Raw genomic sequence first — 57,671 nt, forward strand, 5'->3', positions numbered from 1 at the left:
CTGTTGCACAGGTTCGCCAGCAGTTTGGGTGGTCAGTTTGACACGGAATCCCATGGTCAGTTTCTCCGAAATATACAGACATGCCATAAAAGATAAAAACGGCGAGTACTATGAAATTATAACGGACAACATAATCAATCTGTCTTACGACAAATTAATTTTGCTAGAGCGACAAGGCAGACAAAGAACGTTCAAAAAAGTAATTGATTAACCAACCTGCTTACAGAGCAAGGTGATTGTGAAGGATAGAAAACGCCTAATAACAACAGGTTTAAGTTAAGTCTCGGGCGAATTGCGAGCACAAGAACTTGAATCTTTTGACTTAGATTATTGCTTTGGTTTACAGCTACTTGAGTATGTCTAACGAAGGATATATGTAGGCTTACATTTCTTGATTTAGCTTAAGCTACCAATGTCAATCGTAACCCTTGATCATCTTCTTTCCCAAGATCTTTTTGGCTCCGCCGATCTGTTTAGAGATATTACTTTCGGTAGTTCCCAGTTTTGAGGCAATCTCACGGTTACTCAGTTGCTCTTCCCTGCTCATCTTGAAAATCTTCCGCATCTGCGGGGGAAGTTTGCTGATCTGTCTATCGATGTAGCCCTGTAGTTGGTTTTCCCTCACCTTGTGGTCGGCATTGTTTGCTATGGTATTGGCAAAGTTTGCGAGAAAGTCAATGTATTTCGTTACTACCCCTTGGTGCGCATAGTGGTTGAGGATACTGCTCCGCAGTGTTATGTAAAGGAACTGTACTAGGTTGCCTTCGGGCAACACCTTTTCACGTTTGTGCCATAGCGTTGCGAACAGCTCTTGCACAAAATCCTTTGCTAGTTCTTCATCCTGAAGCTTTCTATAGGCAAACTTGAACATGAGCTGGAAATAGCGGTTATAAATTTCGGTGTAGGCTTCGTTGTTCCCCTCCCTCAATAAGATGACAAGGTTTTGCTCCGGTGTTTGGTGATCAATTTGGTTCATTGTAATATATGGTTAGATGAAATGACACTGACAAACATTTCCCTCCTTTATTGACCAATCGGTATAGATTAGAAAGTATCGACGGTAGATATATATGAAGACACCGTGTTGCCTTTCCGCGGAAGAAATCATTTTATTTTTAAAAAGGATCTGATGTAAAGACATGTTCCAAGGTTTTATTCGAACCTTAAACAATGAGAACAGCGATTGAAAAAAATCAATAGGGCCGGTGCCACAAAGCTTAATGTCACAAGGCTCTGGTAAGCCCCCTATTCCGAAGATAGGTTCCCACACTAAACATAAGTGAGCACCGGCCCTATCACATGTATAGGGATGGATACTCTACTTACACTCGTGGGATAAATTTACCAGATTTAGTGACGAGGCTCGTAAGCAATACTTTTTACAGAAGAATTGCTAAAATATAACTTTTAATTCTTTTTTGATTTTTATAAAAATAAAAATAATTAATGTAAAACAAAAATTATATAATGTTTTACATTATATAATTAATTAAAAACATTAATTTAAGTAAATTTTTGTTATTTTTTGGCTTGTTATATTTGTTTTACATCATCATCTAAATGGGTAAAACAGTATATAATCGTATTAAATCGGTGTTGGCGGAGAAAGGTAAATCAAACAAGGATTTGGCAGATGCTTTAAATACTGCACCAGAAACTGTTTCCAGTTGGTGTACAAATACAGCACAGCCTTCAATAAAAAGGCTTTTTCAAATCGCTAAAGTCCTTGATGTAGATGCTAGAGAACTTCTGATTTCTTCGAAGTAAAGCAGTTCTTTTCCTAGAATTATCAATGCATTAAATCGAAAAAGTTCCTTACCAAGCGCGCATCAAATCTCACAAGAACCAAAGATAGATAAGAAATTTGCTTATGTTTTTGATGTGATGTAGGCTCATGTGTCGACGTTCAATACATTATTAATCTAAGAATAGCTGCTAGGTATAATCCCTTCGCTCATTTTCGGCCTGCGGAACTCCCCTCCTCTTTCCTCCGCTAGTTCCCGCTTTTTGCATTTACGCAGGAACGTTTGTGTGAAGATAGTACTGCCCTAGGGTAATAAACTGGATTAGATAATAGTTAACATTAATTCACAGTTACCAAAATAAAGCCATCGATTTCCGATGGCCTTATCCCAAATTAGCTGTAAAGTATTACTTACTTTCTTGATTTTTTATCGTTGTCACTTCGTTACGTCCTGCGGATGCCAGGTTCTTGATTTCCATGTAGGCTTTTCTTAAACGTGTTCCGGCAGCTTTGTTGCCTTTGGTGTAGAATGCTGTTGCATCTGTCTCGGTTGCTGCGATCAGTTCTTTTAGTTTTTCGAATGAATTCATATGATTTTGTTTTTTAAGTCCGAAATTATGGATTAAGCCTATAACAAGCAAATTGGACATGTATTTGATCAGAATCGGAATGGTTATTCTAGGTTTTATGCACGGTAAAATAGCCTTCTTTCGAGATTGCTGACGAAGGGACAATAGGGGAAACAAAAAATCTTGTATTCTATGAGAGGATCTGTGCGGTAAGCTTGAAACTATAAATCTAAAGTTTCTACTGAACAGCTTGATGCATAACATTTCGAAATAATCAGCTGATTAACTAGCGCGTTTATGTTAAAAAAGGATGCTCGTCGATCTTTTTTGTTGTTCATAAGTCCGTCTAAAATGTTAATAATTGCTAATATTTTTAGCAATATCTTTGCGTTTGCATTTCCTTTTTGTTGTGGTTTTGGATGTGGTGTCGGGTTTTTGGGGCTTGATGGTTTGATTTTTTTTGGATTTAATCTGGTGTGTTATGGGCTATTGTGAGCTGCAGGTGACGAGTAATTTTAGTTTTTTGAGGGGTGCTTCGCATCCGGAGGAACTGGTGGAGCGGGCGGCGGAGTTGGGCTATGTGAAGTTGGCGATCACGGATGTGAATACTTTGGCGGGGGTGGTGCGGGGGCATGTGGCGGCGAAGAAGTTTGGGATCGGTTTTATCCCTGCTTGCAGGCTGGAGTTATTGGATGGGCCTCCGCTGTTGGCCTATCCTACCGATAGGGCGGCTTATGGCCGGCTTTCGGCGCTGTTGAGCTTGGGAAACCTGCGTGCGGAAAAGGGCAAGTGTTTCCTTTACCGTAGGGATGTGTTCGATTATAGCTTGGGGATCTTGTTCGTGGCTGTGGCGCCGGAGGCTTTGGATGAGGATTTTAGGTTCGATGCTGGCTTTTTGGCTGACTTGGGCGATTATAAAAGGCATTTGGGGGCTTCGCTTTACCTTGGGGTGAGCCGGTACTATCATGGGCAGGACCAGAAACGGCAGTTCCGTTTGGAGGCTTTGGGTTTGGAGTTGGGGATTCCGCTGGTGGCGACGAATGATGTGTATTACCATGTGCCTTTGCGCAGGCAGCTGCAGGATATCCTGACCTGTGTGCGGGAGAAGTGTACGATCCATACGGCAGGTTTTCGTCTGCTCAGTAATGCCGAGCGGCACCTGAAGCCTGTTGGGGAGATGCAGCGTTTGTTCAGGGCCAGTCCAGAGTTGTTGGAAAGGACGCTGGAGATTGCCGATCGCTGCCAGTTTTCCTTGGACAGTCTGGAGTATGTATATCCGGATGAGATTCTTTCTGGTGACCGTTCGCCGATGGAGGAGCTGGAGATGCTGGCCTGGAGGGGCGCCGAGGAACTGTTCGGACTGCCCTTGCCGGAGAAGGTGGTGGACAATATCAACCATGAGATGGCTTTTGTCAGGGAGATGGATTATGCGTCTTACTTTTTGACGGTCTACGATATCGTGCGTTTTGCCAGGTCTAGGGATATCTTGTGCCAGGGCCGTGGTTCTGCGGCCAATTCGACGATCTGTTATTGCTTGGGGATCACTTCGGTGGATCCTACGAAATTTGATCTACTCTTTGAGCGCTTCATTTCTTCTGCGCGCAACGAACCGCCTGATATCGATGTGGATTTTGAGCATGAGCGCCGGGAGGAGGTGATCCAGTATATCTATGAAAAGTATGGCAGGGACAGGGCGGCGATCGTAGCGACGGTTACACAGTTGCACCAGAAGGGGGCGCTGCGTGATGTGGGCAGGGCAATGGGGCTGTCGGTGGATACGATCGACAGGTTGTCCGCTTCGATTTGGGAGTTTACCGACGAGTGGTTTGAGGGGAACAGGTTGACCGAAAGTGGGCTGGATCCGAATGATCCGCTGTTAAGGAAGGTGTTGGAACTGACCTGGCAGATGATGGGCTTTCCGCGGCAATTGGGCCAGCATACGGGCGGGTTTGTGATCACGCAGGGAAAATTGACGGACCTCTGTCCTATTTTCAATGCCCGTATGGTGGACCGGACGAATATCGAATGGAACAAGGATGACATTGATGCCTTGGGCTTTCTGAAGATCGATGTGCTGGCCTTGGGGATGTTGACCTGTATCCGGAAGGGATTTGACCTGGCCAAGCTGCATTATGGGCTGGATCTGACTTTGGCCTCGATCAATCGCGAGGATGATCCCAAGGTGTATGAGATGATCAGTGCGGCCGATACGATCGGGGTGTTCCAGATCGAGAGTCGTGCCCAGCAGCAGATGTTGCCGCGCCTGCGTCCAAAGTGTTTCTATGATCTGGTGATCGAGGTGGCCATCGTACGTCCGGGTCCGATCCAGGGGGATATGGTGCACCCCTATCTGCGCAGGCGCAATGGCCAGGAGCCGGTGGAATATCCTTCGGATGAACTGGAGGAGATTTTGGGAAAGACCCTAGGGGTGCCGCTGTTCCAGGAGCAGGCGATGAAGATTGCCATTGTGGCTGCTGGATTTACGGCTACGGAGGCCGATGAGCTGAGGCGTGCCATGGCGACTTTCAAGATGCATGGGATGGTGACCAGGTTTGAGACGAAGTTGGTAGAAGGGATGACGGCCAGGGGCTACAGCGAGGAGTTTGCACGCCGGGTGTTCAAGCAGCTGGAGGGCTTTGGTTCCTATGGTTTTCCGGAGAGCCATGCGGCCAGTTTTGCTTTGTTGGTGTATGTTTCGTGTTGGCTAAAGTGTTATTATCCTGATGTTTTTGCATGTGCGATCCTGAATTCGATGCCGATGGGATTTTACAGGCCGGCGCAGCTTGTCATTGATGCGCGTAACCATGGGGTGCAGGTCAGGGAGATTGATGTAAATTTCTCGTTTTGGGACAATGTCCTGGAGGAGCAGGTGGGTAAGTTTAGGGCACTGCGTTTGGGCTTTAGGCAGATCAGCGGGATGCGTGCCGAGGACATGGAGATTTTGGTGGCGGGACGTAGGGAGGGCTATAGGGGGCTGGCGGAGCTGCTGGATGCAGGAGTGTCGCTTGCTGGCATGGAACGGCTAGCGGATGCGGATGCGTTCCGTTCATTGGGCCTTGATCGCAGGCAGGCGCTTTGGGAAGTTTCGGCGTTGAAGGATCGGCCTATTGGAGTGTTCAAGGGACAGGCGGGCAACGGTGAGAAGGAAGTACAGATTGCTTTGCCGCTGATGGGAATGGGCGAACATGTGGTGCAGGATTATGCGAGCACTTCGCTATCGCTCAAGGCGCATCCGGTGAGTTTTGTGCGGGAGAAGCTGAAGCTGTTGCGGGTGAAGTCTTCGGCTGAGATTGCTGCGACGGATAATGGCACGATGGTCAAGGTGGCGGGCCTGGTGCTGGTCCGACAGCGTCCGGGAACTGCGGGCGGGGTCTGTTTTATCACCATAGAGGATGAAACGGGATTTTCCAACCTGGTCGTTTTTGAAAAGCTTTTTGAAACGTATCGCAGGGAGATCTTGCATGCAAAGCTGCTGATGGTGGAAGGTAGGCTACAGCGTGAGGGCCAGGTGGTACACGTGATCGTACAGCGCTGTTTTGACTTCACGGGCCTGTTGTCGGAACTTAATGATCAAAAGGCGGCTCCGTTCACTACGGAGAACAAGCGCAGCCAAGTACGGCAGCAGCAGGAAAGTGAGGCCTTTCATGGGGGAAGGAACTTTAGATAGATAAGCGAATGATCAGTTAAATGGAAGTTCAACCTGGCCCAACCATATTTGACGCTCAAAGATTAGCTTCAATCGGCAGATTCATTTCCAATAAGCGCCAATACAGTAGACACTCCGCAATTTCCTTTGTAGTGCCTTAAACCTACGGATTTAAATAACGAACATGCACTTTCTACGCTCGGCGAGGAGGTCGAACAACGGCATGACGCCTATCTTAGAAATGACTTTAACACAAAAAAGGTGCAGTCTATCTTTAGACTGCACCTTTGATGTATGACATCTACACTCAAAGATCATTTATAACATGCTCCGAGTTCATTCAGGGCACTGTTGATGCCCGTGTTGTATGAATTCAGGGAGTAAATATCCCCAGTGGTAATATTCGCAACGTACAGGTCATAGCCACCTGATCCGCCCGATTTTGTACTGGATAGAATCACATGGTCTGTTCCACACGGAAATGCATCCGAATAATCTGCGGTCGTGGTGTTAAAAGGTAATCTTGTAGGTGTTGCACCACTAAAATAGCCCATATATACCTGATCGTGCCCATTGGTTGCACTATACCATCTTGAATACAGATATTTGGTAGGCCCCCAAACTATCGGATAGTACTCTTGGATACCAGTAGCATTGGCGATGGCCGTTTTCCCTGTGCCATCGATATTGATTTTATAGATATCGGAGGCGCTTCCCGCTCCCTGGGCAAATATCAACTGTGTAGCATCATCGGAATAATAGGGCATACCTTCTTCAAGAGCTGATGTTGAGGTTACCACATCGGTAATGGTGCCATTTGTCTCCATGATCTTCAAATCATTATCCTGCTTAAATGCTATACGGTAACCATTAGGAGAGAATTTGGGATCTTCGTCGCGTTTTCCGTTACCTGCTGTAAGATTGACCGGCGCACTACTTGACCCGACCGTCCAAATATAGATATCCCAATCTCCCGAACCCGCAGGCTGTCCCATAAAAACGATCTTACTGGCATCTTCATTGAAATGTGCATTCATCGGAAAGTCAATGTTCCAATATTGGCTCACCCATGTCAAAGCATTGGTCGCAAAGTTATAGATATAGATGCGGGTGTCGGAGCAACCGTAGCAATCGTACTTATGATAAACTAATTTACCGCCAAGAACCGGCGGGCTTGCAATAGGTTTTGAATTTTTCCCCGAAACATTGGCAACAGCATTTGGGTTACTTGGATCACCCAAATTTTCTGCAATATTCGCTTTATCACAACTTCCAAAAAACATCAGGATAAAAACTCCCAAATAAACGAGTCCAAAGTTTAATTTTTGATTTCTCATAACAAATATTTTTAGATTGATTAATAAATAATTCTATATGCTATTGTTTCGTAAAAGCATAGGTGCCACCCTTTAGGTCCCCATTCAAAGTAATACTCACCTTATAATTCCCCGCTTCTTTCACAGCAATAATATCTTTGCCTCCGGTAGCAGTCAGGTTGCCAACAAGATTATTCTCCTCCATTCCGCCCCACTCCAGCCAATCTGGATTGACAGAGTAAAACTTCAGGTAATTATTGGCTGGCAAAGCCACAGTCTTCTCAAATGTTAAGGGATGTTTATAGCTCAACAATACTTCTGTCCTAGTGGCCCAATCGGTATAATGGAACAACTTTATATTGTGATATTGCCAGGTAAGCTGGGCAGCACCAAAATTTACCGAAAGCTGATAGGCTTGGCTTCTCGCCACAGTAAACTTGCCCTTGCCCTGTACAACTTCTAACAATGGATCATCCCATACCACTTTGTCATCATTGGCATAGTCATAGGCAGACAATGGTTCTTTGATAATATAAGATGTGCCTGAACCATCTGCCTTGGTATTAAAGGAATAGGACTTGTCTACCTCTAGGGCTACATAATTGGCAGAGACAAATGCGTCTCCCCTCTTTACCAATGCTACATTGGTACCTGTAGGGAGAATCAGGTAGAGTGTTTGTGGTGCTACCGTTGGTACCTTGGTACGGAGTTCCTTTTCGGGTAGTGCATCTTCGGGTTCCCCGTCTCCCTTCTTACAGGACGTGAGGATGGCTGATGCCAAGAACAGCATCAATAAAAACTGGATTGATTTTTTCATAATTGTATTGGATTGGTTAACGTTTATTCTAAGTTGACGTTCATTTGCTGATCAGCTTTCTGGTACAAAGCGGACCAACATTTACTTATTTCATAAAACCTGGCATTCTGTATCTAATTCCTTTGTTATCCATTGCTGTTAAATGCGATTTTAATCGTTTTGTAAATGAATCTAGATCTCTTCGATCATTAGACCAGGTAAATTCCGCGAAAGCCTGTAATCTTGGATAGATAAAATATTCAAGTGCGGCTTCCGATGGAATATTTTCTGTAAATACACTTGCCTGGTAACCATCAATACTGTTATTGAAAGCATTACCAAATCTCTGGTTCGGTGTAAAGTTATACAGTGTGGTGATGCTTTCATCAGTAGAGGCACTACTCAGGTAGAACCAGGTCCAAGGCGTCATGACAAACCTATTCCCGTTGGCAATCGCATTATTAGGTGTAATCCAGTCTCTCCAATAGGTAACTACCGCATCGGCGTCTATGCCTACTTCGTTGGCATCGTCCCAAACTATTGCCTTTCTCCCTTTAGCTTTCAGATGGGACTGCAGGTCACTGATGAATAATTTCTGGATCTGTTTCACATCGGTAAGGCTATTTTCTGTCATGTACTGCTGACAGATTGCAGAAGCTGCCCAAGTGGTCTTATCAACCTCATCATTGCCAATATGGATGTATTTCGAAGGAAAAATATCCATCAGTTCATCCAGAACGGCAAAGGCAAATTGCTTCACATTAGGCTTACAAGGACAGATAGGATAAGAAAACTCTGCTCCCCATCCAGCTGTACCCGTTGCAGACAGCCATGGATAAGCCTTGATAGCCGAAAACATGTGCCCAGGCATGTCAACCTCAGGGATAACATCTATATAGTTTTGGGCCGCATAAGCTACGATCTCTTTTAAATCTGCTTTAGTGTAGGATGCCTTATACACTTTAACACCGTTCATTGTAGTCAAGAACCGATTATCGATATTGTAAATAGGATTTGATTTAGCTCTTTCAACATTCTCTAAATCATATTTATTGAACGCTCGCCAGCTGCCCTGCTCAATTAGCTCTGGATATCCCGGAATTGGAATACGCCATCCCTGATCATCGGTGAGATGCAGGTGCAGCTTGTTCATCTTGTATAGGGCCATCCAATCAATCAGCTTTTTGATGTAATCTTTGGTATAAAAATTCCTAGCCACATCTAGCGCAAAAACACGCCATTCAAAAAATGCCTTATCCTGTACAGTTACACCTTTCATCGTGATTTTTTTAGCACTTTTTTCTATTCGTGCGTCCCACAGGTACTGTCTAAAGCTCTGCAGCGCATAAAAAACAGCAGCCACATCTTTGCCAACAATATTTATTTTGTCCTTCCTGATAGTGATTTCATAAGTAACACTGAGGTTGCTATTTTCCGAAATTACAATTGCCTTGGCATCCGATGAACTTCCATTCGACAAGGTAATTCCAGCTAAACTGGTCAAATCCTTATTTAGTAATTCTATGCCAGCAGCGTGTTGACTGCCTGCCACTATTTTAACATTGTTATCCATTAAAAACTCTTCATCATTGAAAAGAACCGATTGTGGCAAAGGGATGATCGAATGGATGGCAGATAGCGTGGGCAAGGTGGTGCCGCCGCCATCAACAGTTCCGCTATCAGCTTTCTTACATGAAAATGTCTGCGCCGTAGATAACATCAGCAGTAAAAACAATATCTTCTTATTAACTTTCATAAAATTGTGGTTTTAGAATTTTAAAGTAACTACATCACCCATTCTACCGTCTTTAGTGATAACATTGAACTGGTAAGTTTTCGTTCTATCTAAAGGAATTATTTGGGTATACCTCTCGGATTTCAGATTTGGCGCAGTACCATCCGTGGTGTAATAGATATCAAATCCAGGATATTCGAGGTTACACATCAGGGACTCTTCGTAAACCCTAAGTCCCAACACCGGCAACCTGTATCGATATCCGCCATTCAAGCTATTGAGCTTCTGAAGCTCTTGTGTGCCCAACTTTTTCATAAAGCCCGCATAGTCTTTTGCAAATGCAGCTTCATTAAAGTTAGTCCCTGTTTCCCAAGATGGTTTTGGTGCCCATGCCCTTTCGGCCAATGCTATAGCCCGCGGGAACAACATATATTCTAACCGTTCACTAGTAAGGATTTTTTCTGACCAGGCCGCCCCCTTGATGCCGATAATATTACGTTTGCCTTCCTCTGTAAGCCTGACCTTGTTGGCTAAAAATCCATCGCTAAGCTTCTCGCCAAAATTGTTGGCAAAAACATTCAGGAAATAATTTTCGGGCAAAAAAGAATAGGACTTTTTGAGATTTGTGAAACCTGCCCAAGTGTGTCCAGCTTCTTTGAAGGTATCCTGCCAAGCAATATCGAAATAAAAATTGCTGGCGCTGGTATACACCACTTTATATCCCGCATTCGCTAGCTGATAGGCCAAGTCTTCTTGACCGCCCCCAATAAGATTATTCCAGACATCAACCTGAATATCCTGATTAACCAATGCTGGATTGGTCACCATACCATTTCCGTTATTCACCATCCCCATTTCTTCCCAGCCCGCCAGTTTCAATCCCTTTAGCTTACATAATTCTGCAATCTTTTGGATGTAATACGGCCACACCTCATTTACGGAAGAAAACTTTAAACTATCTCTTAAACGGGTAATTTGTGGGGACTTTTCCCAAGCGCCCCTAGGCACCTCATCACCTCCCAAATGAACTTTGTTCAAGGGGACCCCTGCCGCAGCATACATCCCTTTCATCTCATCCAAAACTTGGGAAATAAAATTATATACCGAAGGCTTGGCCACATTCATAACATTGTCGTTCCAGCTCTGTGCAGAGAAATATTCAGACTTGTCAGCTGTATCGTTCAACAGGTACCTTTCCGCTTTTTCCCTATCCCCTAGTTTCATAAACTTACGGTAACGGGCTCCCATAGCCTTGATGGCTGCTCTTGCATGTCCCGGAGTTTCCAGCTCGGGAATCACTTGAATATGATTTTTCTGAGCATACAGCAGGATTTCTTTAAAATCATCGACCGAGTAATACAATTTGGTTTTAGGGTTTGCCCCAGAGCCATAAGCCGGCTGCAGCGAATTCCCATCTGCATAAAATCCACTTCTCGTACTTCCTACCTCGGTCAGCTCTGGCAAAGAGGGAATCTCCAATCTCCAGCCTTCATCATCATTGAGATGCAGATGCAAGGTATTCAGTTTATACATTGCCATCAAATCAATGATTTTTTTTACCGTTTCCTTAGAATGAAAATTACGGGCTACATCCAGCATCAGTCCCCTATACCCATATCTAGGTTGATCCTTAATGACCACGGCAGGAATGTTTATTTTTTCTAAATTTACATTCCAATATTGGGCAGGCAATAATGATTTTAGACTTTGGATTGCATAGAAAGTGCCCTTAGCTGTAGCAGCAGAAATGGTAATACCTTTATGGTTTACTACCAATTCATAGGCTTCTTCTCCAAATGACACATTGTGCAGAATTTTGATATCTGCAGTTTTTTTGTCCTGTTTTTTTGAAGAAAATGTTACACCAGACGTCTCTTTCAGAAATTCCCTAAGATAAATTCCTTCTTTATCAAAAGATGGATCTGTCCACAAGGTAGACTTAGCGCTGATCGTATAAAACCCATCTCCCTGCTGTAGTGCTAAGGGAGAAGGAATTATTTTTTGAATATTGGAAGATTCATGTGAGCGGTTAAGCTCATATTGAGCTGCCAACCTATTCAATTTCTCAGCTAATGGATATTCCTTGTTGATCGAATTATAGATTACGGGATGTGCATTGGTTTGAGTGGCATCATCGTAGGTGAGATATAGACCTGCCGGTGCATCTGTAAAATTTGGAAGTGTACCATTAGTTTTAAAACTGACTTCTATCGATCCGTTTGCTGGTATCGTTAAATTTTCGGCTACAAAACTTAGCTGGTATAGATCTCCATTCTTGTGCGTTATCTTAAACTTCTTGTCAACCGAGTTCACGTTGATACCACGCATAAAATTGAACCAAAGGTGCCAATTTTTACAGGGTACATCTTCTTTAGATGCATTATAAAACACGAATTTAGAAATTGGATTTTCCTTCCCTAGATTCCCATCTTCAATCGTCCATTTTACCTCTATCTTACGATGGATTTCCTGGGCGTTCAAAGACAGCGCAAAGAAAACTGCCATCATTAGCATTATGCCTCTATACATCCCGTTTTGTAGAAAATAATATAACATAGCTCAAGTTTATCGTCAGCAGCCTTATGGATTTGGGGTCAAATTCGGGTTACGGTTACGCTCTCCCTGAGGGATCGGCAGCAACGCCTTGTTCGGATTCATATTATAGTTCATCTTGGTACTTCCGCCTGCACAGGTCAATGAATATTCTTCCAAAGCTGTCATCGTACTCACCAGCTTGCCCATTCTTACCAAATCGTCCCAACGGTAGCCTTCAAAGGCGAGCTCTAACCTTCTTTCATTTAGGATAATGTCACGTAACGTTATTTTATCTGTTGTTGTAATCCCTCCGAGATTTACACGATTACGAACCATGTTTAACGGAGCCAATGCTTCAGGGCTTCTATCTAGTTCATTCAATGCCTCGGCCTTAAGCAATAAGATATCATCAAATCTCAACAGATAAACATTGTCACCACTTTCCCAAGCACTTGCATGTCTAAATTTGTAAGGGAAAGGGATCGATCCTGCTACAGCACATGGTTTCCAGAACTCATCAGACCATTCCGCGTTGTCATAAAAAACAGAGGCTGATTTCCGCTGTACATCTCCCGCATTATCATAAGCGGCGATCAGGTTTCTGGAAGGTGTAACATATTTTCTCCAGTCATCTCCAGACAGCGAAGGAGGCAAAAGCATTTGAGGTCCCCAGTTGCTTTCTGGAGTACTGGCGTTATATTGCACCAGTAATATGGTCTCTTTATTGTTGTAATTCAGCCCGTCGAATAACTGGTCATAGCTGCCATGCAGACCATAGCCAAGCTTTTCTACCTCAACGCAATATTGCAAAACCTTGTTGTAGTCCCTGTCTGGCCTTTGTGCATGTACCTTTGCCAACAACGCATAAACTGCACCTCTGGTAATTTTCGATTTATTTAATGACAGATTATTGCCATAGTCGGTAGGCAATGCCGCTGCCGCTTCTAAATCTTCAACAATAAAATTATATACATCTGTAACAGAAGATCTGGATATATTGGCATCTTCCGGATTTACCTTTCCAAATTCCCTTACAATTGGCAGGCCACCAAATGCCTTTACTAGCTCGAAATAATAGAAAGCCCTTAAAAAGCGAGCTTCGTTGATAATGTTAGCTCTTTTGTTTCCATCTTCCAACTTGGCGTCATTTACCAATGGCGCTTTTTCTATGACTAGATTTGCCCTGGCAATACCGTTGTATAATTGTCTCCAAGTTAGTAGGATTCTAGAGTTTAACGCAGAAATCTGTAACTCATCATATTGATAAATCTCAGGATCGTCCCCTCCAGCGTAGGCATTATCAGACCTTACATCGGACATCACAAAGTTCTCCCAAATAAAATAATCAGAATTCAGCGTCTTATAGACCCCGATCAAGGCAGCCTCTAGATCAGCTGCAGTTCTGTAAGCATTTCCCGTAGTCAAGTCAGACTCTGGGGCTATATCAACAAATTTGGTACAAGATGTTATAGTTAATATTGAAACGATCACCGTAATGATCATTAGTTTTAAATTCCTTTTCATAAAAATCAACTTAGAATGATACGTTTAAACCAAAAATTACCTGACGAGCTTGTGGATAGCTACCGAAATCAATTCCAAAGGCCCCATTTCCACTGAAAGCACTGGCCTCTGGATCGTACCCAGAATAATCCGTAATGGTGAACAGGTTTTCCCCTGTAACATAAAGATTGGCATTGCTTAACCCAAGCTTGCCGAAAATCCCTTTTGGCAACGTATAGCCCAGCGTTACAGATTTTAATCTCAAGTACGAACCATTTTCTACGAAACGTGAAGAGATATCTGAATTGGAAACGTTAGCATAAATAGCTTTTGGAATATTGGTGATTTGTCCTGGTGTTGTCCATCTGTCTAATACGGCGGTAGATTGATTTCTAAAATCGTTCATTCCCTCAGTCTCTATTCTGGTCGCATTAAAAACATCATTTCCCTGTACTCCCTGTACAAAAACAGTAAGATTCCAGTTTTTATAATTTAAATTATTGGTTACTCCGTAGGTAAATTTAGGATTTGGATTACCGATAATGGTCTTGTCCTTATCATCGATAACATTGTCGTTGTTGAGATCCTGATAAATCATCATCCCTGTTTGAGGATCAACTCCATTAGCTAGATAGCCGTAGAAAACAGCTAAAGGCAAACCTTCCCTAATTAAAGACGCTTCTTGACGAAGGTTGATAAAGCCATCTAAAATATCCGAACCACCAATATATCCCACTTTATTTCTATTATAGGCTAAATTTAGGTCGGTGCTCCATCTAACAGCCTTCACGGTGTTTTTGGTACTCAATAAAAATTCTAAGCCTCTATTGTCCAATTTTCCAATGTTTTGGATAGCGCCACTAAATCCGCTTGAAAGTGCAACCGGTTTGTCTAGCAACAACTTGGTTGTTTTTTTCTGGTAGGCATCAATTGTAAGGTTTACCCTACTGTTAAACATCGCAATATCCAAACCTATGTTATTTTGAATAGTGGCTTCCCATTGCAACCTTTTATTCTCCGGTGTTGAAGGTGCAGTTCCAGCTAATACCTTACCGCCTTGTACGTAGTTATATCCCGTTCCCACCAAACCATATGCTGCATAATTGGAAACACCATCGTTACCCACACTTCCCCAGGCATATCGAATTTTGAGATCATTGATCTGCTCAACATCCTTCAAGAAATTTTCTTTTGATAACCTCCAACCTACAGAGAATGAAGGAAAATATCCTCTTCGGTGTTCTTCACCAAAAGGAGATGCCGCATCTGCCCTGAAATTGGCGGATAACAGATATTTATCATCATAAGCATACCTGATTCTGGCAATAGCAGAAACATTACTTCTTTCACTTTTCGTAGCCGATGGCCTTCCAAATATAGACCCACCATTCACAGTCTTCACGCTGGTACTACTAAATCCTTTGGCTTCGATAGAGGACGATTCACCATATTTTTTCTGTGTAGTAAAACCAATCAAAGCTTCGAAGGCATGTTTTTCGTTGAAAACGGTCTTATATTCCAATGTATTTTCAGACAACCAATATTCACTTTGGTTAGTATTGAAATTGGCGACACCAGCATTTGCACGGCCCCAATCTGTAGAGAATGGGTCTAGGAAATAATTATACTTACTGTTGTAATTATCGTAGCCAAACATACTCCTGAATCTTAAGCCCTTAATGATATCTACATTGGCATAGATATTTCCATAAAAGCGGCTATTATTATAAGCATTCTCAGAACCATCTATATAAGCTACTGGATTGTTAAAAGACAACCTAAGTGGATTGGCCGTAAAGGTCCCATCGGCATTGTAAATTCCGATCACTGGTGACGAGGTTAAGGCGTTCATGATGACACCTGAATTACCGGAACCTACATCCGAAACTATATTTCTGTCGAACCAACGGGCATAACTTAAGCTCGCACCTATGGTAATTCTTTCGGTAACTTTTTGATCAATATTGGTTTTGAACGTTCCCCTTTTAATCTCGTTAGATTTCACAATTCCCTGTTCCTGAGAAAAAGCCCCAGAGATGTAATATTTGGTCTGTTCGTTTCCTCCAGCTACTGCCAGCTGATAATTTTGTAGGCTTGCAGTTCTAAAAACCTCTTCCTGCCAATCTGTATTCGCGGTGAAGTTGTTCCAGTTGGCCACTTGCCCCAATTCGTCCATCAATGAAAGGTATTGTGTCCTGTCCAGCACATTAAGTTTTTTGGCCGCATTACTTAATCCCGTGTAGGCAGATAAACTCAACTTAGCTTTACCAGAATTCCCTCTTTTGGTGGTAATCAGCACCACCCCATTGGCACCAGCGGCACCATATATCGCTGCAGAAGAAGCATCTTTTAAGACCGAGATGCTTTCTATGTCATTGGGATTGATATCAAAAAGCAATTGGGTCGGTACGCCATCGATAATATATAAAGGCTCGCTCCCTGCAGTGATGGAAGTAGTTCCCCTTACCCTTAGGCTGAAACCTCCCTGTGGTTTACCCGAAGGCCTGATGATCTGCACACCCGCAGCCTTACCCTGCATGGAATAGCCAAGGTTGGTGGATGGCCTATCTTCAAAATCCTCCGATTTGATCACGCTTACTGCCCCAAGGATATCTTTCTTTTTTTGGGTTCCGTATCCCGTTACCACTACGTCCATCAACACTTCTGTAGCTTCGACCAACGATACGTTTACCGACTGGCCTGCAATAACTTTTAAAGTTTGGCTAACAAAACTGATATGACTGAACACGAGTTCGTCGGACTGTTCGGCAACGCTAACGACAAAAGTTCCGTCGCTAGTTGTTTGGGTTACCTTACCCGTGGATTTTACCGTAACCGCTACTCCGGGTATAGGACGTCCATTTTGGTCGGCGACGATACCCTTTACGGTAGGTACTTGGGCTTCGACGAGATTTTTAGTATTTATTATAATATTCTTTTCGAGTACTGAAAATGTTAAGGGAAGATCTTTAAGACATTGCCTCATTGCATCTTCCAAACTTGCGCTTTTCAGATTTACCGAAACTTTGTAACCTTGCGACAGAATAGAAGCATCGCAGATCACATTATACTTTGTTTGCTTCCTGATTTCACGGAAAACATCTACCAAAGATGCCCTGTCTTTTGTTAGGGAAATAGTTTGGGCAAATCCGTTAGCATTAGCCTGGAGTATCACAGCAACAATAATAAAAAATATCAACTTCATAATCAGCAAGTTACGCTTACTAAAAATTACAGAAAGTCCTGTAAAAGACAACAGAGGAGAAAAAAACATACTTTTGTTTGGTTAGTTTACTATTGGATTGGTTAACGATTAGTCTGAGTAAGCCTAGCTTACTGTCTTACAGTAATGCTGAGAGCACTGGTACTGCTCTCAGCTAAATTTTATATCAGCTACTAATTGGGTTATGAATCAATGCATCACTAAGATCCTCCTTCCCTCAATCTTGAATTTTGCAACACCTGTAGCTTGCAGCGTGCTAAGTAGTTTTTCTACTTTATCACCTCTAGAAGCCGTTCCCCATAGTGCTTTAGCTTTAAAATTTCCTTTATAGACCACTTCTACATCATACCATCTGGCGATCTTGCCCATGGCTATGTGTATATCTTCATTATTAAATACGAAAAGCCCTTCTTTCCATGCGATAGCCTCTTCTACTTCGGAAGCGTATACTCGCATTTGATTCGAATTTCTATTTAGCGAAGCTTCCTGCCCCGGCTTGAGAATTTCAGTCTCCTGAGAAGCCTCATTGGTAACTTTAACTTTCCCTTCCAAGAGTGAGGTTCTAATGAAATCATCATCCTGATAGGCGCTAACGTTAAATTTAGTACCCAACACCTCTATCTTTTGCCCTAAACTTTTGACAATAAAAGGCCATTTCCTTTTATAACTGATTACTTCAAAATAAGCTTCACCATTTAATTCAACTTCCCTTGTATTTCCATTAAAAGCAGAGGGAAATTTGATTTCAGAATCAGAGTTTAGCCAAGCGACAGTACCATCTGGTAAAACCACGCGATATTGCCCTCCTTTTGGAATTCTCAGGGTATTGATACTCACTTTCGTTTCACTGTCGTTGTCCTGATCATAAACGATCTCACCATCGGAAACAGACTCAATGGTAGGATTAAATGCTATCGCCTGATCCAGCTTAAGATTCCCATCTAGATTGATGGACGATCCATCTTCCAATATTAAAATAGCCCTATCTGAACCTGGTTTGATAAGTGAGGCCACCTGTTGAACCTTTTTGTTCCGTTCTAACGATAAAAATGAAACCACACCTACCAACAAAAGGATTGCAGCGGCGGCTGCCCATCGGTAAGCAAATCTAAATGACCTTACCTTGCTAGCCGGTTTATCTGCTAAAAATGAGGGTGACAATAAGCTTGTCCATTGTTCAAGAGAGATTTTTTCGCTTCCAGAAGAATCAATGATATCAGTTAAGATAGCAGAAAAATCTTCTTCATCATTAGTATTGATCGCTTGTAGTAAATCATCCCGCTCTTCTGTCTGTATGGTCTGATCGATGAAGCGCTCAAATAAATACTTTAGCCTTTGCTTATCCATTTTCTTACTGATAGGTATACCTTAAACAGGGAATGTTTATAGTGGTTATTAATAGTAAGATGCTTATGGCAAAAAATAGGACTATCCTAAAGACAAAAATAATTACAACTAACTGATTATCATCATAATAAAAATATAAAACGGGTAACCACATTTCTTAAGATAGTCCCTGATGAACTTGAGAGAGGTTACCAAAGTGTTCTTTACGGTATGCGGGGAGATATTCAGTAACTCACTGATCTGCGGAATGGTCATACCTTCATTTCTACTTAGCTCATATATCTTTTTCCTTTGCTCTGGCAGACAGTCGACGGCTTTGGCCACGATGCGTCTCAATTCGTTCAAATCTATCGTTTTATCGATATTGTTATCGGCAATTTTCGCTTCGGCCTTAAGTTGCAACCCTGCCCTATCCCTTACCACCCTCTTTCGTATGTATGTCAAACTCTCATTGACCACAAACTTGTAGAGCCAACCTTTAAGATTTTCTACTTCCGGTAGCCTGTCCCTGTGAATCCATACCCTGATAAATACGTTCTGTATAATTTCTTCGGCATCCGACGAGCTATTGCATAGCTTTCGGGCATAAGCTAATAAATTGGGGCTGTATTCGTAAAATAACTCAGCAAAGGCCTTCTCATCTCCCTCTGAAGCATCTAACAAAACCTGATGATGGTAATCAGCAGAAAACTTACTCATAAATTGGATAGAAAAGGACAGTTATTGGTATAAAATTTAGCAAGTGCCCAATTTGCAAAATAAAATTGTCTTTATAAAAACCTAATTACCTAATAATATCTAAATAAGTAAAATAAAAATATCCAATTTAGATGGATAATAGCATAACGCGCAGATTATGGACACAAAACCAGAGGCTTTACCTTGGTTAGTCAACAAGCGAAAACATTATTTTGATACCTCGATTTATTGAAGAGGAAAATCAGGCTACTATTAACCAAGCCCATTATAGTTCTCGGGAAGGTTGATCTCCTCATTCTTGTAGAAATACTTGATATTGTTCTTCAGGATACTTTCCGGATCAGGAATTGGCAAAGCCTCAGGGTCAGCGCGAGACTTAGGAAATAGGCCAGTGCGGTCGTCCAATAATCCGAAATATAGTCTTGCCAGAAGGTTTGCAGCTCATAGGGTTCAGTATCAAGTGTTGAGGTATAGGCTGACCTTGGAAGATAGGTCAGCGGTACCTTTTCTGATGGCGCACCGCTTAGACCGTATTCTGCGATATCGAAGGTTTGAGCATGGTCTTTCACCGTTTTTCCATCATTGTGTGTATTCCGGCAAAAGTTGCCACTTCATTTCGGAGCAAACTGTTCAAAATTCCTAGTTTAATTTCTTCCTATGTTCTTCCTAGGATATCCGGTTCTGCTTTTGAAACTCTTGATAGGGAAAGTCTAAAAACAGCTAGCTTTTGCTTAGCAAAAGACAGATTTCACCCCAGCATTTTACTAATATTTATCCAAGCTGCAATACAAATCTTTTTTAAAGTCCTGTACGACATAAGAGCACGCTTGCCGACAGTTTTCCACCTCGGCAAACACGAACATCCGCAGGCGGCCTAACAACATTTAAACATCCTTAAAATCAATCAACTGAACGCTTTTAACCGAGATCAGCTGAACAATTTATAACGAAAAAAGTGGTAATCTAGAAAAAGAACAGATGACCACTTTTCGAATATCCTCCACCCAAACCTTCATTTAATATTTTAAGTAGTTAGACAAATATCATATTAAAATTGATAATTGTTAACTTTTTTTGAGCTCAAATGGTTATATTTACATCAGTAAGCAATTACGGTTAAAACGTACAAAACAGCAGTGGGGAATTCGTTGAGTCCCGAAAATAATTCCCCATAAAATATTGACTAAAAGATGTTTACGCCCTAGGTTCGATTCCCCTACGGGCTACTAAATCCCACTTTACGATGAGTAGAGCGGGATTTTTGCTTTTAGTCCGGTCCGATTAACCAAATTTCTTATCTTTAAGGGTGCGTTTACAGCTATATCAAATCAATCCGTTACTACAACCTTACATTAGGCTCATTTGCACTATGGATTGTGATGAAAACGTTGACACCCATCACATACGAGTACTTCCCGATACTTGTGTTGAAGTTTTCTTGAATTATACCGAAACTCCGCTGGCTATCATTGAAAATAAACTACATCAACATAGTATCGTAACTTCTAGAATGAACCGTTCTATGGACGTAAGGATGCGTAAAGGAGCTGGTTGCATTGCAATTTGCTTTCAACCGGGCATGGCCTACCACTTCTTTAGTGCGCCAATGGAATTACTCAGCAACAAAACCATTCCGCTAACTAATCTTTGGGGACAAACAATCTTAGACATTGAAGAAAAACTATCGGAAGCTAGAAGCAATTATACTCGTGTAGAAATTGCGCAACAATACTTATTGCAATTACTAGGGAAAAATAACCTGCCAGCACCTATCGTACATTCTGTAGCAAACATAAATTTATCTACGCGATTAGCCGCTAATCAGTTCAATAAAAACTTTGGCATCGGTCAGCGACAATTTAACAGAAAGTTTCAACAACAAGTTGGCTTATCGCCAAAGGCATATTTAAGCATCAACAGGTTTATCAATTCTTTAGCACATTTAAAAAAGTATCCGAGCATCTCGCTCACGGAAATTGCTTATAGAAATGGCTATTACGACCAAGCACATTTTATACGAGATTGTAAAGTTTATACAGGCTACACACCTAGCGAGGTGGCTCGTAATAAGAATATTTTATATTGATGTCTATTTTATACAATTTTCTTTCGATAAACTTGGGCAAGTTTGCAATCTAAATAAATAATTATGCGAAAATTAATACTAGGATTAGCGATCACCTTGGATGGTTACATTGAAGGACCAAATGGAGAATACGATTGGTGCTTTACCGATCAAGATTATGGCTTGAATGATTTTTTTGAACGCATCGATTCAATGTTCATCGGCAGAAAAAGTTATGAGATAGCACAGCAACATGCAGAGAGCAACAACGGCGAAATATCACCAGGAATGCCAGAAATGACCGATTATGTATTTTCGAGAACTTTAAAATCTGTAAAAGACGGAGCTGTATTGATTGCTGACAATGCCATTGCCGAAGCTCGCAAAATTAAACAGTTGCATGGCAAAGACATTTGGTTATTTGGCGGAGCTTCACTTACGGAGCAACTAATGGAAGCCAAGTTGGTAGACGAATTATGGTTATCCGTCCATCCTATCCTACTAGGAAGCGGCAAATTGTTATTTCAAAAGAATGAACAACGCACCAAACTAACCTTATTAGAAAACAAAACTTACGAAACCGGTTTAGTATCGTTGCGGTATCAAATTAACAACCATGATCGGTAAACCTGAATCTCATCTAAATAAAGATTTATAAAGTTTTCATTCTTTCACTTTGTAATTCAAAGTATCATTATTAACTTTGAATTACAAAGCACTTTACAAAATGAAAACAACCATCAACTCCGCTAATAAACGCTCCAATTTAATAGCCAAACGTATGCTTGTAGGCGCCGCCATTGCATTAGTCATTATCTCTGTTTTTCTCTATGGGGTTGATAATGCAAAACCAGAATGGGGCAAACTTTGGATATTACGTCCACTAATAGTTGTGCCGCTAGCTGGTTCGATGGGCGGTCTATTCTATCACATGATGGACATCTTACGTGTACGTGGTGGATGGAATACTATTGTCGCCAACATCATCAGCTTTATCGTTTTTATCATCGCATTATGGATGGGTACAATTTTAGGTTTGGCTGGCACCCTTTGGGATTAATTCAGATAGTAACAGCCCGATTTTTTTTAGTTTTTAGTTTCTTGCGCTCTGATTTAGATTGGAGCGCATTTTTTTATGCTTTGTAGGGGTTTTGAGAAGGTGAGTTTTTCGTAATTCAATCCTGTAAAATTGATATTTGGCATTTACATCAACCGAATATTTTACAAATACACAAAAACCTAATCAACCCTAATTAGATATGAACAAAAAATTTCTAACTATCCCGCTCCTCGCCCTTTCGCTCTTGGCAACCGCCCAGCAGAAAACAAATCAAGCTATTGACCAAAAAGTAAAAACCTTACTAGGTAAAATGACCCTAGAAGAAAAGGTTGGGCAAATGGCGCAAATCACCATGGATGTAATCACCAATGGTAAAGACAGATTTAGCAGTTACGAGCCAGTGGCTTTAAATCAGCAGCAACTAGAACATGCTTTGGTTAAGTATAAAGTGGGCTCAGTACTAAACACAGCTAACAATAGAGCCCGTACACCACAGGTTTGGCATCAAATCATCAATAAAATCCAGGAAACAGGTAAAGGCAGATTAAACATCCCCGTACTATACGGTATTGACGCTATACATGGCACTACTTATACTGCAGGCGCCACTATGTTTCCGCAACAAATTGGTCAAGCGGCAACTCGTAACAGAAGTCTGGTTTACAAAGGAGCTGAAATTACGGCTTACGAAACCAGAGCCAGCGCTATTCCTTGGAATTTCTCGCCGGTATTGGATTTAGCGCCAGATCCTCGTTTTCCTCGTCAATGGGAAACATTTGGGGAAGATCCTTTCTTAATCAGCGAACTCGGATTACAAATGGTTAAAGGTTTTGAGGGAAATAACATTGCCGACCCGTATCGCGTAGCGTCTTGTTTAAAACATTTTATAGGTTACCAAGTATCAGTTTCTGGTAAGGATAGAACTCCTGCATATATCCCAGACCATGTACTGAGAGATCATCACCTCCCTCCTTTTAAGGCGGCTATTGAGGCTGGAGCACACAGTATCATGATTAATTCTGGTGTAATTAATGGAGTTCCGGTTCATGCAAACTATCAACTACTAACTAAACTGCTAAGGGAAGAACTTGGTTTTAAAGGACTAATCGTAACCGACTGGGGAGATATTGAAAATTTGCATACCAGAGATAAAGTAGCTAAAGATCATAAAGAGGCTATTATGTTGGCTATTAATGCTGGTATTGACATGTCGATGATTGCTTACGATTACGAAAGATTTTGTGATAATTTAATTGCTTTGGTTAAGGAAGGAAAGGTGAAAGAAACGAGAATTGATGATGCCGTTACAAATATTCTTACTTTAAAATACAAACTAGGTCTATTTGAAAAAGCCGTTCACGATTTGAAAAACTATTCAAAATTTGGAAGCAAGGAATTTGAACAAGCTGCTTATCAAACTGCTGCCGAGTCTATCACATTGTTAAAGAACAAAGACAATGTTTTGCCATTTAAAAAAGGCTTAAAAATTTTGGTTACAGGTCCAAATGCAAATTCTATGCGTACACTTAATGGTGGCTGGACTTACTCTTGGCAAGGCGAAAAAGTAGAAGAATTTGCTGCTAGATACAATACTATTTTAGAAGCTGTTTCAACAAAAGCTGGCAAAGAAAATGTAACTTTTGTTGAAGGCGTAAGCTACAAAATGGATGGCAAATATTATGAAGAGTTCGAAAATGGCATCGAAAAGGCAGTTACAGCGGCGAAAGATGCAGATGCCATTGTGCTTTGCTTAGGGGAAAATTCTTATACCGAAAGCCCAGGTAATTTGAGCGATTTGTACATTTCTGACCTGCAAACACAATTGGCGCAAAAACTAGGTGCTACTGGCAAACCTGTAATCTTGGTACTTAACGAGGGTAGACCGAGATTAATCAGCAAATTTGAAGCTCAAATGGCTGGTGTTTTGCAAACCTACTTGCCTGGAAATTTTGGTGGCGATGCCTTAGCCGATATCCTTTTTGGTGATGTTAACCCGTCTGGAAAATTACCTTACAATTATCCTAAATTCCCTAACTCTTTGGTAGGCTACAACCACAAACCATCTGAAAACAGAACAGTAATGGAAGGTGTGTACAACTACGATGCAGAATACAACCCACAATATGAATTCGGCTTTGGTTTAAGCTACACCACTTTCAAGTACGACAACTTAAAGTTGAGTGCAGAAAAAATTAACGCCAACCAAGAGTTGACAGTTTCTGTAGAAGTTACCAATACCGGAAACAGAGAAGGAAAAGAAGTAGTTGAGCTTTATTTAAGCGATTTATACGCTACTTTAACCCCAGATTCTAAGAGACTTCGTGGCTTCGAAAAAATCAACCTTAAGCCTGGCGAAAAGCAAACGGTTACCTTTAAAATTAATAAAAAAGATTTTTCTTTTACCCACCTAGATGGAAAATCTGTAATAGAACCTGGCGAGTTTAGCGTTAAAATTGGATCGCTCAAAAAGAATTTTAATATCAACTAAGTAAATCTTTTATTAGATTTTAAACGTAAATACCATTCTAACCAAATAGAATGGTATTTTTGTTTTCAAATAGCTACAATGAGTAATAATAAAGCCAAAGATTTAATAGATTCGATAAAGAAAAAAGGTCAAACTTTAGAGGCAGAGATGTCTTTTTTTGACCATTTAGATGTGCTTCGCAAGCACTTACTTAGGGCATTGGCGGTGATAGTTCTATTAGTTTGCGTTGCATTTTATTTTACAGACTTTATTTGGCATGATGTAATTATGGCTCCTAAAAACGCTGATTTTTGGACCTACCGCATGATGTGTAAACTGGTAGAAGCCTTCCCATCAATCGGTAATGAATTCTGTATTACAACTATCAAAGCAAAAATCATCAACACAGAAATGTCTGGGCAGTTTACCTTACAAATGAACTCCTGCGTAATGGCTGGTGTTATCTTAGGTGTGCCGTATTTGTTATTTGAAGTTTGGTTGTTTATTAAACCAGCTCTTTTAGAAAACGAGCGTAAATCTGCAAGCGGTTTCGTGGCATTTGCTTCATTCCTTTTTGCGTTGGGTTTATTGTTCGGCTATTATATGATTTGCCCGCTATCTATCAACTTCTTAATTAATTACACGGTTGATCCAAGTATTGAAAACACATTCACCATCTCGAGTTACCTATCTACTGTTTTAACACTAACTTTAGGCTCGGGTATCATCTTTCAACTACCAGTAATCATCTACATTTTGTCTAAACTAGGTATCATGACACCTAAGTTTATGCGTTCTACCAGAAGATATGCGGCAGTTTTAATCTTAATTGTTGCGGCGGTAGTTACACCAACAGCAGATCCGTACACGATGTTAATTGTTGCATTCCCGTTGTTCTTATTATATGAATTAAGTATTTTGATATCAGCCAATATCGAAAAGAAAAGACAAAAAGCCGAGTTAGCCTTTTACGGAAAAAAAAGTTAAACAGTTGGCGGTTTTCAGTTAGCAGTTAACCGATTAAACAATTAATCAGTTAACCAAATAAGCAACAAAATATTTACTAGATAGATAACATAATTCTATATAACTTTGAGTATGTCGACAGCAAAACCATTAAAAATAGCCATTGGCGCAGATCACGCAGGTTTCGAGTACAAAGAAATCTTGAAGGACTTTTTAAGTGCTTATGAAGGTGTTTCAGAAGTAAAAGACTTCGGTACCAACTCACTTGATTCTGTAGATTATCCTGATTTTGCTCACCCAACAGCAAGTGCTGTAGAAAAAGGCGAAGCAGATTTTGGAATTCTAGTTTGCGGTAGCGCACAAGGTGTGGCCATTACTGCCAACAAACATCAAGGAATTAGAGCCGCAGTAACGTGGTTAACAGAAATCGCAAAACTTTCAAGGCAGCACAACAATGCCAATGTAATTTGCATTCCAGCTCGCTTTGTATCAGAAGAGTTAGCTAAAGAAATGTTAACCACATTTTTAGAAACGCCATTCGAAGGTGGCAGACATGCTAATAGAGTGGATAAAATATCTTGCTAAAAGGAAAGACCGAAGCTTAAAGACCAAAAGACTAACTATAACAACATAAAAATGAATAAAAAATTTGTTTACACCTCACTAGCACTTGCGCTTAGTTTTGGTGCAATGGCGCAAGACAAAAACGCCATCAAATTTAGTGCTCCAGTTAATAAAGAGAGGGCTTTCGAGCATCTTTCTATATTGGCTTCAGATGAGTACGAAGGCCGTGAGACAGGCAAAAAAGGTGCCTGGATGGCGGCAGATTATATCAAAAAGCAATTCCAAAGCTTTGGTTTAACTGGCCCAGTAAAAGGCAGCGCCGATGCTTACTTTCAACCAGTAGGTATCGTTTCCAAAAAATTAACTGGCATCAATTTAAGTGTTGCTTCACAAACCAAAGAAAACCTTAAAGATTACTATATCCTTGCTCAAACAACACCTGCAGCAGGTTTCGATGTTAAAGCCAACTCAATAATTTTTGCAGGTTACGGTTTAAATAAAGACGACTTTAACGAGTATGCTGGCTTAGATGTAGCTGGTAAAGTGGTCATAATTTTCGCAACTGGCGATCCAACCGCAAAAGCTCCGGCACAGCCAGCTCAAGGTCGCAGACCGCAAAGCAGTGTTGGTAGCCAACAAGCAAAAATCAAATATTTAACCGATCATAAAGCGGCTGGTGTATTGGTCATCAACGAGAGAGTAGATAACCTAACCGATGCTGCAAAAGCATTTTTAACAGAAGGTGCTGCTGGCTTAAAAAGAGCCGAAGCAGATCAAAACAACAACTCTTTACCTATTGTAACGGTAGGTACAGCTGTTGCTAACCAAATTCTAGCTGTTGCAAATACTAACCTTGCCGATGTAAAGAAAAAAATTGCTGAAACCTTAAAACCTGCCACAGTAGTAATTAACACTCCTGTTGCTTTCTCGGCTAAATTAGTAGAAGAAAACATCAAAGCAGATAACGTTTTAGGTTATTTGGAAGGTTCTGATCCAAAATTAAAGAACGAAGTATTGGTCATTACTGGCCACTATGACCATATCGGTTTAGTAGATGATCCAAACGCTACCGACAAAGTAAACAATGGTGCAGATGATGATGGATCTGGAACTACTGGCGTTTTAATGCTTGCAGAAGCTTTTGCTAAAGCTAAAAAAGCAGGAAAAGGCCCTAAACGCAGTATCTTATTTATGACTGTAGTAGGTGAGGAAAAAGGTCTTTGGGGCTCTGAGTGGTATTCAGATTATCCGGTATTCCCTTTAGAAAACACAATTACTAACTTAAATATCGATATGATTGGCCGTGGCGACGATGACCGTCCTGGAGACAATAACTTCGTTTACATCATTGGTTCTAACATGTTAAGCGACGACTTAGATAAAATCGGCAAAAAAGCAAATACTGACTATGTGAACATCGTGTTAGATGAGAAGTATAACAACCGTACAGATCCGAACCGCTTTTACTATCGTTCAGATCATTACAACTTTGCTAAACACGGCATTCCGGTAATTTTCTACTTCAATGGTGTACATAAAGATTACCACCAACCTGGCGACGAAGTAAGCAAAATCGACTTCCCAATGTTGGCAAAAAGAGCGCAATTAGTTTACTACACCGCTTGGGAATTAGCAAATGCAGCCAACCGCCCAGTAGTGAACAAGAACGAAGATGGTTCTTTAAAAACTAAATAAACCATTTCAAAATATTCAATCCCGTTAGGCAACTAGCGGGATTTTTTTGTTTTTAGAAGAGCAGTTTCAGTGCTACTATTTCGAGAAAGTCCCGCTGTACACTTCAACTCCTCGGCTGCGCTACGCTTGCCTGCGGGGTTTCCGTTTCCATCGGGTCTAGCAGGCATGTGCATGCAAAACTAAACCTTACCTAAACAATGCAAAACTAAATCAGTAATTCACAAGACTTACGAAGTTTTTAAAAACTTCGTAAGTCTCTATATCAAAAGCGTAACTTTGTAATTCATGAGAAACATCCATTTTTTAAAATTACTGTTTACGTCTCTCTTATTGTTTACTAGTCTTTTTGTAACCGCACAGCAAAATACAGACGATATTAAACTACTATCTCAAGAACCTAATTTTCTTAAAACACGCTTAAAAGCAAGCGATTCTCTTTTTCTTAAAGATATCTCCGTTCTTCAAAAATTTGTGGTGCTAGACAGCGTGGATTTAGAAATATTGAAACCTCAAATTTTATATACCATACTGAGCGAAAGCAATGTAGACACCATAGTTACCTATAAAAAATTAGTAGAATCGGTACAGGCGTTTAAACAAAACATCGGCTACGCCGAATTTAGAAAGGGTATTTTGCTTTATAAACAAATGGCAACTATAAAGGTAAACCCAAGCAATTGGGAAAATGACCAATTACTTTTTAGGAAACTTGGTTTTACCGAAGCAGATCTAGAAGATTTTCTCTTGTTCATTTCTAAACCAGAGCATCAAAAATTGAATTATAAAGAAGCTTATTTGGCCTACATGAAAGAGATTGATAGTTTGCAATAGAATGCCTAAGTGTCTTCTGTATCTCGTCTTTAGCCAACTTTGTCAATCTTTATATGCATTTTCTTCGATAAGATTGACAAAGTTCATAGTTGCATAAGTTTTTGTAAAACAAACCCGAACGAAGCGGTTAGCCCGCAGGTTGAGGAACGAAACCGAGGACTAATAGCGAAGTGCGGGACTTTCGGTACATATAGAACACTAAAACTGCTTTTCAAATAAAAAAATTAACGATTAGGACTTATAGAATTCATAATTATATCAACAACCTGCCGTTAAATTTTAAAGCCCTAGCGTATTTAACTATATTTGAGCACTTATGAAGGTTGCCGAAGAATTTCTTGTAAAAGCCGATGAAAAGGCGTTTGACCAGTCGCACCGTGATACGATCAATTACAATATTGGGAAGTATAATGTGGCGGTAGCTCGTGGCTTGTCGAAATTTGAAAATTTGGAAGCTTCAAAACGTAAGGCACACGTTGTAAAATGGCGTGTAATGGAAAATTTGGACAAACTTTTACCAGAGTTCGAATCTAATTTCCAAAAGCGTGGCGGAAAGGTAATTTGGGCAAACGATGCCAAAGAAGCTCAAAAAGAAATTCTGCAAATTATTCAGCGTGTTGGCGGTAAATCGGTTATCAAATCTAAATCGATGACTACCGAAGAAATTCATTTGAATGAGTTTTTGGAGAAGAACGGTATTGACTCTTTAGAAAGTGATTTGGGTGAATACATTGTACAGTTGCTAGGGCAAGCGCCTTATCATATTGTGACGCCTGCCATGCACCTTAGTAAGGAAGATATTGCCAAGTTATTTAACGAAAAGTTTGGTACACCGATAGATGCTACGCCAGAACAATTGACGCAAAAAGCTCGTGAATTGCTTCGCGACAAGTATTTAACTGCAGATATTGGTATTACTGGTGGTAATTTCCTCATTGCAGATAGCGGCAGTATTGCGCTTACAGAAAACGAAGGAAATGCAAGGCTAACAACCACTTTCCCTAAAATACACATCGCTATTGTTGGTATAGAAAAGCTAGTGCCATCTATTACTGATTTGGATCTATTTTGGCCTTTGCTTTCTAGCCACGGTACAGGGCAGAATTTAACGGTTTACAATACTATTTTAAGTGGCCCGAGGCAAGCTGGTGAAACAGACGGACCCGAAGAAATGTACGTTATTTTACTGGATAACGGCCGTACAAATCTCTTGGCACAAAAAGAACAGCGTCAGGCTTTATATTGCATTCGTTGCGGCGCTTGTTTAAATGCTTGTCCGGTTTATAAAAATATTGGTGGCCACACTTATAACACCACTTACAGTGGACCAATTGGATCTATCATTACGCCACATTTTAAGGGGATGGAAGATTTCAAACATTTAAGCTATGCGTCGAGTTTGTGTGGTAAATGTTCGGAAGTTTGTCCGGTTAAGATTGATATCCATAAAATGTTGCTGCTAAACCGTAGAGATGCAGCCGCTAGCAACATCAACACCGCAGCAGAAAACATAGGCTGGAACCTTTGGAAACGAGGAATGAAAAAGCGTTCGATGATGGATTTCTTTGGTGGAAAAATGAAAAACTTCTTCCTTAAAACTTTCTTTAAAAAAGGCTGGGGCAAATATCGCGAAATGCCAGAAGTAGCTCCTAAATCTTTTGCCAAACGCTGGGAAGAGCATCAGAAAAAGAAGGAAATAGATTAGCCAACAAAGAATTGAGCAATAGTTTAAAAACTCTCCTCGTTTCTTATCGACTGATAACTTAATTATTATCTTTACTGCAAACCAATATCAACCCATATGCAGTTCGACCGTAAGCAAAAAACCGATTCAGAGTTATTGGAAATCTACAAACGCTTGGTTTACCCACGCATGGTAGAGGAAAAGATGCTGATCTTGTTGCGTCAAGGTAGAATTGGTAAATGGTTTTCGGGCATTGGGCAAGAAGCAATTGCAGTTGGCAGCACTTTAGCCATGCAGGGCGATGAATATATCCTGCCAATGCATCGCAATTTAGGGGTTTTTACTACTCGAGATATTCCGTTAAAAAGATTGATGGCGCAATGGCAAGGTAAATTAACTGGCTTTACCAAAGGCAGAGACAGGTCTTTTCATTTTGGCACTCAGGAATATAAAATTATTGGCATGATTTCGCATTTGGGTCCGCAAATGGCATTGGCCGATGGCATTGCTCTTGCAGATTTAATTGCTGAAAGACCAAAGGCAACACTCGTTTTCACGGGCGAAGGCGCCACAAGCGAAGGAGATTTTCACGAAGCCATTAACGTAGCCTCTGTTTGGAATTTGCCTGTTATTTTCTTAATTGAAAATAATGGCTATGGCCTGTCTACCCCAATTAACGAACAGTTTAAATGCAAACATTTAGTAGATAGGGCCATTGGCTACGGCATTGAAGGCGTACAATTAGATGGCAACAACATTCTGGAAGTTTACGATAAATTAAGTGCATTGGCGGAAGATATTCGCAAAAATCCAAGACCTATTTTGGTAGAGTGCTTAACTTTTAGAATGCGTGGCCATGAGGAAGCTTCTGGTACAAAATACGTTCCGCAGCACTTATTTGATGAATGGACACAGAAAGATCCAGTAAAGAATTTTGAAGATTACCTATTGGATGAAGGTGTTTTAACGGAGAGTACGATATCAGACCTTAGAAACGGTTTTAAAAAACAAATTGACAGTGAAGTTGAAGCAGCTTTTGCTGAACCAGAACCACAAGCAAATTCGGCGCAGGAACTAAGTGATATGTATTATCCTTACCAAGGTGGTAGCTTCGCTCCGTCTGCATCTACTACTGAAAAGAGATATTTAGATGCCATTACTGATGGACTGCGAACAGCGATGCAACGTCATCAAAATTTAGTATTGATGGGGCAAGACATTGCAGAATACGGCGGTGCTTTTAAAATCACAGATGGCTTTGTAGCTGAATTTGGCAAAGCTAGAGTTCGAAATACACCAATCTGTGAATCTGCCATTGTTGGCGCAGGTTTGGGTTTATCTATCAACGGATATAAGGCTGTGGTAGAAATGCAATTTGCAGATTTCGTGACTGTTGGTTTCAACCAAATTGTAAATAACTTAGCTAAAACGCATTACCGCTGGGGCGAGAAAGCTGATGTAGTAGTACGCATGCCTACTGGTGCCGGTACAGGTGCTGGACCGTTCCATTCGCAAAGCAACGAAGCTTGGTTCACCAAAACTCCCGGACTAAAAATTGTTTATCCAGCTTTTCCTTATGATGCGAAAGGTTTGCTAATTGCTGCCATTGAAGATCCAAATCCAGTCATCTATTTTGAACATAAATATTTGTACCGAAGCTTAAACGGACTTGTTCCTGATGGATTTTATACTGTAGAAATTGGCAAAGCTAATACTTTGAAGCAGGGCGATCAGATCAGTATTATTACCTACGGTTTAGGTGTACATTGGGCGCTAGATTATTTGAAAGCTAATCCAGCTATTTCTGCAACCTTGGTAGATTTAGTGAGTTTACAGCCCTGGGACAAGGAAGCCGTGGCGGCAGCAGTTAAAGCTACAGGAAAGGTTATCGTTTTACATGAAGATACATTTACCAACGGTTTTGGATCAGAAATAGCTGCATGGATTAATGAAAACTGCTTTGAGCACCTTGATGCACCAGTAATGCGTTGTGCCAGCTTAGATACCGCTATTCCAATGAGCAAAGTATTAGAAGACGATTTCTTGGCAAAAGCTCGCCTGGGCGAAACCATCGAAAAACTGCTTAACTATTAACACCAACCAACCCTAAAAAATAAAATTGCCCTAACATATGGAAACGATGAGCGTTAATCCAGATGATGGGCAATAATAATTGAGCGTTATTAAAATGACGGATTTAATATGGTTGTAAAAATATTCATTTACAACATCTAAGCATAAAATGTGACTTTTTTTCACATTTTCGCATTTGATGAAATTGTATCTTTAGTCGATTCACTATGATACGCTTTTATGAATATTGGTAAAATCTTAAGAAAACTTAGAAAGTACAAGGGGGTTACGCAAGAGAATATTGCCACATTTTTAAATTTGGAGCGTACCGCTTATGCCAAACTAGAAAAAGATAAAACGATGTTGAGGCTTGATACCGCAAGGTTGATCGCAATTTTTTACGGATTTGAACTACATTATCTAATTTTATGTTTAGAATATGAGCATTACGTAAACAGCAGTACTACGCAACGTTTAATTAAAGCTCAAAAAGACAAAGAATTGTTGTTCGATAGCAAATCGTCTAACCAAATGAACTATTCGGCGTAAACTTCCGCCAGTGGATTAAAGAGGTAAATCTTTCCACTATCTAAGCAAGTACAACGAAAACGCTTTCTCACCCGCTCTCCCTTCTGAAATCTTCTCCCATCTTTCAAACTAAAAATAGTATTCAATGGCAACTGTTCTACATGTTGTGTTTCTTCCTGCTGATCATATTTTTTCAAAGCCCTTGCTAGCCTCAAATCCGTACAACTAGATGCCGCAGGATTATTTAAATAAGCAACAATGCTTTGGTTAACATCAGGTGGAAAAACTTCTAAATCAAAGAATGGCTTCATCATTCTTTTAAAGTTAGTCTTCCATTCGGATCCATGTGGCTTCACTTTGTTCTTATGATCATTCCAAGTGAGCAAATGTGCAAACTCGTGCACGGTTGTTACCAAAAAAGCGTAAGGATTTAAATCGTTATTAACGGATATTTTATGTCCATTACCCTTAAATGGATGCCGGTAATCTCCTAGTTTAGTCGTTCTATTTTTTGATATCTTAAACTCACACTGGAAATAATCTATCCACTTAGCGATAATAGGCGCTGCAGATGGAGGCATATATTGTGCTAAAACATCCTTCTTATCCAAAGCTTAATCGTTTAATTGTTTAAACTGTTTAACTGAAATCGACAATTTAACAATAAGGCAATATAGCAATTTACTTTAAAAGCTGATACGCAATTAATGCTGCCACATAAGCCATAACGGTCATGTAAACCAATTGGATCATTGGCCATTTCCACGATTTGGTTTCTCTATACACAATAGCAACGGTACTCATACATTGCATCGCAAATGCGTAAAACAGCATCAATGAAAATGCAGTGGCAAGGGTAAATATGGGCAATCCAGTTTCAGGATCTTTCGCTGCAGCAATTTTATCACGTAATCGCAATTCTCCATCCTCATCATCAGCACCTTCAACACTGTAAATTGTAGCCATGGTGCCCACAAAAGCTTCACGAGCAGCAAAAGATGTAATTAAAGCAATGCCAATTTTCCAATCGTAGCCTAAAGGTTTAATAGCTGGCTCAATTGTTTTACCAATAATGCCCGCATAAGAGTTCTCCAATTTCTCTGCAGATCGATCTCTTTCTAACGTTGCTAACTGCACTGTATCCGTAGAGCTAGCCTCAATAGCATCATATTTCTTGTCTATTGCATCAAAACGATCACCAGGGCCGTAAGTAGACATCACCCATAAAATGATTGAAATAGCAATAATCACTTTACCTGCTTCAACCACGAAAGTTTTAGATTTCTCATACATCGTAAACAACACATTTTTCCAGCGTGGCATACGATAAACAGGTAACTCCATAATAAAATATGAACGCTCTTTTGCTTTGATGATGAATTTAAAAATTAAAGCCACCAAAACTGCGGCAACTATGCTAATAAGGTACATACCCATCAAGGTTAAACCTTGTAGATTCAATATGCCTAAAACTTTCTCATCGGGTACTACCAAAGAGATTAACAAGGTGTAAACTGGCAATCTGGCCGAGCAACTCACCAACGGCGTAACCATAATGGTGATGATCCTGTCTTTCCAACTTTCGATGTTACGAGCACTCATGATGGAAGGAACAGCACAAGCAATACCACCAATCATAGGTACTACAGACTTACCGCTAAGCCCAAATTTACGCATGATCTTATCCATCATGAAGGTAACACGAGCCATGTATCCAGTATCTTCTAAAATAGAGATCAGGGCAAAAAGTATCGCAATTTGAGGGATAAATATTACAATACCACCTAAACCAGCAACTACACCATCTAGCAAAAGATCAGTAAATACACCTGCCGGAAGGTTTTCATGCCCCCATTCTGTTAACCATGCAAATCCACCCTCAATTAAATCCATCGGTACAGATGACCAAGAGAAAATAGCATTGAAGATGAAGAAAAGGATAAAAAAGAAAATAATAAAACCCCAAATTTTGTGGGTTAATATCGAATCAAGCTTATCTGTTAACGTGAATTTTTTCGCAGCTCCTGTATCAGTAACTACATCTGTTAGTACTTTACTTAAATGCTTATATCTCGCTACAGTTTCCTCTCCTTGCAATTTTACTGTGTCGAAACTATTGCTAATTTCTATGGCTTCAATTTCTTGCTGCTCTCTTTCATTGAAAAAACCTAAATGCTCATGCTGATGTAATACTTGTAGTGCGTAGTAATTGTTATCTGTCCCAATTTTTTGCTTCACCGCTTCAATAGCAGTTGGAGCAAAATCGCTAGCATTAATGGTATTGTTTTGAGTGGCAATATTAGTAGTTTGCGCTATCGCATCTTTCAGCACATTTATACCCTCTCCTCTTCTGGCGGATATATTAACCACTTGTACACCTAAACGTTCAGCAAGCTTGTCAGCATCTACATTGATACCCTCTTTCTTGGCCATATCTGCCATATTGAGTACCAATAACATTGGGATACCCAAATCTGCCACTTGCGAAAAAAGCAACAAATTACGACGCAAATTGGTGGAATCTGCCACCAGCACAATTACGTCTGGATAACTTTTATTGTTTTTATCTGCCAGTACCTGAAAAACAATACTTTCATCCTTACTTTTTGGGTACAAACTGTAAGTTCCAGGCAAATCAATAATTTCTGCAGTTTTACCAGATGGCAACTTACAGTAACCGGTTTTCTTATCAACGGTAATTCCTGGGAAATTTCCGATTTTTTGATTTAATCCTGTCAGAAGGTTAAATAGGGTAGATTTTCCGGTGTTCGGATTCCCAACTAAAGCAACTTTTAAATCAGCCAAAATATTATTGAATTATAATTACAGCAGCCTCTGCTTTGCGTAAACAAAGTTGATATCCAGCTACGCGAATAGCGATAGGACAACCAAGAGGAGCACATCTTTCCACTTCAACAACTTCGCCGGGAAGGCAACCCATTTCCATTAATTTTACTGCCATCTCAGTATCTGTGAAAGAAACGATGGTTGCTTTTTGGCCTGGGTTCAATTGTGAAAGTGTCATACAAAAATCTTTACCTACACGCATAAAAATGCAATTTTATGCGCTGTTAAAACTGTCGCAAGTTAACCCTTATTTATAATAAATCAAAATAAGGAAATGTAACAAAAAGGTAAAGAGATCAAACTAACCAAAACGAGTAACCTTGTCTAAACCAGCAATTATACGTACCTTTACACACTACTATCCAACCACTTATGAATACGATTCAAAAATTATCGATCTCATCCTTACTCCTTATTGTTGTTTGCTGTTTGAGCTGCAAAAAAGACAAACTAGTTACCAATGTTAAGTTTCTGGGACATAAAGGAGCTGGAAGTAATTTCTTTAACGACGTGCACATGGAAAACACCATTCCCTCTTTTGCACAAGCCATAGAAACCCTTGATGGTGTAGAAACAGATGTTGCCATGAGCCTAGACGGGACCATTTGGATGTATCATAACCAAGATGTAAACGATTATGCATGCGACGAAGCACCCGAGCGCTTTATACCAGCAATGCGTGATGAGGAACTGGAGCAAATTATGCTTTGCCATGAAGATAAACAAGATAGGATTTATAAATTCTCTGAATTGGTTAAATTTTGGGAAAGCAGGGGTAAAAACTTTTACATCTCGTTAGATGTTAAACCTACGTTTCCATCTTGGGTATTTGAAGTGGCTGGAGGTCGTTCTAACTATTACGACAAGTTTGCGGCAAGTTTAGCTAGCCTACCTAGTTCGGCTGAGGGAACCGAGAAAATCTTTCTAGAATTCGATAGTCCACGCTTTTTATCGCAACTTAAAACATACGGAACAACTGAGAAAATGGTAAGATATTACACTGGCGATGGCGGTATGCAAGCTCATATAAACACGGCATTAGCTAGGGGTTATGATGGAGTTAGTGTTGAGGGTATCAAAGCTACTGCCGAAGAAGTTCAGCAGGCGAAAGCTGCTGGTCTTAAAGTACAACTTTGGACACCTTATTTTAGAGATGAACTAAGACCTGTTGTTGCAAAAGATCCAGATTTTATCCATACAGATAACATCCACGCCAAAAAGGCACTGAATATCGCAGAATAAAAAAAGGCTATCTAAAAACTTAGACCGTCATTTCCTTGAAAGGATCCTAATGTGAAAAATTAGTATCGTATCAAGATTGCCAGTCGAGCCGGCAATGACGACTGTTTTAGACAGCCTCTTTTATATATGTTTAAAGCCCTTACATTCTTCCAGGGCCACCCATTCTAAAGCTTCCTGGTCCTCTGCCCTGTTGTTGTTGCGGGTTCATGCCAGCAATGGTACTTAGCGAGTAAGTAAACGAGAACATGAAGTAACGTTTAAGTACAATAAAGTTTCTATCTACGATCTCGTTGGCATTTGCTGTACGTATTACCCCTGTATTTTCATTAAACAAATCGTTTACAGATAATTTAAATGTACCCTTGTTTTTGAAAAACTGACGGCTAATGTAAGCATTCACTTGTGTAAAATCTGTATTTGCTGGACCTCTACCTGTTAAGCTGTTATACGTAACATCGGTTTGTAGCCTGATATTGCCAGGAAACATATAGCTGATATCGATATTTGGAGATAACGTGTAGAAGTTCGTTGTTTCACCAACAGTATAAGTACCATGATCCCATCTACCAGAAACACCAGCAATTAAATCAAATTTGTCTAGGTTCGAAACTAATTTATAACCATTTCTAACACCAAAATTATTGGTCACATTTTCTATGCCTCTCGTAATATTAGTTCCTCTACTTGCTGATAAACCACCATCAATCTGTAAATTCAGCTTGTTTCCTTTAATAATAGGCAAGCCTAGGTTACCGAAAAGGTTAGCATTGTAATTGCCCTTAACGTTTATAAAACCCGTTTCGATTTTACCAAAATCTAGCGAACTTTGATCTGTAATTACACGCTGCGTATTACCAAAATCGTTAAATGTTTGCGTAATAAAAGCCCCTAAAAACAAAGTACGGTAACTAGCAAAATCAAAGTTATTATAGAAAATCCTCAAATTATTTGAGAAAGATGGTTTCAAATCTGGATTACCTGCAGGAACACTTCTGGTATTTGTATTATCTCTTACTGGCTGAATTTGGTCTATACTAGGTTGATTTGTTCTACCATCATAACGGATATTTAAACGTTTGTTATTACTGAAGTTGTACCTAAATTGAGCAGAAGGTGTAATGTTAATAAAATTTTGAGTTAGCAATCTACCAGTGGTAAGGTTGTCATTTCTACGATTAGTCTGTAAGCCTGCTAATCCTATATTCCAGTTATACTTCTTTTCATTCTTATTAAAACTAAAACCTACTGAATTCGTTAAGGTTGTATTTTCAAATTCGTTACTGTAGTCAATATCTATAATGTCATATTGCTGCGTTACATTGTTGAAATCATAAACAAAACGTTTCCTGTTATCGTGCATATAACCATTTTGATAGTTTAGCTCCAAGCTCAAAGTTTTAGATAAAGGTTCCGTAAATACCAATCTTGCAGTGTTGCTAAAAGAATTTACTTTGTTATCATTTAGCTGATCCAAATCTTCAATTCTCACACCGTTTGGCGATGTTAATGTCCAAGGGTTTCTATTGAAGTTATTAGCATCGTTATCATTAATTGAAGTATTGATATTTAAAGACAACGTACGGCCTCTACGCAAAAATTTTCTTCTAATTAAGATATTGTTGTTGATAGAAGGTGAAGTAGAAGCAGTAACATTGTTTTGTGTTCCTACTTCTAGACCAGCAATAGTATTCTGCTCGTAATCTTTAAAACTATTCGCTGAATTGCTAGTGTACGAAATATTAGGCTGAATTCGAATTGAAGTAGCCGAATCCAACTTCGTATCAATCATGAAGTTTAAACGGTGATTTAAACGTTTGGTATTACTTTCTGTATTATCAAAACTTGATGCTGTTTCATTACCAATAAAACTTTGTGAATTTGTGGTACTTCTATTGAATAGAGATGTTTTATTGAAAAAGTAGCTTCCGTTAAATTGCGTACCGTCGTCGTAAGTATCTGCAAAATCTATACCTGCTGCACTTGTAGTGGTAATACCTTGTTGCTGCTGACCACCACCGCCGCCACCAAACATCATTCCACGACCACCGCCGCCACCGCCAATACCACCACCAAAATTCTGTTTGTTTACGTTATTGAATTGACCAAGCAATGAAATTCTTTGTGAACCATCAAAACGGTTAACGTTGATATTTACATCATGGCGTTCATCTGTACCATAGCCTACTGTACTGTTACCAATATATCCTTTATTTTTAACGCCGTTTTTGGTAACTATGTTTAAGATTTTCTCACGATTACCATCATCAACCCCAGAGAATTTAGACTGCTCAGACATATCATCAATAATCTGGATTTTATCAACCATATCAGCAGGTAAATTTCTGGTAGCCAACAATGGATCGTTACCCATAAAGTCTTTACCATCTACTCTTACCCTTTTAATGGTCTCTCCTTGCGTAGTTACAGTACCATCTTTAGAAACCTCCACTCCTGGAACTTTCTTTAAAAGGTCTTCTACTACCGAGTTTTCTTTCACTTTTAAAGTAGCTGCATTAATCTCTAAGGTATCTTTCTTAACTACTACAGGAGGTGTTTCTCCTTTAATTTCAACGCCTTTAAGGGTAACGCCGGTATCTTCCATTAACAATTCACCGAAGTTAATACTCGGCTTTGCAGCAGTTAACTCGAAATCTCTATTTACAGTTTTTAAACCGAGATACACTACATATAGGCGATACTTACCTGCAGCAATATTATTGATAGAAAAGGTTCCATTTGCATTGGTAGAGCCTGCACCAACTACGGTAGAGTCTGCACTTAATTTTTTGATTGCTATGGAAGCATAGTCAATAGGTTGTTTATCTTTTTGGTTAAGCACCTTCCCACTCACAGTTCCCTGCGCCTGTGCAAAGGCCAAATTAGCTAGGCAGAGCATAGCTACAAATAGTAATCTTTGTAAATGTTTATTCATTGATGTTTTTAGAAATAATATTTTTTTGAAATTACCTAATCAGACTACACAAAAGCGAAAAGGTTTGGCAAGGAGCTCGAAAAACGTGGTAACAATTTAAATACAACTAACTTTATCGTTACAAAGAAAAGAAGATGATTCACAGGAAGATAGGCTTATATCGCTTTAAAGCTAATTTGATTAACTTTTGGGCATTTACAAGTAGGTTTAAAGATACTACAAGAGTTGAGCAGGATTAAAAGAAAAAAAATCCAAATCAGATTAAACCTTTTCTTAATCATCTCATTTTGTATTAGCAACGCTATTTTCATTGTAATTTGACAGGTGCAACAACACATAGCTAAACACTGCCATTAAGCAGCCAATCATGTCACAAGCGAAGTCCCACCACTCTGCAGAGCGATAGGTGAATACCTTCCATTGTAGCAGCTCTATTCCTCCACCAATTATCACAGAAATCATGATGATTTTAAAAATAGTTAGCGAACGAAAGCTGTAGTTGTGCTGGTATTTTATTTTCCCGTAGAAAAGTAAGATGGTTAGCACATAGAAAAAGCCCAAATGGGCTAGCTTATCGAAACCTACGAAGAAAAAACCTGAATTGCTACCGCTAGATAGATCTATATTACAAAGCACTAAAGTAAGTACTGTCCACAATATGGCCCAGCGTTGGTACCTTAGTGCTTTGAAACTGGCCATTATTTTATGCGCCAATTAATGCTTTGTATTCGTCTGCGCTTAACAAACCATCAACGTCAGCTGCATTAGCCAAAGTAACTTTAACCATCCAGCCTTCGCCGTAAGGATCAGAATTTACTAACTCAGGGTTGTTGTTTAACGCGTCGTTAACTTCATCTACTGTTCCAGCTACAGGCATGAAAAGATCAGACACTGTTTTAACCGCCTCAACTGTACCGAATACTTCTTCTGCAGCAACTTCAGAACCTACAGTATTGATATCGATATAAACAATATCACCTAATTCTCTTTGAGCAAAATCGGTAATACCAATAGTTGCAACATTACCAGATACCGAAACCCATTCGTGGTCTTTAGTGTACTTTAATTCTGATGGAAAGTTCATTTTTATATGATTAAGTTTTGTTTCTACTTTTCTTTAACGAAAACATTAAGCTTTTAAAGCTCTTTTGTTCTCGGTGAATTGACAATGTCAAAGTTAATAATTTTTGTTGTGGCGAAAAATATTTCTGCGTTGGCAATATATTATCACCAACATAAGAAATCCTTTCTTTATGATTAGTTTAACGTTGCTCTTAAGCTAAATCCAAAGTTACTAAACGATGTATTGAACGATTGTGAAGTATAAGGCTTGGTGATATTAGAATCGTAGAACAATCTTACATTAAAACGTTGGTTCAGCACATAGTCAACACTTGGGCGCAGGGTAATGTTTTTCGCACCAGACGAAACTTCTGCTTCGGTAATATCGGCTCTGTAAATTACCGTCTTGTTATCTCTAACCGAAACATCAAGTTTGAAATCCATATTATTATCCATCTTCAGATCTTTAAACAATCCGAAAGGAAATCTGAATTTAGTGGTGCGATATCCCAATCCAAACACCAAGTTATTCTCCGAAAGATGTGCCAACTGACTATTTGCCAAACTTAAACCTAACAACCTTGTTTTATTGATCTCGAAATTTAAGGTCATATTGTTTTTTAAGCGGGTATCGATACCTACCAAGGGCGCAAACTGTTCTGAAATAGCAACCTGAGCAAACTGATACAACGGCAAGAAATTACCATTAACATCAATGCTACTTACTGCCCCATTGGTTTCTTCATATTTTAATAAGGTGTTAAAACCATTAACGCTATATGTAGAACGATAGCCATGTCTTAAACTTACCTCAGAAAAACGGTCGGCAATGAAAGGGTATTTCGTTAATCCTGCGTAAGTTAAACGCCAGTTTGGCAAAGGTATTCTTGGCAAGCTGTTCAAACTTGATGAACCAGGATCTTTACCTCTGTAAGCTGCTAAAAACGCTAACACCACCACATCTTGCGAGCTTTTATCATAACCAGCAGCATAACCATTCACAACACCGCCAGAATTAGGGTTTAATGCTCCCAACCTTCTAGAGATCACCTGCCTATTGCTCATAAATTCGTTAAATACGCTAGACAAAGTTGCACCGCTCTTATCTCTAAATGCTGTACCAAAGGTGATGGTAGAAACGCTATAATCACCCGTTGTATTTGGACTTAGGTTGGTAAATCCACCAGTTGGTGTATCATATTTAAAGTTGGTAGAATAGTTAAGCGTTCTGTTTTTGGTTGCCGTTAACGTTACTTTCAAATCACGCAGTGGCTCTATAGTACTGGTTAACTGGAAGTCTTCACGCATTGTATTCACGTACAATTGCATTTGCTGCTCGTCTAAGGTAATCCAACCGTTATTAATTGCCATCAACCTAATATCTCGCTGACTACCAAACACAAATCCCAAACCTGGCGCTCCCATTTGATCCATACCAAAGAACCTTGTTTGAGGTAAATATCCTGGCAAGAAAGTACCTTTAGTTTGCGTAAATGCTACGTTTACATTTTTAACGCTGGTAAGCAAACCAACCATAAAATTAGAAAGCTTAAATGTAGTATCCCTGTTGTTCAATGTTCGTCTAATAAAACCAAACTTGTTGTACAACGAAACCATGTTTAAGGTTGGATTTACCTGTACTGTTCTAGAGTTTTGAACTGTATTTCCAAGATCAATTGTTGGATCGTTTAAAGTTGCCAAAGCTTCGGTTTGCCAAGTAAAGGTAGTACCGTAGGTGGTAGCAACGGTCATCCAATCCATGTATGGAATTTTGCCGATTGGCCAATTGTACCTTACATTTAAGCTATGGTTGTAATCGGTGGTACGGCCCAAATTCTTCAGGTTGTTCCACACGATATCTCTCTTAATTCCGTCGATACGACCATCTGGCTCATCAATAATTGAGTAGTTAGTTGCATCAAAATCTAAACTTAAAGACTTGGTTAAATCCCATGCAATACCGTAAACCCTAGTCATCAAGAAGTTTTTGTTGAAGGTGGTACCAATTCTATTGGAAGGGTCATTGAGAGGAATAGCATTGTTCGGATCGTTATTTCTCAAGGTATTTTCAGAGTAAAAACGGTCCAGATCTAACCTAAAATTGATCGAATTTGGCACCAAGGTGAAGTTGAAATCCTTCAATAACTTTAAAGTATTAGATTTAATGAGCTTATCAAAAGGCTGATAATTCTTAGAATTATAGCTATAGTTATAAGCTAACGAAGCCTTGTAGGTATTTTGGATAGTAACTTCATTGATAAAATCGCGGTGCGAAATTTTACTCTGCGCATAGGAAACGTTGAAGTTTTCTATATCCCACAACCTTACCTTCGCATCTTCAGCTACCCTATCCTTTCGCACGTTTGTAAAAGCCAAACTGCTACGGGTGGTATAATCTTGGGCAAAGTTTAAGATAGAATCACGTTGTGATTTTGAAGCATTATCTAACGCTTTAGACAATTCTATATCTGGAGTACGAGGATCAAATTGTGGTGTAGCTACCTGCTTAGAATAGCTCACGTACATTGGGATTTTAACACCACTTTTTTGCGGCAGAAACTTCCCAAGCTCCATATTAGATGATAGATCAAACGACTGGTTTTCTGACCTGCTACGTTCGCTCACCTTGCTATCGATAGAACCGAAACCAATGGTAGATCTTGTTCCAGAGACGTTAACATCTGCAAAATCGGCCAGTTTCATACTCATTCTGCCGGTAGCTGCCCATCCGCCGCGTTCATCAAACTCTGTTAAACGCAATTCATTAAACCAAACCTGACCGAATTTTTCTAATCCATCATCATTTGCTGGCGAACCAACAGCACCTCTCAACGGATTTTTCAAACCAAGCATGTAAACGCGAACCTTACTCATGTCTGGTTGCCCTTTCACGATAATTGTGTTTACTCCATCCGTATAGCGGAAAGGCTGATTAACTGGCCAGCCGCTTTGATTACGAGCAATTTTAGCTCTCTGGAACAACTCTAGTTCAATATCAATTTTATTGTCTTCTGGCCAAATGGCATAAGGATCGCTTGTACCCGGATTAGTAACTCTTAGTGGTTTGTTGTATTCGTAATAGTTATCATTGTTATCGGTACCAATTCTTATAAACGCATTAAGGTCATTATTTTCTAAAGGATGAATTCCATCTCCCTCTAAATGGACGTACATTTCCAATCGTTTGTAAGATCGGAAATCGTTGACTGCGGTTTTAAATGCTGCTCTACCATATCCATCTCGTAAATTTTTGACGATTAATGATAACGATTGCTCATTTTGGCGAGTATCACCTCTGTAGTTACTAAAATCTCTTTCTCTCTCGATACCAGGAGGCACAACATAAGGTATTGGCGTTCTTCTTCCGTTTTCTTCGATATTTACCGTTCCTAATTCCAGAACAGAATTATCAGCCGATGGCGTTAAACCCAAACTTGGATGTGCAATTACTTTGTTGCTCTCGTTCTTTACGTTGTACTGTCTCCACTCACCCCTTACAAATTGGATTTTTGCAAATCTCAATACCGCAGTATCGGCAAAATCGGTCATGAACATCCTTACAAAACGGATAGATTTAAAATCTTGGATAGATCCAAAAGCTCTTTCATATTGTGCTATTGGCACTCTGATTTGATACCAAGTCGCATTCTGCGTTTGTCCGTTAGCCAACTTCACAGAAGAAACCACTTTGTCGGTTACGAAGCCTTGTCCAACCTGCAAATCACCCGGACGAATAGATATTTTGTACTGAAAATATTCATCAGAAGGGGTCATGTTGTTATCACGATTTACGTCCTCCGCATCTGGTAAAGCAGTTGAGGCAGAGTTTTCCAAACCTAGCTCTTCTTGCGATTGTTGAGAAGTTTTCGAGTTGCCTTCTAAACCATTAAAATTCATGTAACGCTTTAAAATGCCAGCACCCTCTTGGTCAAGTGCTCCACCTCTAAAATAAGAATAATCATCTGATGAAGGGTCGTTATCAAAAGCCGCAGCAGCATCTGGATTTAGAATGGCTTTAATTTGAGCAATAGCAGATTGATAGTGAACAAATGTTCTTTCATCTGCATTTGACAATCCATCTAAACCAACATCTTGTGCTCTACGAACATTAGGGTCATTATCAAAAACCTGAATTACTGGCTGTAACTTTGCCACTCTACCCCATTGTGTTTCATCATATTTTGAGGCATCGCCGTTTCCTGGCAGGGCATTCTCCATCGATTTTCTGCCATCCTTCAAAATATCCTCAGAAATATTACCAAGGTTGAAATACAAATCTCCACCTTGCGAACCTGGCTTATACATGAATGGATCTAGTAACCAAAGTTCGATATATTCGATATTGTTAGCTTCGAAATCGTTTACATCTACCCTACGCATTAAACCGCCCCATCTGCTACGTGGATTTTGCAAGGTACCATTCGGATTAAAGCCCGTAGTGGTGAAATTATATGGTCCACGCAATGATGGATAATAAGCTAAATCTAAAGTCTGCAAAGTAATTGCTTGGCCAGTACTGATCTGTTTGAAAGGGAAAACTTCGGTTTCTAAAATTTCTCTCACATAGTGATTAGATAACTCGTTCTTGTTGTTACGCAAATTAGCTGGTAATTGTCCCTGCCCACCTCTTCCATAAAAAATTGGGTCGATGTTGTAAAAGGCAATTTTTGCACGGTTGTAGCCGTAACGCAGATCATCATTAAATATCGATTCGGGGAACATTTGCGGTGTGCCCGAAATTTGCCAAGCAATGGCGCTCTTCAAATCAATTACCGAACGTGAGGCTTCGAAATCATCGATAAAACTAGTACCACCTCTACTACCGCCCATGTTTAATGCCGATGGATGCCCAGGAACTAATTGCGCAAATTCTCCATAGAAACTGATGTTAGACTTCTCTTTGGTTGAAATGAAAGGAAGTTTATCAACCATCTTCGTTAAAAACCTAGATGAAGAGGTGTAGTTTACATCCATTCCCCAAATAGAGTTGGAAATCGGTTCTTCACCGAAATTTACTTTTGGCGTAATCGGGCGTTCGGTGAGGTTCATAAACGTACCTCCAATATTTAACTTATTGTTCACACGATAATCGCCTCGAATACCAAATAAAGAGCGCTGTTGCAAACCAAAAAGCTCGTTATTTTCTGTAGAAATACGGATAGACTGCCCCGAGCTCAACAAAGCAGTGTTCAGGATTTTCACCCTACCACTCATGTAATCTACAGTGTAATCGTTACCCTCAATCAACGGAATGCTGCCCATAAAAACCTTTACAGAACCTTCTGGTACGTTGATAGAGTTCAAGCTAAATTCAGAAGAAATTTCTGATTGATAATGTCCTTTGAGGATATATCTGTCTTTACCTGGGAAGTTTTGTTGTGCTACCACTTTTGTAGAATCGTACAGTTGCGGATAGGTGTATTTTTCGATCAGGTTAGCTTCACCAGCGTTAAACTGCGCTGCCAACGATTCGCCAAATGGCTCTACAAATGGGAAAATGATACGTCCATTTTGCGGATCGATGGTGATGTAACCACTAATGCTATTTGTTAACGACGTAGCAGAAGCGCCACTACCAAAATTCGGATTATTGGTGGTTCCAATATTACTTTGTGCCGAAGCAAACGGACTATTTTGAGATTCAAAATCAAAGACACCATCTGGCTTAGCTTCCCTTTGCGGGTTTAACCGATCTAAACCAACGGCCTGTACCCATATCTTGTTTTGTGTATTTGCACCTTCAGTAATCACGGCACGCTCAACGCCAGAAGTTTCATCAAGCCTAAAAACATCTAGTCTAAAATTCTGGTTACTGATTTGATAACCACCAATGTTATAAATGTTTTTCATCATCAAATCCCAAATTGGCAATTGAGGTTTGGTAGTTTCGTTTTTCAACAACTTGGCAAATAGAACATTCGGGTTGTTTTGATCGAAAGGTACATCGGTTGAAAACTCTCCAACTTGATATTCTCTCCCGTTCTCCGTGTAGCGATAAGCCACAGCCAACAATTCATCGGTATTTAGCTGAACGTTTAAAGAGATATAACCCAGTTGTGGGTGTATTGTAAATTCTCTATCCGTTAGTTTACGGGCATAAGTTATTTTAGCAAAGTTATCTGTTCTACCCAACAAAGCATTGTCGGTAAAGTAAGTCATTAACGCTGGGTCGTTAGATAACCTGGCACCAGCAGGCAAGCTTGCTAATAAGTTGTTTGATTGTGCAGGGAAATTTGGATTGGTAAAAGCTGAAGGTTGTACCGAACCTCCTCCAGTAAATAAGCCACCGTTTGCCGTCGAATTGAGCGGTGCGTTTTCAGCCAGATCCATAAAACCAACAACGTCTCTCGAATCGGCGGTATTACCCGTTTTATTGGTGATCCAAACTTCGATCTTGGTAATATTAACACCCGATAAAATTGCTGGCGGTTTGCTCAACGCAGTGTTATATCGATTACGGAAATACTGCGCCAAAAAGTAGTGCTTGTTCGCTTCGTACTCGCTACCACTAATTCGGTAATCGTTTTGCTGCGCTCCGTTACTAATTTCTATCTGTTTAGATTGAGATTTCTGTTGCGTAAAAACGGTGGTTAAACCCAACTTACCAAATTGCAACTGCGTTTTGATACCAAAAAGTGCTTGTGTGCCCGTAATGAGCGAAGTATTTAAAGGCAAGCTGACGTTACCAGCTTCAATTTTTTTGATGATGTCATCTGGCCCGCCAGTGTAATCTAGCTTGATCTGGTTTTCAAAATCGAACTGCGCCTCGGTGTTGTAGTTCATTTTGATTTTCATCTTGGTACCGATGTTACCTACCACATCCATTTGGATACGTTGCGTGAAATCAAAATTGCTTTGTACCCTTTGGCGCTCGTTGAAAAGTGGGTTTTCGTTCTTATTTACTCTGCCCAAAAAAGTCAACTCGGCCTCACCACTAGGTTGAATATCGATGGTAGTTCCGCCGAAAATCTTTTCGAACATCCTACTATTAATCTTCACCTCTGGGATAATTCCTGTTTTACGGATATCATCTATCTCCTGGTTAGAGAACAAACGCCAGTTTTCACGCTTGATATCGCTATTTACCATGCGTAAATACTGCTCTACTGTAAGATATTGTGGCGGCGTATAGAGTTTATCGCCAATGCGTTCTGTAATTACATAACGATTGTTAGCGGCATCGTACTCTACCTCTCGCTTAATATTTTCTGGGAGCTTAAAAAATGGATTGCTAAAGTTGCGCAATCCCATCCATTGTTTTTCTTTTGGGGTAAATGTGTTCTTGGCAGAGTCTATCCTAGACGCCGTAGTATTTACTTGCGAGAACGATTTTTGGCCCATGCATAGGCCTACCAATAAAACAAAATAGGTAAGTTTGTTTTTCAAATATGGTTTGGTTTATTATAAATTCTTCAAAGCTTGTTTGATCATTTGCTCGACAGTCAGTTCACCATCAGCTTTCTTCATCACATTATCCAAAGCTTTCTCCGCCACCTGTTTGCCGAAGCCAAGCATGATCAAAGCAGATAACGCTTCATCTTTAATTGTATTGTGAATTGGCATAGAAATTAATGATTCTATACCTTCTTTTTTTAGTTTGTCCTGTAATTCTAACACTATACGTTGTGCCGATTTAGCACCAATGCCTTTAATTTTTTGTATCAATGCCACATCTGCATTCACAATAGCTTGCTGTATTTCTGCCGGAGTAATAGACGAAAGCATCATTCGGCAGGTGGTGGGACCAATGCCCGAAACAGAAATCAAATGAAGGAATAGTTTTCTTTCGCCCTCATCTGCAAATCCGTATAGTGTATGCGCATCTTCCTTAACGTGTAGCCAAGTGTAGATTTTGCATCGCTCTGCGCTACCTAAAGCAGCGTAAGTATGAAGTGATATATTGATGTGATAACCAACGCCACCTGCTTCTACAACGATAAAAGTAGGCCCTTTAAAAGTTAGTTTTCCATCTATATAAGCGTACATAATTCCCTATTAAGTTAAAAAGCTAAAAGTAACAGAAACTTTTAGCTTTTTAACTCATTAAATGAAGTTTTTTACTACTTATCTATCTAAATAAGAACTATTTCTTTTTAAACAGACCTCGCTTCTTAGGTTCTGCTTCTTCCTCTTTAGCTTGTACATCTAAAACGGCAATAGTTACCATGTTTACAATCTCTCTAACCGAACTACCTAACTGCACAATGTGAACAGGTTTTTTCAAGCCTAGAAGGATTGGACCAACCGCCTCGGCACCGCCAAGCTCTTGTAACAATTTGTAAGCAATATTACCCGATTCTAAGTTAGGGAACACCAAAGTATTTGCTGGTGCATCTGCCAATGTGCTGAAAGGGAAATTGTCTTTTAACATTGCGTTGTTGATTGCAAAGTTTCCTTGCATCTCACCGTCAACAATAATATCTGGATATTTCTCGTGAAGAATTTTAACAGCTTTTCTAGTTTTCTCTGGAATAACACCGTCATTAGAACCGAAGTTAGAATAAGAAAGCATTGCTATACGAGGTGTGATGTTAAACTTGCGCACCGATTTCTCTAACAGCAAAGTTAAGTCTACCAATTCTTCTGCGGTTGGATCTACGTTTACCGTAGTGTCACCAAAGAAAACTGGTCCTTTTTCGGTCATCATCATATACATACCAGCCACACGCTTAACGCCAGGCTCTGTACCGATAATTTGCAAAGCAGGCTTAATGGTAGTTGCATAGTTTTTGGTCAAACCAGAAATCATTGCATCAGCTTCGCCAAACTCTACCATAGAAGAACCAAAATAGTTCCTGTCACGCATCATTTTTTCAGCTTCGGTTACCGATGTCACACCTCTTCTTTGTCTCTTCTCATACAACGATTTGGCATATTTCTGAGTTCTTGCAGGCTCTAAAGCTGGATCGATGATTTGAACACCATCAAGCTCTAATGCGCTTTCCTCAATAATTTGTTGGATTTTCTCTTTGTTACCCAATAAAATTGGAATAGCAATGTTGTCATCCTTAACAATTTGCGCTGCTTTCAAGATTTTATAGTTATCCGCCTCTGCGAAAACCACACGCTTAGGATCTGATTTTGCTTTGTTAGTGATGGCACGCATAATGGCATCATCTGTACCCAAACGCTTTCTCAACTCTTCAGCATAAGCATCCCAATCTGTAATTACCTTACGTGCAACACCACTTTCAATTGCCGCCTTTGCCACCGCCATAGAAACGTTGGTCATCAAACGGAAATCCATTGGTTTAGGGATGATATAATCTTTGCCAAATTTGATGTTTTTGGCATTGTAAGCCATATTCACCGCTTCTGGAACTGTCTTTTTAGCTAGTTCTGCAATGGCACGAACCGCAGCAATCTTCATTTCTTCGTTAATTGCCGTTGCTCTTACGTCTAAAGCTCCTCTAAAAATGTAAGGGAAACCCAAAACGTTGTTCACTTGGTTAGGATAATCTGAACGGCCAGTTGCCATAATGATATCCTTACGTGAATTAATCGCCAATTCGTAAGCAATTTCTGGATTCGGATTAGCCATTGCCATTACAATCGGGTTTTTAGCCATCGATTTTAGCATGTCTACCGAAACGCAATCTGCCGAAGAAAGACCGATAAAAACATCAGAGTCTTTCATCGCCTCTTCAAGCGTATGTAAATCTCTCTTCGTTACAAACTCAGCTTTAATTGGATCAATTTTTTCACGATCAGCACGGATTACACCGCTTCTGTCGCACATTACGATGTTTTCCTTTTTTGCACCTAAAGCCACGTACAAACGCGAACAAGAAATAGCAGCAGCGCCAGCGCCGTTCACTACAATCTTGATTTTGTCCATTTTCTTTTTCTGCAACTCGCATGCGTTCAATAATGCTGCTGCAGAAATAATAGCCGTACCGTGTTGGTCATCATGCATTACCGGAATATTCATTTCCTCCTTCAGCCTACGCTCAATTTCGAAACACTCTGGTGCTTTAATATCTTCTAAGTTTACCCCACCAAAAGTTGGCTCTAATGCTTTAACAATGTTTACAAACTCGTCAACATTTTTGGTGTCTAATTCTAAGTCAAAAACGTCGATATCGGCGAAAATCTTAAATAAAAGGCCTTTACCTTCCATTACTGGCTTACCAGCTTCTGCACCAATATCGCCTAAACCAAGTACCGCAGTACCGTTACTTATTACCGCTACCAAGTTTCCTTTTGCGGTGTATTTATATACGTCTTCTTTGTTATCTGCAATTTTTAAACAAGGCTCTGCCACACCTGGCGAGTAAGCCAAGGTTAAATCTCTCTGCGAAGAATATGGTTTTGTTGGGATTACCTGAATTTTACCAGGTCTGCCCTGCGAGTGATAGTCTAAAGCGTCTTGTTTTCTGTTAGTCTTGCTCATCTTTTGTTTTTTTGTAGCGGTCAAAGTTACAATCTTTTTTTAGGGGATACAATGTGTTTTTTGCTTACGCAAGCAGCTTAATCATTGTAAGCCTTTAAAATTTAGTCGTTGTAATTGCCCGAAAGGACCGAAAAGTATACTATAGATTTTTCTTTTTGAAAAGCTAATTCATAGCTACTATCAACAGAAAGTCCCTCTTTCAGCTATAGTCCTCGCTCCCGCCAAAGGCGGATCGCTGTGGGCTGCCGCCTCAATAGGGTTTAGCAAACAAAAGTCATTGCATAGCACCTAATTTTAAAAACAAAGCTTCGTCGGAAAAAAAAATTCAACATCATACGGCATTTCGAGGAGGTACGACGAGAAATCTAAGAATATGTCATCCAAATTGCTAGATTTCTCTTTCTTTCAGTTATCGAAATGACCACAAGGTGCTTGCCCTACATCACTTTCAACACCATGCCTTCGGTAATTTTTGCAGATTTTAGACCATTCGCGGCTTTTAAACTCGCTACGGTAATACCGTCAAATTTTTCAGCGATGCTAGATAAAGTATCACCTTGTTTTACCTTATAATTCGCAAAGCTTGCTTTGGCTTTTGGTATAACCTTAGACGGAACAGGATCATGGTAAACTTTCAGCTTTTGCCCAGGAATAATTGTAGTTACGTTTAACTTATTCCAAACTTTTAAGTCTTGTACTTCTACCCCATACTTATTGGCAATGGCCGTTAAACTCTGACCTGGAAGTACTTTATGCACCAAAATCTTCGAAGCCGAAACCTCTTTTTTAGGCAAAGTTTTCTTTCTTAAATCCCTAACATCATCTGTTGATGCCAAAATAATTTCTCGGTCTGTTTCTATATCACTATTTAAAACAGCAAAAAGCGGTTCGTAAAACTGGTGCTCTGGCCTTGGGATAACAATACGCTTCGGCGCAATATCCGTTCCGTTTACAATCTTCTTTTTATAACTCGGATTTAGCGCTACTAAAGTTTCTTCTTTATGGTTAATCGCCTCTGCAACATCAGCCAAGGCTACAAAATTTCGCACTTGCACCGTATCTGTTTTGAAGGTAAAAGCATTGGGCTTAGTTACAATTTGATGGATAGGCGCATATTTCATTACGTAGGTTGCTGCAATAAATGCAGGCACATAGTTGCTGGTTTCCTTTGGTAAAAATTTCCTAATATCCCAAAAATTACGAGAACCAGCTTTAGCAATAGCCCTATTTACATTGCCTTTGCCGCAGTTGTAAGCAGCAATAGCCAACAGCCAATCGCCAAGTTCCTCGTAAGCATCTCTAAAGTAAGCCGCAGCAGCGTAACTAGCTTGAATAGGATCTTTGCGTTCATCCACAAAGTTATCCATATTTAAACCGTAAGCTTTTGCGGTACCAAACATAAACTGCCATAAACCTGTAGCGCCAACTCTAGAAACCGCATGCGGATTTAAAGAAGATTCTACTATCGATAAGTATTTAATTTCCGTTGGAATGTTATAAGTTTTTAGTGCCTTTTCGAAAATTGGGAAATAGTAGTTCGAAAGTCCAAGCATATCGCCATACATCGCTTTGCGTTTGGTGTAAATATCGATGTAAGTTTGTACGTACTCATTATAATCTAAGGGAACGGTCTGTTGTATAGAGTCTAAACGCATTTTATACAATAAACTCTGACCAAAAAGCAAAGGCTGTTCTATCACAGGAACGGCAATCGTATCTGTAAGTGGCGCAGTAGTTAACCTATTTAAAATGGTATCGCTTTGGATTTTAACTGGAATTTGAGCTTGAGCGCTGAAAGCAATTATACAACTCAAAATAGTAAGTATCAATTTCCTCATAGGCTAATCTTAAACACCCCGGTCTTCGACCACCCCTCTAAAAGAGGGGAATTTGGGTGATGCTTATTTTAAAAAACTATGTGATAAGTTGAGCAATGCCTGCTCATTAAAATGTTTGGTCATTAATTGGATACTTAACGGCAAACCTCTTTTATTATTGCCCAAAGGCAATGCAACTGCCGGAATACCGGCTAATGAAGCCAATACGGTATAAATATCTGCCATGTACATCACTAAAGGGTCTTGTACATTTTCGCCAATTTTAAAGGCTGGCGTTGTTGCAACAGGGCTTACCAATATATCGTGATCTTTCAGTAACGTTTCTACCTTCTCCCTAATTAAACGACGAACTTTTTGTGCTTTTTGATAGTAAGCATCATAATATCCGGCACTTAAAACAAAAGCACCCAACATAATACGACGTTTTACTTCTTGGCCAAAACCTTCTGCTCTTGAGCTTTTGTATAATTGATTTAAGCTTTGCGCTTGGGTATTGCGATAACCATAATGTACACCATCATAACGAGACAAATTTGACGATGCTTCTGCAGTAGTTAGGATGTAATAAGTTGGCACCAAGTACTCCAATAAGTCAAAAGATACTTCTGTTACTTCGTGACCGTCTTGTTTAAATTTTTCAATAGCACCTAGTACCGCTTCCTTGGTTTCTAAATCAAGCGCATTGCTTTCTATCGTTTCCTTTATTACCGCAATTTTTTGTTTTCCGCCTTGAGATAAATTTTCTGAATATCTAGGCACCTCCAAAGAAGAAACGGTGCTGTCATTTTCATCAGCTCCTGCTAAAACTTCTAATAACAAAGCAGCATCAGCAACTGAAGACGTTAATGTACCCACCTGATCGAAAGAAGACGCATAGGCAATGACACCATAACGAGAAATACGTCCGTAGGTCGGCTTAAAGCCAATGTTACCACAAAAAGCTGCCGGCTGACGAACAGAACCTCCTGTATCAGTTCCTAGCGCAGCCAAACACATATCTGCCTGTACAGCAACTGCAGAACCTCCTGATGAACCTCCCGCAACTCTTTCTTCATCGGCAGCGTTTTTTACCGTGCCAAAGTAAGAGGTTTCGTTAGAACCACCCATTGCAAATTCGTCGCAATTTAAGCGACCAATAATGATGGCGTCTTCGGCAAGTAACCTCTTAACTACTGTTGATGAATAAGGAGAAACGAAGTTTTCTAACATCTTAGAAGATGCAGTAACCACATGACCTTCGTAGCAGATATTATCTTTAATACCGATAACCATGCCCGCCAATCTCCCTGCTGAGCCATTTTCTAGCTTAGTTTGTATTTCTTCGGCCTGTTTTACTGCAGAATCAAAAAACACCTCATTAAATGCATTGAGGTGTTGATGCTGCTCTATTTGCTTAAAATAGTAGGCAATTAGTTCTTTTAAAGTTAGTTGCTTTTGCGCAAGTTCTCCCTGTATCTCCGTTAACGAGGTGTATTTCTTCAAAATCTAAAATAAAGCGTTTAAAAAACTACTTATTGAGGCTTATTGGTTTTGTCAGTAGTAGTGTTTGCAGAAGAATCAACTCCGTCTTTACCATCTTTAAACTCCTTCATACCCTTACCTAAACCACGCATTAATTCAGGAATTTTTTTACCTCCGAAAAGCAATAAAATTGCCACAATAATTAAGATGATTTCGGTTGTTCCTAGCGCTGCTAGCATTGTTGATTGTAACATGACTGTTGATTTTATATATTCAATTTCTTAAAAACGTTATCAAACCGAGCTTTTCGGTTCTTTATCTTCTTTAGTATCTACGGTAGATGTTTCGCTTTGGTTTTCTGAGGCTGCCTGTTCAGGAGCTTCATCATGGATAGAGTGTGAGTGATCTTCTTCTGGTTCACGATAGCTACGGTTTGCATCAGCTTTCCGATCCTCTTCGTCAACATCGAACGAGTTGATATTGCGATGAATTTCTCGCTTTACACCTTCTGAAGCATCTTTAAACTCACGCATCCCCTTGCCTAAACCTCTCGCTAATTCAGGTAATTTTTTACCTCCAAATAACAAAAGTACGGCAATTAAGATGATAATCATCTCGCCTCCCCCCATATTCAAGAACTCTAATAACGGCGTGTTGTACATTTTAAGCTAATTTTATACAAATATAGGGTTTATTTACCCAAATATCCACTTTTAACGGGCTAACCAGCTCTCCGGATTTTGCGCAACGGCACCTCTGTGTATCTGAAAACCCAATTCAGGTACACCGTCAGCCGTACCAGCTACGCCAATGGTCTGTTTCGTACTAACTTTATCTCCTTTACTCACACTCACACTTTGTAAACCTTCATAAACAGTAAAGTACTCTCCATGAATAATCATTACATAAAACCTACCGTACTGTTGAAAAACCGTACTTACCGTGCCATTAAAAACTGCCCTTACAGCAGCGCCTTCACCGGTTTGAAAAACCACTCCGTTACGCATAGCAGTAGCTTGGTCAACCTTATAAGACCCAAATTTACCTGTTATATAACCAGATGCCACAGGAGAAGGCAAGCTACCTCTATTGGCTTCAAAAGCATCCGACAATTTAGCTGCCTCTGGAGTAGCTCTTAAAGCTTCGCTAGCCGTTTTAGGTTTTGCTGCAACCGTTGGTGCTGGTTTATTTTCTGCCTTTGCTTTCGCCGCAGCAATTCTTTCTCTTTCCCTCGCTTCCTCTTCGGCCTTCTTACGTGCAGCAGCAATTTCTCTTGCAATTGCAGCTTGAATCTGTCTATCAATAGCAGCTTGTTGTTGTCTTTTCTTACGAATATCTTGCTGGAAAGCTTTTTCTTGCTTGCTCAACTTGTTAAGCACAACTGTCTGCGCACTTCTGTTTTTATCAAGTTTACTTTTTTCAGTTTCTTCTTCTTTTAACAAGCTGCTCTTGTTTTTTAAAGTTTTATCTAGCACCACAATTTGGTTGCTCAACTGCTTCTCAGTACCTTGAATATAAGCTGCTTGCTTTTTACGATATTGACCAAACTGTTGTAAATATTTGATACGCTTATAGGCTTGGTTAAAATCGTTTGCGGCAAAAATAAACATCATCTTATCGTACGAGTTTCTGTTACGTTGCGCAAAGCGGATCATACCAGCATATTCCTTTTTCAAATCTGCCAATCTTCCTTTTAGATTTTGAACCTTATTGGCATTTTCGTGAATTTGATGATCGAGGTTTTTAATTTCCGAGTTGATGGTAGAAATTTTCTCTTGTCGTAATCTGATTTGCGCTTTAATGGTATTGATTTGCCCTAAGGTTAGCTTCTTACCGCTTGCTGCCTTTTTTAAATTACGTTCGGCTAGTTCAATTTCTCTTTGTAAAGCTTCTTTTTTACGCTTTAATTCTTTACTAGATTGCGCAAAAGCATTAGCGCAAAGACATATAGCAACAATTACAAGGAGGACTTTGTTTAACTTCATTAACCAAAAGTATAAAAATTTAACGGATTATCTCAAAACCCTTTGGAACCGTAAAAGGGAATTCTACCGCTACGTTAGCATCGATTTTAACAAACTCAACGGCTACACCTATTTTTTTATTGCCTACTACAGAGTTTATTTTCAAAACAGATGGAAACAGCCCGTTATTTACTGGTGTGTATTTGTCGTAACTCACTTTCAGCGCCTGCCCTTCGCGAGCATCATTTAGATTAAGTTCTGCGGGTTTCAAAAGGGTATTAAACAAAATGCTATAAGCCAAACTCTGTTCAGTTCCACTAAGTAGCCAAACCCCATTTTCCTGTTTAAGTGCAGATTTCTCTGCCATTAATTTTGATATCGTATTTCCAGTTAGGAGAGACTGCAACAACCCGAAATTTACTTGCTTATTTGTATAGTCGTAAATATAGGCGAACGGCTTTCTCAATACCGTTTTTGCCTGTCTGTTCATTAGCAACAAACTATCTGGCGTAATGATGCCTCTAGCAACTTCGAATGCACCACCCAATGCGGTAATATTAAACCAAATTTTTTCGTCTTTTTTAATGCGAAGGTTAAGTGTAACACTATTTTCTTGGCCATCTACATTCAGTTCAGTTTTTCCTCTTAACGACAAACTATTATAAACCAAATCTTTCCCAGAAAGCGTTGCTAAATTTTCAGCTTTATTATCTTTAACGGGCGTAGTTTCTGCCGCTACTGGTGGAGCCTTTATAATTTCCTTTTTAGGTCTACACGCTGCTACAGTAAGTACACAAGCAGCTATCAAAATGCTATTTAATATATTTCTTCTCATTGATTTTTCTATTTAACTTCTCCGATTGATTACCTGCGGCTTTTGCCTTTT

The 57,671-nt window shown here is 39.9% G+C and carries 41 protein-coding genes (1 of these 41 running past the window's edge); 15 read left to right on the forward strand and 26 right to left on the reverse strand.

The genetic code is table 11. From position 1 onward, the window contains the following. Nucleotides 1-211, forward strand: a 211-nt coding sequence (locus tag AC23ME_RS00005) for a hypothetical protein (RefSeq protein ID WP_487725695.1), incomplete at its 5' end; no start/stop codon positions are given. Nucleotides 212-415: 204 nt separating this feature from the next. Here the strand turns inward: AC23ME_RS00005 and AC23ME_RS00010 are convergent. After that, nucleotides 416-976 carry an RNA polymerase sigma factor gene (locus AC23ME_RS00010; protein WP_487725696.1) on the reverse strand — a complete coding sequence of 187 codons (561 nt, stop codon included), beginning with the start codon at nt 974-976 and terminating at the stop codon, nt 416-418. A 584-nt stretch (nt 977-1,560) separates the two neighbouring features. On the opposite strand from AC23ME_RS00010, the gene AC23ME_RS00015 reads away from it, so the two are divergent. Then, a complete protein-coding gene (locus tag AC23ME_RS00015) occupies nt 1,561-1,767 on the forward strand; it encodes a helix-turn-helix transcriptional regulator (RefSeq protein ID WP_487725697.1) in 207 nt (68 codons plus the stop codon). Nucleotides 1,768-2,151: 384 nt separating this feature from the next. On the opposite strand, the gene AC23ME_RS00020 is transcribed toward AC23ME_RS00015, so the two are convergent. Then, the gene (locus AC23ME_RS00020; protein ID WP_487725698.1) at nt 2,152-2,334 is read right to left on the reverse strand and encodes a histone H1; all 183 of its coding nucleotides are present in this window, start codon (nt 2,332-2,334) and stop codon (nt 2,152-2,154) included. A 460-nt stretch (nt 2,335-2,794) separates the two neighbouring features. Between AC23ME_RS00020 and AC23ME_RS00025 the strand changes: the two genes are divergently transcribed. Further along, nucleotides 2,795-5,980, forward strand: a complete 3,186-nt coding sequence (locus tag AC23ME_RS00025; RefSeq protein WP_487725699.1) for an error-prone DNA polymerase — start codon at nt 2,795-2,797, stop codon at nt 5,978-5,980. 293 nt (nt 5,981-6,273) lie between these two features. Here AC23ME_RS00025 and AC23ME_RS00030 read toward each other — a convergent pair whose 3' ends face one another. The 8 genes from AC23ME_RS00030 to AC23ME_RS00065 form a co-directional block, all read right to left on the reverse strand. Further along, entirely contained in the window at nt 6,274-6,996 is a 723-nt protein-coding gene (locus AC23ME_RS00030) for a TolB family protein (RefSeq protein WP_487725700.1), read from the reverse strand. Nucleotides 6,997-7,336: 340 nt separating this feature from the next. After that, nucleotides 7,337-8,092 carry a hypothetical protein gene (locus AC23ME_RS00035; protein ID WP_487725701.1) on the reverse strand — a complete coding sequence of 252 codons (756 nt, stop codon included), beginning with the start codon at nt 8,090-8,092 and terminating at the stop codon, nt 7,337-7,339. Nucleotides 8,093-8,177: 85 nt separating this feature from the next. Further along, nucleotides 8,178-9,827: a beta-N-acetylhexosaminidase gene (locus tag AC23ME_RS00040; protein WP_487725702.1), complete on the reverse strand. Its 1,650-nt coding sequence runs from the start codon at nt 9,825-9,827 to the stop codon at nt 8,178-8,180. 12 nt (nt 9,828-9,839) lie between these two features. Then, on the reverse strand, nt 9,840-12,335 hold the full coding sequence (locus AC23ME_RS00045) for a family 20 glycosylhydrolase (RefSeq protein ID WP_487725703.1): 2,496 nt from the start codon (nt 12,333-12,335) through the stop codon (nt 9,840-9,842). A 51-nt stretch (nt 12,336-12,386) separates the two neighbouring features. Further along, nucleotides 12,387-13,865 carry a RagB/SusD family nutrient uptake outer membrane protein gene (locus tag AC23ME_RS00050; protein WP_487725704.1) on the reverse strand — a complete coding sequence of 493 codons (1,479 nt, stop codon included), beginning with the start codon at nt 13,863-13,865 and terminating at the stop codon, nt 12,387-12,389. A 10-nt stretch (nt 13,866-13,875) separates the two neighbouring features. After that, nucleotides 13,876-17,049, reverse strand: a complete 3,174-nt coding sequence (locus AC23ME_RS00055; RefSeq protein ID WP_487725705.1) for a SusC/RagA family TonB-linked outer membrane protein — start codon at nt 17,047-17,049, stop codon at nt 13,876-13,878. Between the two features lie 207 nt (nt 17,050-17,256). Then, nucleotides 17,257-18,414: a FecR family protein gene (locus AC23ME_RS00060; protein ID WP_487725706.1), complete on the reverse strand. Its 1,158-nt coding sequence runs from the start codon at nt 18,412-18,414 to the stop codon at nt 17,257-17,259. Nucleotides 18,415-18,522: 108 nt separating this feature from the next. Then, complete coding sequence (locus AC23ME_RS00065) at nt 18,523-19,113, reverse strand: RNA polymerase sigma-70 factor (protein WP_487725707.1); 591 nt, start codon at nt 19,111-19,113, stop codon at nt 18,523-18,525. Between the two features lie 1,306 nt (nt 19,114-20,419). On the opposite strand from AC23ME_RS00065, the gene AC23ME_RS00070 reads away from it, so the two are divergent. From AC23ME_RS00070 to AC23ME_RS00120, 11 genes are all read left to right on the forward strand, one after another. Further along, complete coding sequence (locus tag AC23ME_RS00070) at nt 20,420-21,199, forward strand: AraC family transcriptional regulator (RefSeq protein ID WP_487725708.1); 780 nt, start codon at nt 20,420-20,422, stop codon at nt 21,197-21,199. A 63-nt stretch (nt 21,200-21,262) separates the two neighbouring features. After that, a complete protein-coding gene (locus AC23ME_RS00075; protein WP_487725709.1) occupies nt 21,263-21,805 on the forward strand; it encodes a dihydrofolate reductase family protein in 543 nt (180 codons plus the stop codon). A 154-nt stretch (nt 21,806-21,959) separates the two neighbouring features. Next, nucleotides 21,960-22,238, forward strand: coding sequence for a hypothetical protein (locus tag AC23ME_RS00080; RefSeq protein WP_487725710.1), 279 nt, complete (start codon nt 21,960-21,962; stop codon nt 22,236-22,238). Between the two features lie 199 nt (nt 22,239-22,437). Then, entirely contained in the window at nt 22,438-24,726 is a 2,289-nt protein-coding gene (locus AC23ME_RS00085) for a glycoside hydrolase family 3 N-terminal domain-containing protein (protein ID WP_487725711.1), read from the forward strand. Between the two features lie 78 nt (nt 24,727-24,804). Further along, nucleotides 24,805-25,692 carry a twin-arginine translocase subunit TatC gene (gene tatC / locus AC23ME_RS00090; RefSeq protein ID WP_487725712.1) on the forward strand — a complete coding sequence of 296 codons (888 nt, stop codon included), beginning with the start codon at nt 24,805-24,807 and terminating at the stop codon, nt 25,690-25,692. A 111-nt stretch (nt 25,693-25,803) separates the two neighbouring features. Continuing rightward, nucleotides 25,804-26,256: a ribose 5-phosphate isomerase B gene (gene rpiB / locus AC23ME_RS00095; protein ID WP_487725713.1), complete on the forward strand. Its 453-nt coding sequence runs from the start codon at nt 25,804-25,806 to the stop codon at nt 26,254-26,256. A 51-nt stretch (nt 26,257-26,307) separates the two neighbouring features. Beyond that, the gene (locus AC23ME_RS00100; protein WP_487725714.1) at nt 26,308-27,930 is read left to right on the forward strand and encodes a M28 family peptidase; all 1,623 of its coding nucleotides are present in this window, start codon (nt 26,308-26,310) and stop codon (nt 27,928-27,930) included. Nucleotides 27,931-28,215: 285 nt separating this feature from the next. After that, complete coding sequence (locus AC23ME_RS00105; RefSeq protein WP_487725715.1) at nt 28,216-28,761, forward strand: hypothetical protein; 546 nt, start codon at nt 28,216-28,218, stop codon at nt 28,759-28,761. Between the two features lie 316 nt (nt 28,762-29,077). After that, nucleotides 29,078-30,466, forward strand: coding sequence for a LutB/LldF family L-lactate oxidation iron-sulfur protein (locus AC23ME_RS00110; protein WP_487725716.1), 1,389 nt, complete (start codon nt 29,078-29,080; stop codon nt 30,464-30,466). Between the two features lie 96 nt (nt 30,467-30,562). Next, nucleotides 30,563-32,539 carry an alpha-ketoacid dehydrogenase subunit alpha/beta gene (locus tag AC23ME_RS00115; protein ID WP_487725717.1) on the forward strand — a complete coding sequence of 659 codons (1,977 nt, stop codon included), beginning with the start codon at nt 30,563-30,565 and terminating at the stop codon, nt 32,537-32,539. Nucleotides 32,540-32,758: 219 nt separating this feature from the next. Further along, on the forward strand, nt 32,759-33,067 hold the full coding sequence (locus AC23ME_RS00120; protein WP_487725718.1) for a helix-turn-helix domain-containing protein: 309 nt from the start codon (nt 32,759-32,761) through the stop codon (nt 33,065-33,067). On the opposite strand, the gene AC23ME_RS00125 is transcribed toward AC23ME_RS00120, so the two are convergent. From AC23ME_RS00125 to AC23ME_RS00135, 3 genes are all read right to left on the reverse strand, one after another. Continuing rightward, nucleotides 33,055-33,657, reverse strand: coding sequence for a SprT-like domain-containing protein (locus AC23ME_RS00125; RefSeq protein ID WP_487725719.1), 603 nt, complete (start codon nt 33,655-33,657; stop codon nt 33,055-33,057). The two genes, AC23ME_RS00120 and AC23ME_RS00125, sit on opposite strands and share 13 nt — an antisense overlap. A gap of 70 nt (nt 33,658-33,727) precedes the next feature. Beyond that, on the reverse strand, nt 33,728-35,854 hold the full coding sequence (gene feoB, locus AC23ME_RS00130) for a ferrous iron transport protein B (protein WP_487726728.1): 2,127 nt from the start codon (nt 35,852-35,854) through the stop codon (nt 33,728-33,730). Between the two features lies 1 nt (nt 35,855). Further along, nucleotides 35,856-36,071: a FeoA family protein gene (locus AC23ME_RS00135; RefSeq protein ID WP_487726729.1), complete on the reverse strand. Its 216-nt coding sequence runs from the start codon at nt 36,069-36,071 to the stop codon at nt 35,856-35,858. 194 nt (nt 36,072-36,265) lie between these two features. Between AC23ME_RS00135 and AC23ME_RS00140 the strand changes: the two genes are divergently transcribed. Beyond that, nucleotides 36,266-37,135, forward strand: a complete 870-nt coding sequence (locus tag AC23ME_RS00140; RefSeq protein ID WP_487725720.1) for a glycerophosphodiester phosphodiesterase — start codon at nt 36,266-36,268, stop codon at nt 37,133-37,135. 139 nt (nt 37,136-37,274) lie between these two features. Here the strand turns inward: AC23ME_RS00140 and AC23ME_RS00145 are convergent, their stop codons facing one another. From AC23ME_RS00145 to AC23ME_RS00205, 13 genes are all read right to left on the reverse strand, one after another. Continuing rightward, nucleotides 37,275-40,067, reverse strand: a complete 2,793-nt coding sequence (locus AC23ME_RS00145; protein ID WP_487725721.1) for an outer membrane beta-barrel protein — start codon at nt 40,065-40,067, stop codon at nt 37,275-37,277. 282 nt (nt 40,068-40,349) lie between these two features. Further along, nucleotides 40,350-40,766 (reverse strand): VanZ family protein, encoded by a 417-nt coding sequence (locus AC23ME_RS00150; protein WP_487725722.1) that lies wholly within the window; start codon nt 40,764-40,766, stop codon nt 40,350-40,352. Nucleotides 40,767-40,770: 4 nt separating this feature from the next. Next, entirely contained in the window at nt 40,771-41,151 is a 381-nt protein-coding gene (gene gcvH, locus AC23ME_RS00155) for a glycine cleavage system protein GcvH (protein WP_487725723.1), read from the reverse strand. Between the two features lie 173 nt (nt 41,152-41,324). Then, nucleotides 41,325-48,470, reverse strand: a complete 7,146-nt coding sequence (gene sov / locus AC23ME_RS00160) for a T9SS outer membrane translocon Sov/SprA (protein ID WP_487726730.1) — start codon at nt 48,468-48,470, stop codon at nt 41,325-41,327. Between the two features lie 60 nt (nt 48,471-48,530). Then, the gene (gene ruvA / locus AC23ME_RS00165; RefSeq protein ID WP_487725724.1) at nt 48,531-49,115 is read right to left on the reverse strand and encodes a Holliday junction branch migration protein RuvA; all 585 of its coding nucleotides are present in this window, start codon (nt 49,113-49,115) and stop codon (nt 48,531-48,533) included. Between the two features lie 97 nt (nt 49,116-49,212). Beyond that, nucleotides 49,213-51,522: an NADP-dependent malic enzyme gene (locus AC23ME_RS00170; RefSeq protein ID WP_487725725.1), complete on the reverse strand. Its 2,310-nt coding sequence runs from the start codon at nt 51,520-51,522 to the stop codon at nt 49,213-49,215. Nucleotides 51,523-51,959: 437 nt separating this feature from the next. Next, nucleotides 51,960-53,360, reverse strand: a complete 1,401-nt coding sequence (locus AC23ME_RS00175) for a LysM peptidoglycan-binding domain-containing protein (protein ID WP_487725726.1) — start codon at nt 53,358-53,360, stop codon at nt 51,960-51,962. Between the two features lie 63 nt (nt 53,361-53,423). Beyond that, nucleotides 53,424-54,842 (reverse strand): Asp-tRNA(Asn)/Glu-tRNA(Gln) amidotransferase subunit GatA, encoded by a 1,419-nt coding sequence (gene gatA, locus AC23ME_RS00180; protein ID WP_487725727.1) that lies wholly within the window; start codon nt 54,840-54,842, stop codon nt 53,424-53,426. Nucleotides 54,843-54,871: 29 nt separating this feature from the next. Continuing rightward, on the reverse strand, nt 54,872-55,075 hold the full coding sequence (locus tag AC23ME_RS00185; RefSeq protein ID WP_487725728.1) for a Sec-independent protein translocase subunit TatA/TatB: 204 nt from the start codon (nt 55,073-55,075) through the stop codon (nt 54,872-54,874). Between the two features lie 39 nt (nt 55,076-55,114). After that, nucleotides 55,115-55,483, reverse strand: coding sequence for a twin-arginine translocase TatA/TatE family subunit (gene tatA / locus AC23ME_RS00190; RefSeq protein ID WP_487725729.1), 369 nt, complete (start codon nt 55,481-55,483; stop codon nt 55,115-55,117). A gap of 51 nt (nt 55,484-55,534) precedes the next feature. Continuing rightward, nucleotides 55,535-56,806, reverse strand: a complete 1,272-nt coding sequence (locus AC23ME_RS00195; RefSeq protein WP_487725730.1) for a murein hydrolase activator EnvC family protein — start codon at nt 56,804-56,806, stop codon at nt 55,535-55,537. Nucleotides 56,807-56,825: 19 nt separating this feature from the next. Beyond that, nucleotides 56,826-57,620: a lipoprotein insertase outer membrane protein LolB1 gene (gene lolB1, locus AC23ME_RS00200; RefSeq protein WP_487725731.1), complete on the reverse strand. Its 795-nt coding sequence runs from the start codon at nt 57,618-57,620 to the stop codon at nt 56,826-56,828. Continuing rightward, nucleotides 57,598-57,671, reverse strand: the end of a protein-coding gene (locus AC23ME_RS00205) for a tetratricopeptide repeat protein (protein ID WP_487725732.1). It continues 1,618 nt past the right edge of the window; the window shows 74 of its 1,692 coding nt (coding positions 1,619-1,692); its start codon lies beyond the right edge, outside the window; its stop codon occupies nt 57,598-57,600. The genes lolB1 and AC23ME_RS00205 overlap by 23 nt, the downstream gene beginning before the upstream one ends.

It is taken from the genome of Pedobacter sp. T50_32 (genome assembly GCF_057652195.1).

Bases quoted from the DNA above. Each gene is read 5' to 3' on its own strand.
- AC23ME_RS00075 (WP_487725709.1), top strand. From the start codon at position 21,263: ATGCGAAAATTAATACTAGGATTAGCGATCACCTTGGATGGTTACATT.
- AC23ME_RS00080 (WP_487725710.1), top strand. From the start codon at position 21,960: ATGCTTGTAGGCGCCGCCATTGCATTAGTCATTATCTCTGTTTTTCTC.
- AC23ME_RS00045 (WP_487725703.1), bottom strand. From the start codon at position 12,335: ATGTATAGAGGCATAATGCTAATGATGGCAGTTTTCTTTGCGCTGTCT.
- AC23ME_RS00010 (WP_487725696.1), bottom strand. From the start codon at position 976: ATGAACCAAATTGATCACCAAACACCGGAGCAAAACCTTGTCATCTTA.
- sov (WP_487726730.1), bottom strand. From the start codon at position 48,470: ATGGGCCAAAAATCGTTCTCGCAAGTAAATACTACGGCGTCTAGGATA.
- gcvH (WP_487725723.1), bottom strand. From the start codon at position 41,151: ATGAACTTTCCATCAGAATTAAAGTACACTAAAGACCACGAATGGGTT.
- AC23ME_RS00135 (WP_487726729.1), bottom strand. From the start codon at position 36,071: ATGACACTTTCACAATTGAACCCAGGCCAAAAAGCAACCATCGTTTCT.
- AC23ME_RS00065 (WP_487725707.1), bottom strand. From the start codon at position 19,113: ATGAGTAAGTTTTCTGCTGATTACCATCATCAGGTTTTGTTAGATGCT.
- rpiB (WP_487725713.1), top strand. From the start codon at position 25,804: ATGTCGACAGCAAAACCATTAAAAATAGCCATTGGCGCAGATCACGCA.
- AC23ME_RS00040 (WP_487725702.1), bottom strand. From the start codon at position 9,827: ATGAAAGTTAATAAGAAGATATTGTTTTTACTGCTGATGTTATCTACG.
- AC23ME_RS00035 (WP_487725701.1), bottom strand. From the start codon at position 8,092: ATGAAAAAATCAATCCAGTTTTTATTGATGCTGTTCTTGGCATCAGCC.
- AC23ME_RS00145 (WP_487725721.1), bottom strand. From the start codon at position 40,067: ATGAATAAACATTTACAAAGATTACTATTTGTAGCTATGCTCTGCCTA.
- AC23ME_RS00030 (WP_487725700.1), bottom strand. From the start codon at position 6,996: ATGAATGCACATTTCAATGAAGATGCCAGTAAGATCGTTTTTATGGGA.
- ruvA (WP_487725724.1), bottom strand. From the start codon at position 49,115: ATGTACGCTTATATAGATGGAAAACTAACTTTTAAAGGGCCTACTTTT.
- AC23ME_RS00120 (WP_487725718.1), top strand. From the start codon at position 32,759: ATGAATATTGGTAAAATCTTAAGAAAACTTAGAAAGTACAAGGGGGTT.
- lolB1 (WP_487725731.1), bottom strand. From the start codon at position 57,620: ATGAGAAGAAATATATTAAATAGCATTTTGATAGCTGCTTGTGTACTT.
- AC23ME_RS00100 (WP_487725714.1), top strand. From the start codon at position 26,308: ATGAATAAAAAATTTGTTTACACCTCACTAGCACTTGCGCTTAGTTTT.
- tatA (WP_487725729.1), bottom strand. From the start codon at position 55,483: ATGTACAACACGCCGTTATTAGAGTTCTTGAATATGGGGGGAGGCGAG.
- AC23ME_RS00025 (WP_487725699.1), top strand. From the start codon at position 2,795: ATGGGCTATTGTGAGCTGCAGGTGACGAGTAATTTTAGTTTTTTGAGG.
- AC23ME_RS00020 (WP_487725698.1), bottom strand. From the start codon at position 2,334: ATGAATTCATTCGAAAAACTAAAAGAACTGATCGCAGCAACCGAGACA.
- AC23ME_RS00115 (WP_487725717.1), top strand. From the start codon at position 30,563: ATGCAGTTCGACCGTAAGCAAAAAACCGATTCAGAGTTATTGGAAATC.
- AC23ME_RS00085 (WP_487725711.1), top strand. From the start codon at position 22,438: ATGAACAAAAAATTTCTAACTATCCCGCTCCTCGCCCTTTCGCTCTTG.
- AC23ME_RS00060 (WP_487725706.1), bottom strand. From the start codon at position 18,414: ATGGATAAGCAAAGGCTAAAGTATTTATTTGAGCGCTTCATCGATCAG.
- AC23ME_RS00150 (WP_487725722.1), bottom strand. From the start codon at position 40,766: ATGGCCAGTTTCAAAGCACTAAGGTACCAACGCTGGGCCATATTGTGG.
- AC23ME_RS00105 (WP_487725715.1), top strand. From the start codon at position 28,216: ATGAGAAACATCCATTTTTTAAAATTACTGTTTACGTCTCTCTTATTG.
- AC23ME_RS00185 (WP_487725728.1), bottom strand. From the start codon at position 55,075: ATGTTACAATCAACAATGCTAGCAGCGCTAGGAACAACCGAAATCATC.
- AC23ME_RS00170 (WP_487725725.1), bottom strand. From the start codon at position 51,522: ATGAGCAAGACTAACAGAAAACAAGACGCTTTAGACTATCACTCGCAG.
- AC23ME_RS00110 (WP_487725716.1), top strand. From the start codon at position 29,078: ATGAAGGTTGCCGAAGAATTTCTTGTAAAAGCCGATGAAAAGGCGTTT.
- AC23ME_RS00195 (WP_487725730.1), bottom strand. From the start codon at position 56,806: ATGAAGTTAAACAAAGTCCTCCTTGTAATTGTTGCTATATGTCTTTGC.
- AC23ME_RS00055 (WP_487725705.1), bottom strand. From the start codon at position 17,049: ATGAAGTTGATATTTTTTATTATTGTTGCTGTGATACTCCAGGCTAAT.
- AC23ME_RS00140 (WP_487725720.1), top strand. From the start codon at position 36,266: ATGAATACGATTCAAAAATTATCGATCTCATCCTTACTCCTTATTGTT.
- AC23ME_RS00050 (WP_487725704.1), bottom strand. From the start codon at position 13,865: ATGAAAAGGAATTTAAAACTAATGATCATTACGGTGATCGTTTCAATA.
- tatC (WP_487725712.1), top strand. From the start codon at position 24,805: ATGAGTAATAATAAAGCCAAAGATTTAATAGATTCGATAAAGAAAAAA.
- AC23ME_RS00015 (WP_487725697.1), top strand. From the start codon at position 1,561: ATGGGTAAAACAGTATATAATCGTATTAAATCGGTGTTGGCGGAGAAA.
- AC23ME_RS00175 (WP_487725726.1), bottom strand. From the start codon at position 53,360: ATGAGGAAATTGATACTTACTATTTTGAGTTGTATAATTGCTTTCAGC.